Origin of the sequence: Delftia sp. Cs1-4, assembly GCF_000214395.1 — a bacterium.
Taxonomy (GTDB): domain Bacteria; phylum Pseudomonadota; class Gammaproteobacteria; order Burkholderiales; family Burkholderiaceae_C; genus Comamonas; species Comamonas acidovorans.
In genome coordinates, this window is record NC_015563.1 from 6,615,001 (window position 1) to 6,671,728 (window position 56,728).

At 68.0% G+C, this 56,728-nt stretch carries 48 protein-coding genes (1 of these 48 cut by a window edge); 21 read left to right on the forward strand and 27 right to left on the reverse strand.

Translation table 11 applies throughout. From position 1 onward, the window contains the following. From DELCS14_RS29080 to DELCS14_RS29105, 6 genes are all read right to left on the reverse strand, one after another. Window positions 1-448: the beginning of a benzoate/H(+) symporter BenE family transporter gene (locus tag DELCS14_RS29080; protein WP_013804763.1), read on the reverse strand. It extends 734 nt beyond the left edge of the window; only the first 448 of its 1,182 coding nucleotides appear in the window; it begins with the start codon at window positions 446-448; the stop codon falls past the left edge of the window. Window positions 449-498: 50 nt separating this feature from the next. Continuing rightward, the gene (locus DELCS14_RS29085; protein ID WP_034397428.1) at window positions 499-2,367 is read right to left on the reverse strand and encodes a potassium transporter Kup; all 1,869 of its coding nucleotides are present in this window, start codon (window positions 2,365-2,367) and stop codon (window positions 499-501) included. 97 nt (window positions 2,368-2,464) lie between these two features. Continuing rightward, window positions 2,465-3,760 (reverse strand): glutamate--cysteine ligase, encoded by a 1,296-nt coding sequence (gshA, locus tag DELCS14_RS29090; protein WP_013804765.1) that lies wholly within the window; start codon window positions 3,758-3,760, stop codon window positions 2,465-2,467. Between the two features lie 81 nt (window positions 3,761-3,841). Next, window positions 3,842-5,308, reverse strand: a complete 1,467-nt coding sequence (locus tag DELCS14_RS29095) for a potassium transporter TrkG (RefSeq protein WP_013804766.1) — start codon at window positions 5,306-5,308, stop codon at window positions 3,842-3,844. Window positions 5,309-5,318: 10 nt separating this feature from the next. Beyond that, on the reverse strand, window positions 5,319-6,776 hold the full coding sequence (trkA, locus tag DELCS14_RS29100; protein ID WP_012207796.1) for a Trk system potassium transporter TrkA: 1,458 nt from the start codon (window positions 6,774-6,776) through the stop codon (window positions 5,319-5,321). A gap of 89 nt (window positions 6,777-6,865) precedes the next feature. Continuing rightward, a complete protein-coding gene (locus tag DELCS14_RS29105) occupies window positions 6,866-8,146 on the reverse strand; it encodes a glutamate-5-semialdehyde dehydrogenase (RefSeq protein WP_012207797.1) in 1,281 nt (426 codons plus the stop codon). A gap of 188 nt (window positions 8,147-8,334) precedes the next feature. Here DELCS14_RS29105 and DELCS14_RS29110 point away from each other — a divergent pair, with 188 nt between their 5' ends. Continuing rightward, the gene (locus tag DELCS14_RS29110) at window positions 8,335-8,637 is read left to right on the forward strand and encodes a hypothetical protein (RefSeq protein WP_013804767.1); all 303 of its coding nucleotides are present in this window, start codon (window positions 8,335-8,337) and stop codon (window positions 8,635-8,637) included. A gap of 10 nt (window positions 8,638-8,647) precedes the next feature. On the opposite strand, the gene holA is transcribed toward DELCS14_RS29110, so the two are convergent. From holA to leuS, 3 genes are read right to left on the reverse strand one after another with little or no spacing between them, the layout of a single operon-like run. After that, a complete protein-coding gene (gene holA, locus DELCS14_RS29115; RefSeq protein WP_012207798.1) occupies window positions 8,648-9,700 on the reverse strand; it encodes a DNA polymerase III subunit delta in 1,053 nt (350 codons plus the stop codon). A gap of 5 nt (window positions 9,701-9,705) precedes the next feature. Continuing rightward, window positions 9,706-10,212: an LPS assembly lipoprotein LptE gene (gene lptE / locus DELCS14_RS29120; protein ID WP_012207799.1), complete on the reverse strand. Its 507-nt coding sequence runs from the start codon at window positions 10,210-10,212 to the stop codon at window positions 9,706-9,708. Between the two features lie 44 nt (window positions 10,213-10,256). Then, window positions 10,257-12,992 (reverse strand): leucine--tRNA ligase, encoded by a 2,736-nt coding sequence (leuS, locus tag DELCS14_RS29125; RefSeq protein WP_013804768.1) that lies wholly within the window; start codon window positions 12,990-12,992, stop codon window positions 10,257-10,259. Between the two features lie 362 nt (window positions 12,993-13,354). On the opposite strand from leuS, the gene DELCS14_RS29130 reads away from it, so the two are divergent. Then, complete coding sequence (locus tag DELCS14_RS29130; protein WP_013804769.1) at window positions 13,355-14,569, forward strand: mechanosensitive ion channel domain-containing protein; 1,215 nt, start codon at window positions 13,355-13,357, stop codon at window positions 14,567-14,569. Between the two features lie 27 nt (window positions 14,570-14,596). Here the strand turns inward: DELCS14_RS29130 and DELCS14_RS29135 are convergent, their stop codons facing one another. The 4 genes from DELCS14_RS29135 to DELCS14_RS29150 all read right to left on the reverse strand — a co-directional run bounded on the left by DELCS14_RS29135 (window position 14,597) and on the right by DELCS14_RS29150 (window position 17,409). Next, complete coding sequence (locus DELCS14_RS29135; RefSeq protein WP_013804770.1) at window positions 14,597-15,076, reverse strand: biopolymer transporter ExbD; 480 nt, start codon at window positions 15,074-15,076, stop codon at window positions 14,597-14,599. A gap of 24 nt (window positions 15,077-15,100) precedes the next feature. Then, on the reverse strand, window positions 15,101-15,835 hold the full coding sequence (locus tag DELCS14_RS29140) for a MotA/TolQ/ExbB proton channel family protein (protein WP_013804771.1): 735 nt from the start codon (window positions 15,833-15,835) through the stop codon (window positions 15,101-15,103). Between the two features lie 64 nt (window positions 15,836-15,899). Then, window positions 15,900-16,736: a 4-hydroxy-tetrahydrodipicolinate reductase gene (gene dapB / locus DELCS14_RS29145; RefSeq protein ID WP_013804772.1), complete on the reverse strand. Its 837-nt coding sequence runs from the start codon at window positions 16,734-16,736 to the stop codon at window positions 15,900-15,902. A gap of 124 nt (window positions 16,737-16,860) precedes the next feature. Next, entirely contained in the window at window positions 16,861-17,409 is a 549-nt protein-coding gene (locus DELCS14_RS29150; RefSeq protein ID WP_034397436.1) for an outer membrane protein assembly factor BamE, read from the reverse strand. 156 nt (window positions 17,410-17,565) lie between these two features. Between DELCS14_RS29150 and fur the strand changes: the two genes are divergently transcribed. From fur to DELCS14_RS29165, 3 genes are all read left to right on the forward strand, one after another. Then, window positions 17,566-17,991 (forward strand): ferric iron uptake transcriptional regulator, encoded by a 426-nt coding sequence (gene fur, locus DELCS14_RS29155; protein ID WP_013804774.1) that lies wholly within the window; start codon window positions 17,566-17,568, stop codon window positions 17,989-17,991. A 143-nt stretch (window positions 17,992-18,134) separates the two neighbouring features. After that, window positions 18,135-19,712 carry a DUF1800 domain-containing protein gene (locus DELCS14_RS29160; RefSeq protein WP_013804775.1) on the forward strand — a complete coding sequence of 526 codons (1,578 nt, stop codon included), beginning with the start codon at window positions 18,135-18,137 and terminating at the stop codon, window positions 19,710-19,712. Between the two features lie 18 nt (window positions 19,713-19,730). Further along, window positions 19,731-20,945, forward strand: coding sequence for a DUF1501 domain-containing protein (locus DELCS14_RS29165; protein ID WP_013804776.1), 1,215 nt, complete (start codon window positions 19,731-19,733; stop codon window positions 20,943-20,945). An 8-nt stretch (window positions 20,946-20,953) separates the two neighbouring features. On the opposite strand, the gene sigJ is transcribed toward DELCS14_RS29165, so the two are convergent. The 5 genes from sigJ to DELCS14_RS29190 form a co-directional block, all read right to left on the reverse strand. After that, on the reverse strand, window positions 20,954-21,895 hold the full coding sequence (gene sigJ, locus DELCS14_RS29170) for an RNA polymerase sigma factor SigJ (protein ID WP_013804777.1): 942 nt from the start codon (window positions 21,893-21,895) through the stop codon (window positions 20,954-20,956). A gap of 70 nt (window positions 21,896-21,965) precedes the next feature. Further along, complete coding sequence (locus tag DELCS14_RS29175; RefSeq protein WP_043796522.1) at window positions 21,966-22,466, reverse strand: NUDIX hydrolase; 501 nt, start codon at window positions 22,464-22,466, stop codon at window positions 21,966-21,968. Window positions 22,467-22,555: 89 nt separating this feature from the next. Continuing rightward, window positions 22,556-23,080 carry a GNAT family N-acetyltransferase gene (locus DELCS14_RS29180; protein WP_013804779.1) on the reverse strand — a complete coding sequence of 175 codons (525 nt, stop codon included), beginning with the start codon at window positions 23,078-23,080 and terminating at the stop codon, window positions 22,556-22,558. 94 nt (window positions 23,081-23,174) lie between these two features. Next, window positions 23,175-24,176 (reverse strand): two-component system response regulator, encoded by a 1,002-nt coding sequence (locus DELCS14_RS29185; protein WP_012207812.1) that lies wholly within the window; start codon window positions 24,174-24,176, stop codon window positions 23,175-23,177. Further along, window positions 24,173-27,943, reverse strand: a complete 3,771-nt coding sequence (locus tag DELCS14_RS29190) for a PAS domain S-box protein (protein ID WP_013804780.1) — start codon at window positions 27,941-27,943, stop codon at window positions 24,173-24,175. The genes DELCS14_RS29185 and DELCS14_RS29190 overlap by 4 nt, the downstream gene beginning before the upstream one ends. A 150-nt stretch (window positions 27,944-28,093) precedes the next feature. On the opposite strand from DELCS14_RS29190, the gene DELCS14_RS29195 reads away from it, so the two are divergent. Further along, a complete protein-coding gene (locus tag DELCS14_RS29195; RefSeq protein ID WP_013804781.1) occupies window positions 28,094-28,354 on the forward strand; it encodes a DUF2061 domain-containing protein in 261 nt (86 codons plus the stop codon). A 421-nt stretch (window positions 28,355-28,775) separates the two neighbouring features. Here the strand turns inward: DELCS14_RS29195 and DELCS14_RS29200 are convergent, their stop codons facing one another. Then, complete coding sequence (locus DELCS14_RS29200; RefSeq protein WP_013804782.1) at window positions 28,776-29,744, reverse strand: LysR family transcriptional regulator; 969 nt, start codon at window positions 29,742-29,744, stop codon at window positions 28,776-28,778. Between the two features lie 245 nt (window positions 29,745-29,989). On the opposite strand from DELCS14_RS29200, the gene DELCS14_RS29205 reads away from it, so the two are divergent. Then, on the forward strand, window positions 29,990-31,348 hold the full coding sequence (locus DELCS14_RS29205; RefSeq protein WP_013804783.1) for an aspartate aminotransferase family protein: 1,359 nt from the start codon (window positions 29,990-29,992) through the stop codon (window positions 31,346-31,348). 79 nt (window positions 31,349-31,427) lie between these two features. On the opposite strand, the gene DELCS14_RS29210 is transcribed toward DELCS14_RS29205, so the two are convergent. Next, window positions 31,428-32,444, reverse strand: a complete 1,017-nt coding sequence (locus tag DELCS14_RS29210) for a tripartite tricarboxylate transporter substrate binding protein (RefSeq protein ID WP_013804784.1) — start codon at window positions 32,442-32,444, stop codon at window positions 31,428-31,430. 113 nt (window positions 32,445-32,557) lie between these two features. Further along, window positions 32,558-33,574 (reverse strand): FadR/GntR family transcriptional regulator, encoded by a 1,017-nt coding sequence (locus DELCS14_RS29215; RefSeq protein ID WP_013804785.1) that lies wholly within the window; start codon window positions 33,572-33,574, stop codon window positions 32,558-32,560. A 244-nt stretch (window positions 33,575-33,818) separates the two neighbouring features. Here DELCS14_RS29215 and DELCS14_RS29220 point away from each other — a divergent pair, with 244 nt between their 5' ends. The 10 genes from DELCS14_RS29220 to DELCS14_RS29265 all read left to right on the forward strand — a co-directional run bounded on the left by DELCS14_RS29220 (window position 33,819) and on the right by DELCS14_RS29265 (window position 45,179). Continuing rightward, on the forward strand, window positions 33,819-35,024 hold the full coding sequence (locus DELCS14_RS29220) for an ABC transporter substrate-binding protein (protein WP_013804786.1): 1,206 nt from the start codon (window positions 33,819-33,821) through the stop codon (window positions 35,022-35,024). 199 nt (window positions 35,025-35,223) lie between these two features. After that, the gene (locus DELCS14_RS29225) at window positions 35,224-36,084 is read left to right on the forward strand and encodes a branched-chain amino acid ABC transporter permease (RefSeq protein WP_012207821.1); all 861 of its coding nucleotides are present in this window, start codon (window positions 35,224-35,226) and stop codon (window positions 36,082-36,084) included. 5 nt (window positions 36,085-36,089) lie between these two features. Beyond that, window positions 36,090-37,082 carry a branched-chain amino acid ABC transporter permease gene (locus DELCS14_RS29230; RefSeq protein ID WP_013804787.1) on the forward strand — a complete coding sequence of 331 codons (993 nt, stop codon included), beginning with the start codon at window positions 36,090-36,092 and terminating at the stop codon, window positions 37,080-37,082. Next, entirely contained in the window at window positions 37,079-37,858 is a 780-nt protein-coding gene (locus DELCS14_RS29235; protein ID WP_012207823.1) for an ABC transporter ATP-binding protein, read from the forward strand. Before DELCS14_RS29230 ends, DELCS14_RS29235 begins: the two co-directional genes overlap by 4 nt. After that, window positions 37,855-38,565, forward strand: coding sequence for an ABC transporter ATP-binding protein (locus DELCS14_RS29240; RefSeq protein WP_013804788.1), 711 nt, complete (start codon window positions 37,855-37,857; stop codon window positions 38,563-38,565). Before DELCS14_RS29235 ends, DELCS14_RS29240 begins: the two co-directional genes overlap by 4 nt. A 32-nt stretch (window positions 38,566-38,597) precedes the next feature. Then, entirely contained in the window at window positions 38,598-39,893 is a 1,296-nt protein-coding gene (locus tag DELCS14_RS29245) for a Zn-dependent hydrolase (RefSeq protein ID WP_013804789.1), read from the forward strand. Then, window positions 39,890-41,356 (forward strand): M81 family metallopeptidase, encoded by a 1,467-nt coding sequence (locus DELCS14_RS29250; RefSeq protein WP_013804790.1) that lies wholly within the window; start codon window positions 39,890-39,892, stop codon window positions 41,354-41,356. The genes DELCS14_RS29245 and DELCS14_RS29250 overlap by 4 nt, the downstream gene beginning before the upstream one ends. A 208-nt stretch (window positions 41,357-41,564) precedes the next feature. Further along, complete coding sequence (locus DELCS14_RS29255) at window positions 41,565-43,874, forward strand: NADP-dependent malic enzyme (RefSeq protein WP_012207827.1); 2,310 nt, start codon at window positions 41,565-41,567, stop codon at window positions 43,872-43,874. A 310-nt stretch (window positions 43,875-44,184) separates the two neighbouring features. Continuing rightward, window positions 44,185-44,604 carry a ribonuclease gene (locus tag DELCS14_RS29260; protein WP_013804791.1) on the forward strand — a complete coding sequence of 140 codons (420 nt, stop codon included), beginning with the start codon at window positions 44,185-44,187 and terminating at the stop codon, window positions 44,602-44,604. 149 nt (window positions 44,605-44,753) lie between these two features. Next, the gene (locus DELCS14_RS29265) at window positions 44,754-45,179 is read left to right on the forward strand and encodes a barstar family protein (RefSeq protein WP_013804792.1); all 426 of its coding nucleotides are present in this window, start codon (window positions 44,754-44,756) and stop codon (window positions 45,177-45,179) included. 89 nt (window positions 45,180-45,268) lie between these two features. Here DELCS14_RS29265 and rsmA read toward each other — a convergent pair whose 3' ends face one another. The 3 genes from rsmA to lptD form a co-directional block, all read right to left on the reverse strand. After that, complete coding sequence (rsmA, locus tag DELCS14_RS29270) at window positions 45,269-46,036, reverse strand: 16S rRNA (adenine(1518)-N(6)/adenine(1519)-N(6))-dimethyltransferase RsmA (protein ID WP_034397468.1); 768 nt, start codon at window positions 46,034-46,036, stop codon at window positions 45,269-45,271. A gap of 76 nt (window positions 46,037-46,112) precedes the next feature. Continuing rightward, on the reverse strand, window positions 46,113-47,540 hold the full coding sequence (locus DELCS14_RS29275; protein WP_013804794.1) for a peptidylprolyl isomerase: 1,428 nt from the start codon (window positions 47,538-47,540) through the stop codon (window positions 46,113-46,115). Between the two features lie 41 nt (window positions 47,541-47,581). Beyond that, the gene (lptD, locus tag DELCS14_RS29280) at window positions 47,582-49,906 is read right to left on the reverse strand and encodes an LPS assembly protein LptD (protein ID WP_013804795.1); all 2,325 of its coding nucleotides are present in this window, start codon (window positions 49,904-49,906) and stop codon (window positions 47,582-47,584) included. 203 nt (window positions 49,907-50,109) lie between these two features. On the opposite strand from lptD, the gene DELCS14_RS29285 reads away from it, so the two are divergent. Both DELCS14_RS29285 and DELCS14_RS29290 read left to right on the forward strand, forming a co-directional pair. Beyond that, window positions 50,110-51,207 carry a phosphotransferase gene (locus tag DELCS14_RS29285; protein ID WP_013804796.1) on the forward strand — a complete coding sequence of 366 codons (1,098 nt, stop codon included), beginning with the start codon at window positions 50,110-50,112 and terminating at the stop codon, window positions 51,205-51,207. 13 nt (window positions 51,208-51,220) lie between these two features. Continuing rightward, window positions 51,221-51,973, forward strand: coding sequence for a 16S rRNA (uracil(1498)-N(3))-methyltransferase (locus tag DELCS14_RS29290; RefSeq protein WP_013804797.1), 753 nt, complete (start codon window positions 51,221-51,223; stop codon window positions 51,971-51,973). Here DELCS14_RS29290 and DELCS14_RS29295 read toward each other — a convergent pair. Continuing rightward, window positions 51,960-52,844: an alpha/beta hydrolase gene (locus tag DELCS14_RS29295; protein WP_013804798.1), complete on the reverse strand. Its 885-nt coding sequence runs from the start codon at window positions 52,842-52,844 to the stop codon at window positions 51,960-51,962. The genes DELCS14_RS29290 and DELCS14_RS29295 overlap by 14 nt on opposite strands. Further along, window positions 52,844-54,352 (reverse strand): M20 family metallopeptidase, encoded by a 1,509-nt coding sequence (locus DELCS14_RS29300; protein WP_013804799.1) that lies wholly within the window; start codon window positions 54,350-54,352, stop codon window positions 52,844-52,846. The genes DELCS14_RS29295 and DELCS14_RS29300 overlap by 1 nt, the downstream gene beginning before the upstream one ends. An 11-nt stretch (window positions 54,353-54,363) precedes the next feature. Between DELCS14_RS29300 and DELCS14_RS29305 the strand changes: the two genes are divergently transcribed. Continuing rightward, complete coding sequence (locus tag DELCS14_RS29305; protein ID WP_228676832.1) at window positions 54,364-54,861, forward strand: MerR family transcriptional regulator; 498 nt, start codon at window positions 54,364-54,366, stop codon at window positions 54,859-54,861. Between the two features lie 52 nt (window positions 54,862-54,913). Then, window positions 54,914-55,564 carry an NAD(P)H-dependent oxidoreductase gene (locus tag DELCS14_RS29310; protein ID WP_013804801.1) on the forward strand — a complete coding sequence of 217 codons (651 nt, stop codon included), beginning with the start codon at window positions 54,914-54,916 and terminating at the stop codon, window positions 55,562-55,564. On the opposite strand, the gene DELCS14_RS29315 is transcribed toward DELCS14_RS29310, so the two are convergent. Beyond that, entirely contained in the window at window positions 55,548-56,711 is a 1,164-nt protein-coding gene (locus tag DELCS14_RS29315) for a glycerophosphodiester phosphodiesterase (RefSeq protein WP_013804802.1), read from the reverse strand. The two genes, DELCS14_RS29310 and DELCS14_RS29315, sit on opposite strands and share 17 nt — an antisense overlap. Between the last annotated feature and the right edge of the window lie 17 nt (window positions 56,712-56,728).

The following is a 56,728-nucleotide window of genomic DNA, read 5'->3' on the forward strand; positions in this document are numbered from 1 at the left end:
CGTGCCTGGCGGCGGCAAAGGCCTGCATGCCGAAGTTGGCAAGTACGCCCGCCAGGAGGGCGGCAGCGATTTCCATGGGGATGCGGTTCATGACGCGCTCGAACCAGCCTGTGGCACCCACCAGGATGATCAGCCCCGCGCTGATGATGAAGGCGCCGACGGCCTCGCCCATGGAAAAGCCACCGGCAAGCCCCGCCGTGGCCAGCACGGCAGCGCCTGGTGTGGACCAGGCGACCATGACGGGCATGCGCAGTATCAGCGAGGGCAGCAAGGAGCACAGGCCCATGCCCAGCCCCAGCGCCCAGACCCAGGAGGTGATCTGCTCGGGTGTGGCATGAAAGGCCTGGGCGGCCTGGAAGACCAGGGCCACCGAGCTGGTGAAGCCCACGAGCACGGCCACGAAGCCGGCCGCAAAGGCGGAGGGACTCAAGTCACGGAGAAAGCGCATCGCGCGATTCTGTCACCACAGTCGCGGATCGTGCGATGCGCGGGCGACGCCTACAGCTCGATCTTGGAGCCCAGCTCCACCACGGAGTTGCTGGGCAGGTGCAGGAAGTCGGAGACACGGCTGGCGTTGCGGTGCATCTGGGCGAACAGCTTTTCGCGCCAGGGCGCCATGCGGTGGCTGATGCGCGGGATGATGACATCGCGCGACAGGAAGTAGCTGGTCTCCATGGCGTCGAGCTGGCAGCCCCGGGGGCGCAGCAGGGACAGCGCCGCTGGCACGTCGGGTTCGTTCTTGAAGCCGTAGTTGATGATGACCTGCCAGCAGTCGCTGCCCAGGGCCTCGATCTCGGTACGCTTGTCCAGGCCCACCCAGGGAATTTCGTGGTTGCGCACCGTGACGAAGATGTTCTGGCTGTGCAGCACCTTGTTGTGCTTGAGGTTGTGCAGCAGGGCGTTGGGCACGGTGCCAGGCTCGCCGGACAGGAAGACGGCCGTGCCCGGCACCCGCGCCGGGGGATGGCGCCAGACCGATTCGAGGAAGCTCTTGAGGTCGATGGCATCGGCCTGCAGCTTTTGGTGCAGCAGCTCGCGGCCCTTGCGCCAGGTCATCATCAGCGAGAACACCGTGCCGCCGATCAGCAGCGGGAACCAGCCGCCATCGAACAGCTTGAGCAGGTTGGACGAGAAGAAGGCCAGGTCCACCAGGAAGAAGAAGCCGGTGGCGGCAATGCACAGGGCCAGCGGGTAGTTCCAGCGGTAGCGGATCACGAAGAAGGTCAGCGTGGTGGTGATCAGCATGTCCAGCGTCACCGCAATGCCGTAGGCGGCCGCCAGGTTGCCGCTGGAGCGGAACAGCACCACGGCCAGCGCGATGGCCACGAACAGGCTCCAGTTGACCAGGGGCATATAGATCTGGCCGGCCTCGCGCACGCTGGTGTGGCGCACTTCCAGGCGCGGCAGATAGCCCAGCTGTATGACCTGGCGCGTGACGCTGAAGGCGCCCGTGATCAGGGCCTGCGAAGCGATGACCGTGGCCATGGTGGCCATCAGCACCAGGGGCAGCAGGGCCCAGGCCGGGGCCATCATGTAGAAGGGATTCTTCACGGCGGCCGGGTTGGCCAGCAGCAGCGCACCCTGGCCGAAGTAATTGAGCGTGAGGGCAGGCATGGCCACGGAGAACCAGGCCAGGCGAATGGGCTTCTTGCCGAAGTGGCCCAGGTCGGCGTAGAGCGCTTCCGCCCCGGTCACGCACAGCACGACGGCGCCCAGGATGATGAAGCTGGTGCCGGGGTTGTCCCAGATGAAGCGCACCGCGAAGTGCGGGCTGATGGCCGCCAGGATTTCCGGATGGCCGGCGATCTGGTGTATGCCCAGCGCGGCGATGGTGGCGAACCAGACCAGGGTGATGGGGCCGAAGAAGCGCCCTATCCCTGCCGTGCCATGCTTCTGGAACCAGAACAGCAGGAACAGGATGACCAGGGTCAGCGGGATCACCGCCTTGGTGAAGTGCGGGGACACCACCTCCAGGCCCTCGACGGCCGAAAGCACGGAGATGGCCGGCGTGATCACGCCGTCGCCATAGAACAGCGAGGTGCCGAAGATGCCGATGAGCAGCAGCACGCTGCGCAGGCGCGGCTTGTCCTTGACGGTCTGCGAGGCCAGGGCCAGCATGGCGACCAGGCCGCCTTCGCCGTTGTTGTCGGCGCGCAGCACCAGGACCACGTATTTGAGCGAGACGATGACCGTCAGCGTCCAGAACAGCAGCGACAGGACGCCGTAGATGTTCTCCTGGGTGAACGGCACATGGCCGGAGCCGAACACCTCCTTGACCGAATACAGCACGCTGGTGCCGATATCGCCATAGACCACGCCGATGGCGCCCAGGGTGAGCGCGGCCAACGAAGATTTGGTTTTCTGCACAGGTCTATGCGCCATCCCGTGGGGAGATGGCTTCAGTCAATTGAAATGCCGGCATTGTCCGCTGTCCTGATGACGAGCGCATCGGACAGCACCCCGATCAGTCGTAGATTTCCGCGTTGGGGTTGGTCGCCTCCAGCTCATAGCTGGCCGCCAGCATGGCGACCCGGGCCACCACGCCGTACATGTAGAAGCGATTGGGCATGCTGGCACCCGGGCGGGCGCCGATCTGGGGCAGCTGGGTGCTGTGCTGGAAGGCCAGCGGCACGAAGCCGGCACCGGGCGCGTTGAGGTTTTCGTCCACATCGCGCTCGGGGTGCATGCGGTAGAAGCCGCCGACCACGTAGCGGTCCATCATGTAGACCACGGGCTCGGCCACGGCGTTGTTCATGCGCTCCTGGGTGAGCACGCCTTCCTGGATGATCACGTCGTGCACGGTCTGGCCGTCCTTGATCATGCCCATCTTGTTGCGGCTCTTGCGCGGCAGCTCGGCCAGTTCCTTGGCGTCGCGCACGGTCATCACGCCCATGCCATAGGTGCCGTTGTCGGCCTTGACGATGGCAAACGGCTTTTCCTTGATGCCGTATTCCTTGTACTTGCGGCGCACCTTGGCCAGCAGCACATCGACCTGCTCGGCCAGGCCTTCCATGCCCACGCCATTGGCGAAGTCGATGCCTTCGCTGCGCCCGAACAGCGGGTTGATCAGCCAGGGATCGATGCCCAGCAGCTTGCCGAAGCGCTTGGCCACTTCCTCGTAGCTCTGGAAATGGCGGCTCTTGCGGCGCACGCTCCAGCCTGCATGCAGGGGCGGCAGCAGGTATTGCTCGTACAGCTCCTCGACGATGCCCGGCACGCCGGAGGACAGGTCGTTGTTGAGCAAGATGGTGCAGGGATCGAAATCCTTGAGGCCGATGCGGCGCTTGCTGCGGATCACCGGCTCCAGCGTCACCGTGTCGCCATGCGGCAGGGTGACGGTGGTGATCTTCTTCACATCGGGGCTGATGGAGCCGATGCGCACATTCAGACCGGCCATGTTGAAGATGCGCTTGAGCTGCACCACGTTGGCCAGGTAATGGGTGTTGCGCGTGTGGTTCTCGGGAATGATGAGCAGGTTGCGCGCTTCGGGGCAGATCTTCTCGATCGCCGCCATGGCCGCCTGCACGGCCAGCGGCAGCATTTCGTCGGTCAGGTTGTTCCAACCGCCAGGAAACAGGTTGGTATCCACGGGCGCGAGCTTGAAGCCGGCGTTGCGGATGTCCACCGAGCAATAGAAAGGCGGCGTGTGTTCCATCCATTCGAGCCGGAACCAGCGCTCGATCGCCGGCATGGAGTCGAGGATGCGCTGCTCAAGCTCGTTGATCGGGCCTGTCAGGGCCGTGATGAGATGTGGAACCATAAAGACCCTCTGGGTACGGCGGTGGGGGGCAATTGTAGAGATTGGACCATGGTCTAAGTGTTTTCCCTAGTCTCTTCGGCATCATCGGCGCCAGAAAGCCGGGGAAAGCAGCGCCATGAAACTGAGGATTTCCAGGCGCCCCAGCAGCATGGCCAGGGTGCAGATCCAGGTCTGGAAGTCGGTGAGCACAGCATAGTTGGAGCTCGGACCCAGCGCGCCCAGGCCCGGCCCCATGCAGTGCACGCTGGCCAGCACGGCGGAAAAGGCGGTCACCGGGTCCAGGTCGGTGAGCAGCAGCACCATGCTGAGCGTGATCACGGTGGCGCCATAGACCAGCATGAAGGCCAGCACCGAGAAGATCATGCGGTCGTCCACCACGCCGTTGCCCAGCCGCACGGGCTGCATGGCGCGCGGGTGCACGAGCCGCGTGAGCTCGCGCCGCGCCTGCTTGAGCAGGATGAGCATGCGCACCATCTTGATGCCGCCACCCGTGGAGCCCGCGCTGGTGGCCACGCCCGACAGCAGCAGCATGAGCACGGGCGCGAAGACGGGCCAGCTCAGGTAGTCGACGGTGGTGAAGCCCGTGGTCGTGGCCACCGAGACCACGTGGAAGATGCCGTAGCGCAGCGCCTCGACAGGCCCGTACACGCCCTTGGCCCACAGCAGCAGCGCGACGATGAGCCCGCCGCCCAGCAGCACGGCCAGCGTGGCGCGCATTTCGGGGTCGCGCCAGAAGCCGTCCCAGCGGCCCTTGCGCATGGCCACGAAGTACAGCGCGAAGTTGCAGCTGGCCAGCAGCATGAAGACCAGGGCGATCAGCTCGATCAGCGGCGAGTCGAAGTAGGCGAAGCTGGCGTCGTGCGAGGACAGGCCGCCCAGGCTCACCGTGGCGAACATGTGCATCAGCGCATCCAGCGGCTCCATGCCGGCGGCCCAGAAGGCCAGTGCACAGGCCAGCGAGAACACGCCGTAGACGCCCCACAGGCCCTTGGCGGTCTCGGTCATGCGCGGCGTCAGCTTGGTGTCCTTGATGGGGCCGGCGGCCTCGGCGCGGAACAGCTGGGCACCGCCCACGCCCAGCAGCGGCAGGATGGCCACGGCCAGGATCAGGATGCCCATGCCGCCCAGCCATTGCAGGAAGGTGCGCCAGACGTTGATGGACACAGGCAATGCGTCCAGCCCCGTGAGCACGGTGGCGCCCGTCGTCGTCAGGCCCGAGACGGCCTCGAAATAGGCGTGGGTGAAGCTGATGCTCAGGCCCACATGGCCCAGGCCCAGCACCAGGGGCAGCATGGCGCACAGGGGCAGCACCACCCAGACCAGGGTGACGAGGATGACGCCGTGGCGCGGCTGCAGCTCGCGCCGGAAATGGTCCAGGCCTACCCACAGCGACAGCCCCGCCGCCGCCGTGATGCCGATGGCCCAGGGGTAGATGCGCCAGATGCCGTCGTCGGCAAACCAGGACACGGCAAAGGGCAGCAGCATGGACAGCGCGAACATGACCATGAGCATGCCAAGCACGCGCAGGACGGGGAACAGGTCGCGCATGGGTATGGGCTCAGAAGAAGGTGGCGCTGACGCGGAACAGGTTTTCCACGTCCCGCACCAGCCGCTTGTGGGGCAGGAAGAAGACCACGTGGTCGCCGCTCTCGATCACGGTGTTGCCGCGCGGGATGATGACCTCGGGCTCGGCACCGGCCGCGATCTCGTCGGCCGGCACGCCTTCGGGAATGCCGCGCACGATGAGGCCGATGTGCGCATCCTCGGGCACGCGCAGGTCCTCGACCTTGCGGCCGACCACGCGCGAGCTCTTGCGGTCGCCGCGCGCCACGATCTCCAGCGCCTCGGCCACGCCCCTGCGCAGGCTGTGCACGGCCTGCACGTCGCCGCGGCGCACATAGGCCAGCAGCTCGCCGAGCATGGCCTGGGCCGGCGACAGCGCAATGTCGATCTGCGTGCCGTGCATCAGGTCGGCATAGGCGCGCCGCGTGATCAGCGAGAGCACGCGCCGCGCGCCCATGCGCTTGCCCAGCAGGCTGGCCATGATGTTGTTCTCGTCGTCGTCGGTGAGGGCCAGGAACAGGTCCACGTCCTCCACGCTTTCATCGGCCAACAGGTCTTCGTCGGTGGCATCGCCGTGCAGCACCAGCACCTCGGCCGGCAGCAGCGAGGCCAGGTCCTGGCAGCGCTGCTCGTCGGGCTCGATGATCTTGATGTGAAAGCGGCCCGGCACGCGCGACAGCTGCAGCGCCAGGCGCAGACTGACCTGGTCGCCACCGGCGATCATGATGCGGTAGACGGGGCGCGAAGGCCGGCCCGCGGGCTGGTGGATGGCGCGGAGCACCTCGGCCACATGCTCGCGCGCGGCCAGGATGAAGACTTCGTCGCCGGGCTCGATGCGGGTGTTGCCGTCGCAGCGCACGAAGCGGTCGGGCTCCTCCAGGAAACGCCGGTAGATGGCCACGATGCGCATGGCCAGCTCGGGCATGCAGTCGCGCAGCTCGCCGATGTGCTTGCCGACGGCGGGGGCGCCGTCGCGCGCACGCACCGAGGCCAGCGCGGCGCGTCCGCCCGCGAAGGCGCGCACCTGCATGGCTTCGGGGAACTCGATGAGCTTGCTGATGTAGTTGGTCAGCGATTCCTCGGGGCAGATGATGCGGTCCACGCCGAAGCCTTCCTTGCCCAGCAGCGTCTCGTCATCGCCAAAGCCCGAGGAGCGCACGCGCGCGATGCGGGTGGGAATCTCGAACAGCACCTGGGCCAGCTTGCAGCACACCAGGTTGGTTTCGTCGAGCGCGGCGCAGGCGATCAGCAGGTCCGTGTCCTTGGCTCCGGCCTCGGCCAGCACCTGGGGATCGATGCCGTTGCCCACGACGCCGCGCAGGTCGAAGCGCGACTCCAGCTCGCGCAGGCGACGCGCATCGGTGTCGATCACCGTGATGTCGTTGCGTTCGGACACCAGGCTTTCGGCCACGCTGTAGCCCACACGGCCGGCGCCAAGAATGATGATTTTCATGGGTTCATTGCGGTGCTGCGGTGCCGGCGCGGGGCATCCCGGCGCGGGGCGTCCCGGCCGGGTGCCTGCCGGCGCGCAGCAAGGTCCGGTCAGGTGCGGACTTCGCCTTCACCCAGCACCACGTATTTGAGCGAGGTGAGACCTTCGATGCCCACAGGACCGCGCGCATGGAACTTGTCGGTGCTGATGCCGATTTCCGCACCCAGGCCGTACTCGAAGCCATCGGCAAAGCGCGTGCTGGCATTGACCATGACGCTGGCCGAGTCCACCTCGCGCAGAAAGCGCTGGGCATGCATGTGGTCGCGCGTGAGGATGGCATCCGTGTGGTGGCTGGAGTAGCGGTTGATGTGGGCGATGGCTTCGTCCACACCCGCGACGATCTTGACGCTGATGATGGGCGCCAGGTATTCCTCGCTCCAGTCCTGCTCGGTGGCCTCGGCCAGTTGGGCACCGGCCACGGACTTCAGGATGGCCAGCGATTCGGGGCAGCCGCGCATCTCGACCCCCTTGGCGGCGTAGATGGCGCCGATCTGCGGCAGGAACTCGGCGGCCACGCCGCGCGCCACCAGCAGGCTCTCGCTGGCGTTGCAGGGGCTGTACTTGTTGGTCTTGGCGTTGTCGGCCACCTTGACGGCCATGGCGATGTCGCAGGGATCATCGACATAGGTGTGGCAATTGCCGTCCAGGTGCTTGATGACGGGCACCTTGGCCTCGCGGCTGATGCGCTCGATCAGGCCCTTGCCGCCGCGCGGGATGATGACGTCCACGTAGTCGGGCATGGCGATGAGCTGGCCCACGGCCTCGCGGTCCGTGGTCTGCACCAGCTGCACGCCGTGCTCGGGCAGGCCGGCCTCGGCCAGTGCCCTGGCCACGAGGGCGGCCAGTGCCTTGTTGGAGTCGATGGCTTCCGAGCCGCCGCGCAGGATGCAGGCGTTGCCGCTCTTGATGCTGAGGCTGGCCGCCTCGATGGTCACGTTGGGGCGGCTCTCGTAGATCATGCCGAACACGCCGATGGGCACGCGCATCTGGCCCACGCGGATGCCGCTGGGCATTTGCTTCATGCCGATGATCTCGCCGATCACGTCGGCCATGGATGCCAGCTGTTCGCAGCCCTGGGCACAGGTTTCAAGCACCTTGGGCGTCAGGCGCAGGCGGTCCACCATGGGTGCGGACAGGCCGTTGGCCACAGCGCGGTCGAGGTCACGGGCGTTGTCGGTCTGCAACGGCTCCACGTTCTCCCGCAGCAGGCGCGCCAGCGCCAGCAGGGCGCGGCTTTTGACGGCAGCCGAGGCTCGGGCCATCTGGGCGGAGGCCACTTTGGCCTGAACGCCCAGGTTGTGGGTGTATTCGACGATATTGAGCGCGTTCATTCCGAGATTCTCGCCGAGTTGCGCCCATTTGCGCACCGGGACCGGGCATGCCCCGCGCCGACATGCGGCTGCGATGCGGCCGGGATGCGTCTGCGCACGGCCGCCAGAGGGCAAACCCCGCGTTGCGGCGGCCGGCAGGATGTCGCGGCCACCCTACACTGCTGCCCAGTACGCAGAGGTTTCCCGCCATGTCCACCAGCCACGACACTCTTCTCGCCGCCCAGCAGCTCGCCCAGCTGCACGCCGGCTTCGCCCAACTGGCACAGCAGCAGCTGTCGGCCGCCGTGCTCGGACAGCAGGCCAGGGCCTCGTCGGAGTTGCTGCAGGCCCTGCCGCCGCGCTACGGCGAAGTGCTTCTCAATCTGCTGGACCGACTGGAGTCCAGCGCGCTGTTCAGCGAGGAAAGCTGCTCCTTCAGCCAGAAGGACCTGCTGGACAACCTTGAGACCTGGGCCACCAAGGCCCAGGCGCAGTTGGAAAAGACGCGCTAGGAACGGTACGTCAGCCCTTGGCGCCGGCCTGGGCCAGGTCCACGGCCAGGCGGCGCAGGGCCTGCCAGCCGTCGCGCGGCCAGCCTTCGAAGGCCAGGCCCTTGACGATGCCGTCCACCGCGTGGGCCGATTGCAGCAGGCGCGCGGCCTGGGCGTCGGTGATGCGCGGCAGCAGGCGCTCGAACAAGCGTTCCTTGACGCCCCAGATGCGCTGGGCGCGCAGCGCCATCGGCAGGGGCTGGCCTGCGGCCATGGCGTCCCTCACGCGGCAGATGGCGCGGATGTCCTCGGCCAGGGTCCAGTGCACCAGCACCTCGGCCGTGCCTTCGGCCTGCAGGCCATCGAGCATGCGCGAGACGCGCGCCAGCTGCCCGCCCAGCACGGCCTCCGACAGCTTGAACACGTCGTAGCGCGCCACATTGAGCACGGCCTGCTCGACCTGGGCCTGGCTCAGTTCACCCTCGGGATGCAACAGCGCCAGCTTCTGGATTTCCTGGTGCGCGGCCAGCAGGTTGCCTTCGACGCGGTCGGCAAAGAACTGCAGCGTGCGCTGCCCTTCCTCGCCGGGTGCGACGCGCTGGCCCTGGGCCGCCAGCCGCTGGGCAATCCAGGCCGGCAACTGGGCGCGCTCAATGGGATCGATCTGCAGCGTCATGCCCTGGGCCTCCAGCGCGCTGAACCAGGCCCCCGTCTTGGTGGCCTTGTCCAGGCGCGGCAGCAGGACCAGGGTGAGCGTGCTGTCGTTGCCCCGCGCGGACTCGGCGATCTGCTGCAGCGCGGCGCCGCCGTCCTTGCCGGGCTTGCCCGAGGGAATGCGGATCTCGACGATCTGCCGGTCGGCAAACAGCGACAGCGAGCCACCGGCCGCCAGCACGGCGCTCCAGTCGAAATGCGCGCCGGCCACGGTGTAGCTGCTGCGCTCGGTATAGCCGGCCGCGCGCGCCGCGGCGCGGATGGCATCGGCCGCCTCCTGCTGCTGCAGCGGCTCGTCGCCGTGCAGCACATAAAGCGGGCGCAGGCCCTTGGCCAGATGGCCGCCAAGCTGGTTCAGGGCAAGCTGCATGGGGCTCAGGTCAGGCTCTTGACGGCGGCCAGACGGCGCAGCAACTGCTGCACGATGTCGGTGCGCATGTCCTTGTAGAGCATGGCCTCCTCGGCTTCCTTGGACAGCGCGTTGGTTTCGTTGTACGTCACATCGCGCTGCTGCAGGATTTCGGTCTCGGGAATCGGCTCGTCGCCATTGGGCGTGCGCAGCTTGAAGCGCACGCGCAGGCGCAGCTGCAATTCGCGCACCTGGCCCAGCGCGTTCATGCCGACGATGACCCGCTCCTGCCGCTCGCTGACGATCTGGAAGATCGCTTCGGCATCGTCGGGCGATGCCGGATCGCGCAGCACGGTCAGCTTGTCGCTGGCACTGGCCAGATTGCGCGACAGCTCCCGCGCTACCGGAGAGCCCCGGCCAGCCTGGATGTAGAGCGAGCGGAACACGAAGGTCGGCACCCCCCGCAGGCGAAAGCCGCAGGCCCCCAGCAGCGGAGCCAGAGCCAGGGCGGTGAGCAGGGTACGTTTTTGCATGCTTGGTTCCTTGCGGGCGCCGGGCAAGCCCGGCGCCCAGGGGGTCAGACCACGACGTTCACGAGGCGGCCAGGCACCACGATCACCTTCTTGGGCACGGCACCGTTGGTGAACTTCTGGCATTCCTCATTGGCCAGGGCGATGCGCTCGATCTCGGCCTTGTCGGCCGTCGAGGACACCAGGATGGCCCCGCGCAGCTTGCCGTTGACCTGCAGCACCAGAGAGATCTCGTCCTGCACCAGAGCCTGGGGATCAACCTGGGGCCAGGGCGCATCAAGCACGTCGCCCAGGCGGGCGGCGTAGCCCAGCTCGCTCCACAGCGCATGGGCCAGGTGGGGCGTGGCCGGGTAGAGCACGCGCAGCAGGATGCCGAAGCCTTCGATCAGCGCCACCTGGGCACCCGCGTCGTCGAAGGACTTGAAGTCCTCCAGCGCGTTGATCATCTTCATGGCGCCCGAGACCACGGTGTTGTACTGCATGCGCTGGTAGTCGTATTCCACCTGCTTGAGCACGGTGTGGATCTCCAGGCGCAGGGACTTGGCGGCCTTGCCGAACTCCACGTCGTCCAGCGACTTGGCGCCGGCCACGCTTTGCACGGCACCGGCCATGTCCATCTGCGACAGCTTGGCGCCGAAGTTGTAGACGCGGCGCAGGAAGCGGTAGCTGCCTTCGACGGCGGCATCGTTCCACTCCAGCGTCAGCTCGGGCGGCGCGGTGAACATGGTGTACAGGCGCGCGGTGTCGGCGCCGTACTTCTCGATCAGCTCCTGCGGATCGATGCCGTTGTTCTTGGACTTGGACATGGTGCCCACGCCCTCGTAGTCGATGTCCGTGCCCACGGGCAGCAGGCCATCGGCGCTGTCCACCTCGGCCTTGAGCTTGGCGCCCACGATCTTGCCGGTCTCGTCGAACACATGCTCGACATCCTTGGGCCAGAAGTACTCCTTGGCACCCTTGGCCGTGCGGCGGCTGTAGATGTGGTTGAGCACCATGCCCTGGGTCAGCAGCTTGGTGAAGGGCTCATCGACCTTGACCAGGCCCAGGTCACGCATGACCTTGGTCCAGAAGCGCGCGTACAGCAGGTGCAGGATGGCGTGCTCGATGCCGCCGATGTACTGGTCCATGCCGCTGCCGCCGGTGGCGGCATTCTGGTCCCGCATCCAGTACTCGGCACCTTCCGCCACCATCTGCTCGCTGTTCCTGGCGTCGCAATAGCGCATGAAGTACCAGGACGAGTCCACGAAGGTGTCCATGGTGTCGGTCTCGCGGCGCGCGCTCTTGCCGCAGCAGGGGCAGACCACGCCGGCGTGGAAGGCTTCGCTCTTGATCAGGGGGTTGCCCGAGCCATCGGGCACCAGGTCCTGGGGCAGGACCACGGGCAGGTCCTTGGCGGGCACGGGCTGGGCGCCGCAGTCCTCGCAGTGGATGATGGGAATCGGCGTGCCCCAGTAGCGCTGGCGGCTCACGCCCCAGTCGCGCAGGCGCCAGGTGGTTTTCTTCTCGCCAAGGCCCTTGGCGGCCAGCAGTTCGGCCACCTTGTCCACGGCCGCCACATGGGGCAGGCCGTCGAGTTCGCCGGAATCGATGCAGACAGCGCGCTGCTTGTCGCCGTACGAGTCGGCCCATGCCTCGGTGCTGAAGGTCTCGCCTTCGACCGCGATGACCTGGCGGATGGCGATGCCGTACTTCTTCGCAAAGGCGAAGTCGCGCTCGTCATGCGCGGGCACGCCCATGACGGCGCCGTCGCCGTAGCTCATGAGCACGTAGTTGCCGACCCAGACCTCGACCTGGGCGCCCGTCAGCGGATGCGTGACGAACAGGCCCGTGGGCAGGCCTTCCTTTTCCTTGACCGCGAGTTCGGCCTCGGTAGTGCCGCCCTTCTTGCACTCTTCGATGAAGGCGGCCAGCTTGGGGCTCGTGGCGGCGGCGTGCAGGGCCAGCGGATGCTCGGGCGCCACGGCGCAGAACGTCACGCCCATGATGGTGTCGGCACGCGTGGTGAACACGTACAGGCGGCCGTCCTGGATGGGCTGGCCGTCGGCGCCACGGATGTCGTGGGTGAACGCAAAGCGCACGCCGGAGCTCTTGCCGATCCAGTTTTCCTGCATCAGGCGGACTTTTTCAGGCCAGCCGGTCAGCGTGGCCTTGTCGCCACCCACCTGGACATGGTCCAGCAGCTCCTGGGCGTAGTCGGTGATCTTCAGGTAGTAGCCGGGGATTTCGCGCTTTTCGACCGGCGCGCCCGTGCGCCAGCCGCGGCCGTCGATGACCTGCTCGTTGGCCAGCACGGTCTGGTCCACCGGGTCCCAGTTCACGACCTGGGTCTTGCGGTAGGCAATGCCCTTTTCCAGCATCTTCAGGAACAGCCACTGGTTCCACTTGTAGTAGTCGGGGTCGCAGGTGGCGATCTCGCGGCTCCAGTCGATGGCCAGCCCCATCGCCTGCATCTGCTTTTTCATGTAGGCGATGTTGTCGTAGGTCCACTGCGCAGGCGGCACCTTGTTCTTGAGCGCAGCGTTCTCGGCCGGCAGGCCGAAGGCGTCCCAGCCCATGGGCATGAGGACGTTGTAGCCCTTCATGCGCAGCTGGCGCGTCAGCATGTCGTTGATGGTGTAGTTGCGCACATGGCCCATGTGCAGCTTGCCGCTGGGGTAGGGCAGCATGGAGCAGGCGTAGAACTTGGGCTTGGCCTGGTCTTCGGTCACGCGGTAAGCGTCGCGGGCGGACCAGTGGTCTTGCGCTGCGCGCTCAACGTCGATGTGGTTGTATTTCTCTTGCATGGTGCTGCGGCCCAGGGGCCTGACAAGGTGGATTGCCGGAATCAACCGGCGATTTTAGGCCCCCGGCCCGGCCGTGCCCGAAGCCGCCCACAAGCCCGCAGGCGGTACTGCGTCATCGGCGGCCGCTTGCCCGCCTATGGCACGGGGAAAAGCCGCACTGCGTATGCTTGCCAACTCTGCGGCGCCATGCCGCAGGCGTTCCTCCATCGCCAGCCCGGGCTTGCGCAGGAACCGATGCGCATCTCCCGGGCATGCCGCCACTGCGCGCGGCCTCATGGTGCCGGCCGCAGGCAGGCCGGCACTGCAACGCCCTGGAGTTTTTCTTGCTGAACTGGTCTTTGATTTCCGGCTGGGATCCCGTCATGCAGGCCCTGGCCGCGCTGTGCGCGCTGGTGCTGCTGGCCCGCTCGGCGGGGTTTGTCGTGCAATGGCTGCTGCTGCGCGTGCTGCCGCGCATGCGCAGCACGCTGGTGGAGATGGAATGGGCGCAGGTGCTGCTGCACGACAGCGTGCTGCAGCGGCTGGCCAAGGCCGTGCCTTCGCTGGTCATGCAGTCGGGCGTGCAGGCCATACCGCAGCTGCAGCCGCAGTGGGCCACGCTGATCCTGAACCTGGCCATCGCCTGCACCATCTACCACGTGGCCCGCGTGATCAGCGCCCTGCTCAACGCCATGAACGAGGCGCACGAGCTCAAGGAAGAGCGCAAGGCCACGCAGGCCCATTCGATCAAGAGCTATGTGCAGCTGGGCAAGCTGCTGGTGTTCCTGATCGCCATCGTGCTCATCGTCGCCACCCTGGTGGACCGCTCTCCGTTGCTGCTGCTGTCGGGCCTGGGCGCGGCCTCGGCCGTGCTGATGCTGATCTTCAAGGACACCATCATGTCCTTCGTGGCCGGCGTGCAGCTGGGCTCCAACGACATGCTGCGCGTGGGCGACTGGATCGAGATGCCCCAGGTCGGCGCCGATGGCTTCGTGATCGACATCGCGCTGCACACGGTGAAGGTGCAGAACTGGGACAAGACCATCACCACCATTCCCACCTGGCGGCTGATGAGCGACAGCTACAAGAACTGGCGCGGCATGTTCGAGTCGGGCGGGCGCCGCATCCGCCGCTCGCTGCACATAGACGCCCACACCATCCGCCTGCTGACGCCTGAGCAGCGGCAGAAACTGGCGCTGCTGGAGCCCCTGAAGGACCATTGGACCCGCAGCGGCGACCTGCGCATGGCCGACGCGCCTGCAGGCAGCGCGATGGCCGCGCAGCAACTCAGCAATCTGGCCGTTTTCAAGGCCTATGCATACGCCTACCTGCTGCGCCATCCGCACATCCACAAGACGCCGAACATGTTTTTGCTGGTGCGCACCATGGAGCCTTCGCCCATGGGCGTGCCGCTGGAGCTGTTTTGCTACACCAGCACCACGGTCTGGGTGGAGTACGAGGCCATACAGGGTGCGATCTTCGACCACCTGATCGGCATGCTGCCCCTGTTCGGGCTCAGCCTGTACCAGCGTTCCTCGGACCATGGCCAGCATCTGCGGCTGGCGGGCAGCGAGCGCTGGCCCGAAGGGCAGGAATAGGTTCGCGGGCGCAGGCCAGGCGGCGTTTCAGCGCCCGGCGCCGGAGGGGCCCAGGACGGCGGCGGACCGGCCCTCCTGGCTTCGCGCAGGCTCCGCCACGAAGCCCATGCGCGTCAGGCCCGCCGCGTGGGCCCAGCCCATGAGCTCGGCCACGCGGCCATAGGGCACGGCCTGGTCGGCACGCAATTGCAGCTCGGCCTGGGGATTGCGGGCGCCAAGCCGGGCCAGGCGCTCGCGCAGTGCCTCGGGCGTGGTGGGCTGGCCCTGCACCCAGAGCGCGCCCTGCGCATCGACCTCCAGCAGCAGCGCATCGTCCTCGCCCGCAGCCGCCAGGGGCTGGGTGCCCTGGGCCAGGGGCAATTGCACGCGCAGGGAGGCGGCCAGCATGGGCGCCGCAAGAATGAAGATGACCACCAGCACCAGCATCACGTCCACCAGCGGGGTGACATTGATGGCGTGCATGGGCTGGGGGGCGCTCTCCTTGCCGCTCAGTCGTCCGAAGGCCATGTGCGCTCCTGCCTGGCCGCCCGGTCAGGGTGCGTCCATGGGGCCGGCCGGCAGGCCGGCGACGGGCATGCCGTCATCCTGCTGCGCCTGCCCGGGCTGCTCCAGGCCGAACATGGCCTGCAGGTCATGGGCAAAGCCTTCGAGCAGGGCTTCCATCTGGGCGGCGGCGCGGCCCAGCAGGTTATAGGCCAGCACAGCCGGCAGGGCGACGGCCAGGCCGGCTGCCGTCATCACAAGGGCCTCGCCCACAGGGCCGGCCAGTTGCTCGATGCCGATCTGTCCGCTGCCGGCCAATGTGGCCAGCGCGTGGTGAATGCCCCAGACGGTGCCCAGCAGGCCGACGAAGGGCGCCGTGGCGCCCACGGTGGCCAGCAGGGTCTGGCCCCATTGAAGCTGGTGGCTGGCCGACTGCAGCGCCTGGCGCAGGCCGCGCGTGAGGCGCACGGAGCGCGCTGCGCGCCCCGAGAGCGCCATGCCGCTGCTGCCCGTGGGCGCGAGGGCCTGGGACACGGCCCCGGCCATGGACGCCACCAGTTGCTGGCGATCGACCTCGGCCATGCGGGTCTGGCCCGTGGCCAGGTCCGGCGCACTCCAGAAGGCCGCAATGGCCTGTGGAACGCGGCGGCGGCTGGCGGCCATGAACCAGATCTTCCAGACGATGACCACCCAGCTGGCCACCGACAGCGCCAGCAGCAGCAGCGCCGTGCCGCGCGCCACGGCGTCGCCTTGCTGCCACCAGAGCCAGAGTGGGCCGGTCATGGTCTTTATCTCGCCCGTATGGCCAAAGAGAGGTACGCGGCGCTACGGCCCTGGGTCTGCGCCATCACAGACCCAGGACATCGTTCATGTCGTACTGGCCCGTTGCCTTGCCTGCCAGGAAGCGCGCCGCCCGCAGGCTGCCCTGCGCATAGCCGGCACGGCTGCTGGACTTGTGCGAGATCTCGATGCGCTCGCCCGTGCCCGCGAACAGCACCGTGTGGTCGCCGATGATGTCGCCGCCGCGCACGGTGGCAAAGCCGATGGTGTTGTCCTCGCGCGCGCCGGTGTGGCCGAAGCGCTCGTAGACGGCGCGGTCGGCCAGCTTCGTGCCCTGGGCTTCGGCGATGACCTCGCCCATCTTGAGGGCCGTGCCCGAGGGGGCATCGACCTTGTGGCGGTGGTGGGCCTCGACGATTTCGATGTCATAGCCGCTGGACAGCGCCCTGGCCGCCATCTCCAGCAGCTTGAAGGTGACGTTCACGCCCACGCTCATGTTGGGCGACAGCACCACGGCCGTGCGCTGGGCGTACTCGGCGATGCGGGTCTTTTGCTCGTCGCTGAAGCCCGTGGTGCCGATGACCAGCTTGACGCCCAACTCGGCGCAGATGGCCAGGTGGTCCATCGTGCCTTCGGGGCGCGTGAAGTCGATCAGGCAATCGGCCTTGGACAGCGCGGCACGCACATCGCTTTCGATGGCGATGCCGCTGGGCTGGCCGAGGAAGGCCGAGGGGTCGGTGCCCAGCGAAGGGCTGTCGGCGCGGTCCAGCGCGGCGGCCAGCGCAAGGTCATCGCTTTGCGCGATGGCCTCGATCAGCATGCGGCCCATGCGGCCGGAGGCGCCGGCCACGGCCACACGCAGGCGCTGGTTGTTGCTGGAGGAAGTGGCAGTCGTGGCGTTCATGTCGGGAAAGGGATGCACAAGCTCAATGCATGGACAGCAGGCCAAAGCGGCGCCAGACAGGCGCTGCGGCGGCCGCCATCCACGGAAAAACGCCCGCATGCCTTGCGGCGCGCGGGCGGCGATATCAACGGGCGCCGGATTCCAGTGGCGGGTAGCTGGCCGCTGTGGGCGGCGGCTCGGCGGCCACGGGCTCTTCCACAGGCTTGGCGGCCGGGAACTTGGACAGCTGCTCCTCGCTGGCTTCCAGCTGAGGAATCTTGCCCAGCTTCTTCTTGGAGCCCAGGCTGGCGACGAATTCGGCCTCGGTGGGCATCTCGTCGCCTTCGGAGCGGGCAAACAGGTCGCCGTTGAAGAAGACGGTCAGCTTGCGCACCTGAGAATCGACGCCGGGGCGCTTGATGGTGAACACATATTCCCAGCGGTCGGCGTGGAATACGCTGGTGACCAGCGGCGTGCCGAGAATGTCGCGCACCTGCTGGCGGCTCATTCCGGGCTGCAGGGCCTCGACCTGTTCACGGGAGACGAAGTTGCCTTGGACGACCTCGACCTTGTAGGGAGTGACGACATTGGCGACTCGGTGCGCGGCGCCATCGAGGCTGCTGCAGCCTGCCAGCGCCACCCCGATCGACAGCATCAGGGCCGCACTCGTGCGGCAACGGGCTTGAACATGCATTGGTATCAGCATAGGGATATGATCGTGGATCATTGTAGCGGCTGGTCCCTAGGGCTTGCGATCATGCGACGCCCCTGGCACCAGGGCCATTTTGTTCGCCGCCCCGCGCCTGCCATGGTGGCAGTCCAGCGGGCAGTCTCTGCCAAAGACCCAGACATGAAGAACATCGACGAACTCAAGAGTACCGGCCTGAAGGCCACGCTTCCCCGCCTGAAGATCCTGGAGATCTTCCAGACGGGTGCGCAACGCCACATGACGGCCGAAGACGTGTTCCGCGTGCTGCTGGACGAACGCTCGGACATCGGCCTGGCCACGGTCTACCGCGTGCTCACGCAGTTCGAGCAGGCCGGCATCCTCATCCGCAGCAATTTCGAGAGCGGCAAGGCCGTCTACGAACTCAATGAAGGCCAGCACCACGACCACTTCGTGTGCACCAGCTGCGGCAAGGTCGAGGAGTTCTACGATCCCGATATCGAAAAGCGCCAGAACCTGATCGCCAAGGCCAAGGGCTGGGTGATCCAGGACCATTCGATGGCCTTGTACGGACAGTGCGCGGAATGCGCGAGCCGGCCCAGCAAATAAGGCCGGGTTCCTCAAAAAAAGCGGAGTGCTTCACACTCCGCTTTTTTTTGCCTTTTACTTTTTGCTACCGGCGCTTTACAGGGCGAAGCACATGGGCGGAGGATGCTGGCGTCCAATGGATGCCCCCTACCCACCGAGACACCATGCGCCGCACTTCGCCGTTCGCCATCGCTCTCACGTTCTGCGCCATCACCCTGGCCACGGGCTGCGCGCCCCTGCAGGCGCCGCCCTCCTCCGCAACGCCTGCACTCCATGCCCTGCCCGATGCGCCCCTCACCGCCGCGCAGCGCCAGCAATGGCTGGACCGCGTGACCTGGGGCGCCACCGACAGCGAGGATGCACAGCTGCAGCGCCTGGGCCTGAAGGCCTGGCTGGCCCGGCAGTTGCAGCCCGGCCCCCGGCCGCTGCCGCCGCAGGCACAGCAGCGGATTGACCAGCTGGGCATCAGCCAGCGCCCCATGAACGAGGTTCTGCTGGAACTGGAGACCCAGCGCAAGGCCGTGCAGGAGGCGGCATCGGCCGATGAAAAGGCCACGCTGCAGCAGACCTACCAGCGCACGCTGAACCAGTTGGGCAGCGATGCCCAGAAGCGCTTCGTGATCCGCGCGCTGTACTCGCCGGCGCAGCTGCAGGAGCAGATGACCTGGTTCTGGATGAACCATTTCAGCGTCAGCCTGCGCAAGGCCGATATCCGCGCCTGGGTGGGCGACTACGAGGAGCAGGCCATACGCCCGCATGCGCTGGGCAGCTTTCGCAGCCTGCTGGAAGCCTCGCTGCGCCACCCGGCCATGCTGCGCTACCTGGACAACGCCAGCAATGCGGCAGGCCGCATCAACGAGAACTACGCGCGCGAACTGCTGGAGCTGCACACCATGGGCGTGGGCAGCGGCTACACCCAGGCCGATGTGCAGGAGATGGCGCGCATCCTGACCGGCGTGGGCATCAGCCTGCAGCCGGCCGGCACGCCGCCGCCGCGCATGCGCCCCGAGCGCCAGGGCGACTACCTGCGCTCGGGCTTTTTCGAGTTCAACCCCAACCGGCACGACTACGGCCCCAAGACCTTCCTGGGCCAGCCCCTGCACGCACGCGGCATGGCCGAGGTCCAGGAGGCGCTGGACCGCATCGTCGCCTCGCCGGCCACGGCGCAGTTCATCGCGCGCAAGCTGGCGGTGTTCTTCATTGCCGACGATCCGCCGCCCGCCCTGGTGCAGCGCACGGCCCAGGCCTTCACGCGCAGCCGGGGCGATATCGCGGCCACCGTGGCCACGCTGCTGGCCGATCCCGAGGCCGCCCGCTTCGGCCGCAAGTTCCGCGATCCGCTGCACTACGTGCTGGCCGCCACGCGGCTGTCGGTGGACCAGCGCGTGGCGGCCGACGTGGCGCCGGTGCTGGGCTGGGTCAACCGGCTGGGGCAGAACCTCTATGCGCATGAGACGCCGGACGGCTATCCGCAGATGCAGTCCGACTGGGCCAGCTCGGGCCAGATGGCGGCGCGCTTCGAGGTGGCGCGCCAGATCGCCACGCGCAGCGCCGTGCTGTTCCGCGCCGACCCCGCAGATGCGCTGGAGAAGCCGCCCTACCCCACGCTGTCGGAATTGGCCAGCGTGCGCCAGCGCCTGCCGCAGTGGAGCCAGGCCACGCAGGCGGCACTGGCCCAGGCCCGCAATCCGGCGGACTGGAATACCTACTTCCTGTCCGCCCCCGAAATGATGTTCCGCTGACCCCCGGGGAGACTGTCCATGCAGCGACGCCACTTTCTGTCCCTGGCCTCCACCCTGCCCTTTGCCACCCACCTGGGCCGGCTGCAGGCCGCCACGCCCCGGCCAGCCACGCCGCGCCTACTGCTGGTGTTCCTGCGCGGCGCCTATGACAGCAGCAACCTGCTCGTGCCCACGCACAGCGACTTCTACTACGAGGCCCGCCCCAGCATCGCCATTGCCCGGCCCGGTGAGGCCCGGGGCGCCCTGGCGCTGGACGACCGCTGGGGCCTGCACCCGGTGCTGCAGGACAGCATCCACCCGCTGTTCCAGGCAGGCCAGGCCTGCTTTGTGCCCTTTGCGGGCACGCACGACCTGTCGCGCAGCCATTTCGAGACGCAGGACTCCATCGAGCTGGGCCAGGGCCTGGACGGGCGCCGCAGCTACCAGTCGGGCTTTCTGAACCGGCTGGCCCAGGTGCTGGGACAGGATGGCCGCACGGCGGTATCGCCCATGGCCTTCACGCCCCAGCTTCCGCTGCTGCTGCGCGGCAGCCTGCCGGCCGCCAACATGGCGCTGGCATCCGTGGGCAAGGGCGGCCTGGACGATCGCCGCAGCCAAGCCATTGCCGCCATGTATGCGGGCACGGCCCTGGGCCCGGCCGTGCAGGAGGGCTTTGCGGTGCGTGATGCCGTGCAGCGCAGCGTGCAGGAGGAAATGGACCAGGCCGGGCGCAATGCCATCAGCGCACGCGGCTTTGCCCTGGTGGCGCAGCGCATGGCGGCCCTGATGCGCGAGCGCTTCGACCTGGGCTTTGTCGATGTGGGAGGCTGGGACACGCACGTGGCCCAGGGCGGCGCCACGGGCGCGCTGGCCGGGCGGCTGGACGAACTGGGCCGGGGCCTGGCCGGCTTTGCCCAGGAGATCGGCCCCGAGGCCTGGCGGCATACGGTGGTGGTGGTGATCAGCGAGTTCGGCCGCACCTTCCGCGAGAACGGCAACAAGGGCACGGACCACGGCCACGGCACGACCTACTGGCTGCTGGGCGGCGGGCTGTCCTCGCATGCGGGCGGGCGCATCGTGGGCGAGCAGGTCGAGGTCAACCAGAAAAACCTGTTCCAGAACCGCGACCATCCCGTGCTCAACGAGTACCGCGCCGTGCTGGGCGGCCTGTTCCAGCGCATGTATGGATTGAGCCCGGCCCAGCTGCAGCGCGTGTTCGAGGGCGTCACGCCCCGCGATCTTCAGTTCATCTGACCATCTGACTACGCTGCAGGGCCTGCCGGGAAGGGCAATGGCGCCGGCACGGCCACGCCGGCCAGCTTGTCGGGGTTGCGCAGCGTGTAGATGCAGCGGATCAGGCCGTCCTCGACCAGCAGCGTCTGCACGGACTCCAGCTCGCCGTCGATGCAGCGCAGCAGGCCCGGCAGGCCGTTGACGCGCGCCAGGTGCAGGGTCTGGCGCTGGCCGTTGCGCCGCATGCGGCGCGTGGTGGCGAAGTACAGCAGGGCCAGGCGCCGGCCCGTCTCCAGCACGCGGCCGAACGAGGGCACCTTGCCGCCGCCGTCGCTGATGAGTTCGGCATCGGGCGCGAACAGCGCCTGGATCTGCGCGAAGTTCCCGCCCTGCACGGCCTGCGCAAAGCGCTGCAGCAGCGCGGCATGGGCCTCGGGCGGCGCCGCAAAGCGCGGGCGACCGGCCTGCACATGGCTGCGGGCGCGGTGCACGAGCTGGCGGCAGGCAGCCTCGCTGCGGCCCAGGGCCTGGGCCACCTCGGCATAGTCGGCATCGAAGATCTCGCGCAGCAGGAAGGCCGCACGTTCGTCGGGGGTGAGCTGCTCCAGCACGAACATCAGGGCCGTGGACACGTCGTGGGCACGCTCCAGCAGGTCTTCGGCCGAGGGCGCGGCCTCCTCGGCCCAGGGCTGGACCAGGGGCTCGGGCAGCCAGAAGCCCTGGTAGTGCTCGCGCTCGGCGCGCAGGCGGCGCAGCCGGTCTATGGCCAGGCGCGTGGTCACGGAGACCAGCCAGGCCTCGGGCTGCTCTATGCCGGCGCGCTCGGCGCCATGCCAGCGCAGCCAGGCTTCCTGGACCAGGTCCTCGGCATCGGCGCGCTGGCCCAGCATGCGGTAGGCCAGGCCGAACAGGCGCGGGCGGTGGCGCTCGAACAGCGCCAGGGGATCGTCGGTGACGGAGGAGGTCTGCATGCCATCAAGACGCGGGAGCGTGGCGTTTTGTGACAGACAGGGCCGGCATGGTGCTCGGTGCCTTGGTGACTCAGTGGGGCTGCGGAGCCTGCATCACGCTGGGATCGGTATGGATCAGCTCCAGCGGATAGCGGCGGCCGGCCAGGTAGTCCTCGATGCTTTGCATCACCAGCGGGCTGCGGTGCTGGGCTGCGCAGGCCTTGAGTTCGTCCAGCGTCATCCAGACCGTGCGCAGGATGCCGTCATCCAGCGGCTGGCCGGGCCGGAACCCGCCCAGCTCGCCCGTGAATGCAAAGCGCAGATAAGTGATGTCCGAACCCGTGCGCGTGCGCACGAAGCGGTTCAGGTAAATGCCGACCAGGGCCGTGGGCACGAAGTCGTGCGCGGTTTCCTCATCGACCTCGCGCACGCAGGCGGCGATGGGCGACTCGGCCGGGTCGAGATGGCCTGCGGGCGTGTTGTAGCGCACGCCATCGGCCGTGTCTTCTTCCACCAGCAGAAAACGGCCATCGCGCTCAATGATGGCCGCCACAGTGACATTGGGTTTCCAGCGATCGGGCATGGCGCGCATTATGACCAGAGGCGGCCGCCACGTCCCGGCCAAAACCCCATCAACACGCCATCAACACGCCCTGCCGGCCACCCACGCGACACCGCGCCCTACAGCGGCCGGACCATGTACAGCGCACCATCGCCATAGCTGTCCAGGCGCTGCTGCTGCAGCGGGTTCGCCAGCGCCTGCACGGCATAGCCATGGCGCTCCCAGTAGCCGCGCGAGCCCTGCACCGAGACCAGGGCCGTGTGGCGCAGGCCCTCGGCACGCGCCCTGTCCCACAGCGGCGCCAGCAGCGCGCGCGCCAGGCCCTGGCCTGCAGCGTCGGGGTGCACGGCCATGTCGTGCAGGTAGAGGGTGTCGGCCTGCTCCACGGCTTCGAAGTCACCGTGCAGCGGGGTGATCTTGGCCATCCGGCTGCGGTAGGCCGCAAGGTAGGCGCGCACCCGGCCGCCCTGCTCCAGCGCCAGCGAGCAGTTCGCCGCGCTGGCCAGGCGCCGCGCAAAGACCTCGCCGCTCTCGGCATAGTCCGCGCCATAGCAGGCCAGCTGGATGTGCAGCAGATCGGACAGGTCGGCAGCGGTCAGTGCGCGGACATGGAAGCGGCCAGCGAGGGGCGGGGGAGAAGACATGGACAGGTCATTTGAGCGCCGATGGCAGGCCCGCCAGGGTAAGCGATGGCCCATGCCCCAGCATGCCCTGCCGGAATCGGTGCTGCCGGTGCGGTCAATCCTTCCAGCGCTCGCGTATGTCTTCCAGCTGCGGGCGCAGGCCGATGAACAGCGGCACCAGGCGCGGGTCGAAGTGGGCGCCGGCCTGCTGCTCTATGTGCTCCATGGCGTCGTCCACGGTCCAGGCGTGCTTGTAGGGGCGCTCCGTGGTGAGGGCATCGAACACGTCGGCCACGGCCACGATGCGCGAGGCCAGCGGAATGTCCTCGCCCGCCAGGCCCTGCGGGTAGCCCGTGCCGTCCCATTTCTCGTGATGGGTCAGCGCAATGCTGTAGGCCATCTGCAGCACCTGGGAGTCGTGCTCACCGATGATCTCGGCGCCGATCTGCGGATGGCGGCGCATGACGGTCCATTCCTCGGCCGTCAGCGGGCCGTTCTTGAGCAGGATGGCGTCGGGGATGCCGATCTTGCCCACGTCGTGCATGGGTGCGGCGTTGAGCAGGTCGTCGGCCCACTCGTCGGTGCAGCCGGCCGCCAGCGCCAACGTCTTTGCGTAGTGGCTCATGCGGATCACGTGCATGCCGGTTTCGTTGTCGCGGTACTCGGCCGCGCGGCCCAGGCGCTGCACGATCTGCAGCCGCGTGCTGCGCAACTCGTCGAGCTTGACCAGCGACAGGTGGTTGCGCACCCGCGCGCGCACCACGGGCGCACGCACAGGCTTGACGATGTAGTCCACCGCGCCGGAGGCAAAGCCCAGCGCCTCGTCCTGCCCGTCCGACAGGGCCGTGATGAAGATCACCGGGATGCGGGCGGTGTCGGCCTGTGCCTTGAGCTGGCGGCACACGGCGTAGCCATCGAGCTCGGGCATCATGATGTCCAGCAGGATCAGGTCCGGCTGGTGCTGTGCCAGCTGCAGTGCCTTGCGCCCGTCCGTGGCGAACGAGAGCCGGTAGTCCTCGCCCAGGATCTGGCGCAGCACATGCAGGTTGGTCGGGTCGTCATCGACCAGCAGCAGGCGCGGGCGCTTGTCCGTTGCCAGTAGATTGGGCGCATTCATGCTCTGTCTCCATCGATCGAGGGCAGTTGCTGCTGCAGCTGCTGGGCGCATTCCTGCGCACGCTCGAAGTCGAAATTATCCAGTGCCTGCTGCAGTGGTTGCAGCTGTTCGGCCGTCAGCATGCGCACCAGGGCCTGCATGGCCTGCCCGTCCAGCTCCCCGCTTTGCAATGCGGCAACGATGCGCTCCAGCCAGGGCCGGGCATCGGCCGGCAGGCAGGACGCGCCGCCCTGCGGCCCGGCATCGGCCACGGGCGGCGCCGGTGCCGGGCCGCCGGGCAGCGCCTGGCCCGCGACCTCGGCCACCGGCATGGCGGCCGGATGGCGCTGGCGCAGCTCCTGCGTCACCGCATCCAGCGCCTGCTGCAACTGGTCGATGAGGGCAAGCAGCTGGGGCTGCGGGGCGCCATCCTGCGCCTGGCCTTCCAGGCGCGACGCCAGGCGGTACACGGCCTGCAGCCCCAGGTTGCCTGCCGCGCCGCGCACGCGGTGCGCCAGGCCCACCAGGGCTTCGGTCCCCGGGCGCTGCAGGGCGCGGCGCAGGCGATCGGCCAGGTCAAGCTGCTCGTTCAGAAAGCGCCGAATGGCGGCCACCAGCGGATCGACCCGGCCCCACAGCGCAATGCCCGAGGCCCAGTCCACCGTGACATCGGGCAGCCCCGCCTGGGCGCTGGCGGGCGCGGGCGGCCTGGCCTCCTTGAGCGCCACCTGCAGCGACAGCAGCCGCGCGATCTCGGCCTGCAGCCGCGCCATGTCCAGCGGCTTGGAGGCAAAGCCGTCCATGCCGGCGGCGCTGGCGTCGCTGCGGTCCTTCTCCAGCACGCTGGCCGACAGCGCGACGATGGGCACGGGCCGGCGCTGCAGTTGCCGCTCCCAGACGCGGATGGCGCGCGCCGCCGCCAGGCCATCCATACCCGGCATCTGCAGGTCCATCAGCACCACGTCGAAGGGCGGCTCCTGCGCCTGCACGCAGCGCAGCGCCTCGGCGCCGTCATGCGCCAGCGCCATCTGGTGGTTCTGGCTGGAGAAGTTGATCTGCAACAGCTCCAGGTTCTCGGGCACATCGTCCACGGCCAGGATGTGCAGCGGCGGCAGGCCGCGGCTGGCCGCGCCGCGCTCGGACAGCGGGCTCTCGCCGACCGGCAGGGGCAGGCGCACCTCGAACACCGTGCCCACGCCCACGGTGCTGTGCAGCTGGATGCTGCCGCCCATGAGCTCGGCCAGCTGGCGCGAGATGGTCGTGCCCAGGCCCGTGCCGCCAAAGCGCCGCGTGGTCGAGGCATCGGCCTGAGCGAAGGGGTCGAAGATGCGGTGGATCTTCTCGGGCGCGATGCCGATGCCCGTGTCATGCACATCGAGCTGCAGCACGCCCTGCTCGTAGCGCACGCGCAGCAGCACATGGCCACGCTCGGTGAACTTCACGGCATTGCCCAGCAGGTTCACCAGGATCTGCTGCACGCGCATGCCGTCGCCACGCAGGGCCGCCGGGGTGTGCGGGTCGTAGTCCAGGCGCAGGTCCAGGCCCTTGCGGTCGGCCGTGATGCGCAGCGACGCCAGGATCTGCTGGCACAGCTCGCGCACCGAGAAATCCTCGATCTCCAGCTCCACCGCGCCCTTGTCGAGCTTGGCCGTGTCCAGGATGTCATTGAGCAGGCGCAGCATGGAGCGCGCAGCGTAGTGCACCGTGTCCAGGTAGCGCGCCTGCGTGGGCTGCAGCGCCGTTTCGCGCAGCGCCTCGGTGAAGCCGATGATGGCGTTCATGGGCGTGCGGATCTCGTGGCTCATGTTGGCCAGGAAGGTGCTGCGCGCGGCGGCGGCCGCCTCGGCATGCTCCTTGGCCAGCACCAGCTCCTGGGCCAGCTTGCGCTGGGCACTGATGTCGGTGAGCAGCTTGACGATCTTGTAGGGCCGGCCGTCGGCGTCGCGTATGGGGTTGTAGGTGGCCTGCACCCAGATGCGCCGCCCCTCGCGCCCGCAGCGCAGGAATTCGCCGGCCTGGAATTCGCCCTCGGCCAGGCGGCGCCAGAACTGCACATGCTCGGGCGTGTGGGCATAGCCGGGCTCGCAGAACATGCCGTGGTGGCGGCCCGCGACCTCGTCGAGCCGGTAGCCGAACAGGTCCAGGAAATTGCGGTTGGCGCGCAGCACTTGGCCCAGCAGGTCGTACTCGATGGTGGCCAGCGACAGGTCGATGGCGCGCACCGTGCCCTCGAACTCGGCATTGCGCGCGCGCGCCGCCGTCTGGTCCATGATCACGCCGTCGATCCAGGTCAGCTCGTCGTGCTCGTTGAAGACGCCGCGCCCGGTCTCGGACACCCAGCGGGTGCTGCCGTCGCGGTGCAGCAGGCGGTAGTCGGCGTTGTAGGTCTGGCGCCGTGACAGCGAATGCGAGACCGCAGCCTCCAGCCGGTCGCGGTCCTCGGCATGGATGAGCCGGTCCCAGCCCGTGAGTCCGTCCGTGAAGTCCTGCTCAGTCCAGCCGGTCAGCTCCTTGATGGAGCGGCTGAGCAGCAGCGGCGTCCACTTGCCGTCGTACAGGCAGCGGAAGGTGGTGCCCGGCACGTTGTTGATCAGGGTGCGGTACTGCTCCTCGCTGCGGCGCAGCGACTGCAGCATCTGGCGGCGCTCGCGGATGTCGGTCACAAAGCCCACGAACAGCGGATCGCCCGCAATCGCCACCCGGCCCACGGCCAGGCGCACGGCGATCTGCGTGCCGTCCTTGTGCAGGGCATGGACATCGCGGCTGGAGCCGAGCAGGCCTGCAAAGCCCGCGGCCAGCTGCTTTTCCAGCGAGCCGCCCTCACCATCGCAGCCCGACGCAGGCATGAGCAGGCTGGCGCTGCGGCCCAGCACCTCATGCGCCGTCCAGCCCAGCAGCCGCTCGGCCGCGCCATTGAACGAGACGATGCTGCCGCGCCCGTCGATCATCACGATGCCGTCCACCGCCGTATCCACCACGGCGCGCAGGCGCGACTCGCTGCGCTGGACCTGCCGGTAGATCTGGCGGTAGCGCAGCGTCATGTTGACCGCGAGCACCAGGCCGAAGATCAGCACCACCACGCCCACGATGGAGAACACCAGCAGCGCATGCGTGGGCGCCTCCTGCTGCGCCAGCGCATCGATACCGGGCTTGAGGCGCAGTGCGTACAGGCCCGCATAGTGCATGCAGGAAATGGCCAGGCCCATGACTATGCCGGCCACCAGCGTGGGCCACAGGCGGCCCGTGTTGCCCAGCCGAAAGCGCACCCACAGCGACAGCATGGCCATGGTGGCGGCCACGATCACCGACAGCAGCACGCCCCAGGGGTCGTAGAGCATCAGGCTCCAGGTCTGGGCCGCCGCCATGCCGATGTAGTGCATGGAGCCAATGCCCAGCCCCATGAGCACGCCGCCGCCGACCAGCGCCTGGGCGGACAGCCGGGGCCGCACCATCAGCGTCAGCGCCAGCCAGGACGCCAGCATGCTGGGCAGCATGGACAGCGCGGTGATCCAGGGGTCGTAGTCGCCGAAGGTGCAGGGCACAAAGGCGAGCATGCCGATGAAGTGCATGGCCCAGATGCCGGCGCCCAGGCAGAAGGCGCCGGTCAGCACGCCGGTGCGGCGTATCCGGGGCGAGGCGGCATTGCGCGCCAGCCCCGCGATCTGCATGGCCATCATCGACGTGGCCACGGCCACCCCCACCGACAGCGCCACCAGGCCCGGATGCAGCCACTGGAACCACTGCGGATGGGGTGCCCATCCGAGCACGAAGATCTCGTCCCAATTCATGGCGCCCCCCCTGAATGGCACAGGGCCACGGCACCTGCCTGCCCGCCATCGATAGTCTTCATGTCTTTGATAATCATTTTCGATTGGCCGCAGCTATTTATCACACCTAGCATGGAGTCTCATCACGAGAAAAGCCCCGAGGAAAGCCCCATGACCCGCATCCGCCAGACCCTGCACCACCACCGCCACACGCTGATGAAAACCGCCAGCTACTACGTCATCCACGTCACGGTGGCGGCGGCCGTGGCCTATGCCGTGACCCGCAACCTCTGGGCTGCGCTGACGCTCAGCCTGCTGGAGCCCACCGTCCAGGCCGTGGCCTTCTTCTTCCATGAAAAGCTCTGGGAACGAGGCCTGCGCCGCCGTGCCGATGCCGCCGCCGCGATGGCGCCGCCCACGGCCGCAGCCTGAGCCTGCCGGGAACACGGAGATGAACATGCCCATGCCGACACCCATGCAGCCCCTTGGCGCAGACTCATTCGGGAAATGGCTGGCCGAGACCCTGGCCAGGATGGTCGATGGCGGTACGGGCTGAAACCCGGCCCTGCCGTGGCGGCAAGAGAGGTGGACATGGCGGCGCATGGTGGCAAGAACCCGGGAAATGCGAAATCGTTGGTATCAAGGCGCTGCTCGTACGGCCCAGGGCCGACACGGAATCCATGCATGCATGTCGGCGCAATCGGGGCGGACTGAAGCCCTGGCCCCGGCCACAATGCCAAACATTGTCAAGCGCATACGCTGCAAAAACCTGAGTACAAGCTGTGCAAAAACCTGTGCACATCCTGATATCAAACCTGTGAATTTCCTCTTTCCAAGGCTGTGATGAACCCGTTCATCCATGGTGCACGGCCAGCAGGGCGTCAATGAACACCCGGGCCGCACGCCCAGGGGCCACGGCATTGCGCCAGACCGCGAAGAAATCGCACAGATAGAAAAAGCGGTGCGGTGCCACGGCCTGCAGCAGGCCCTGGTCCTGCATGGCCTGTGCATAGTGATCGGGCAGAAAGCCCAGGTAGCGGCCCGATCGCACCAGCATGGCAATGGCCTCCTGGTCAAAACCCGTGGCCTGGCGCTGCAGGCCGGCCTGGTGGCTGAGCGCCATGTTGGGCGACTGGTAGCCCAGGCCTGCGAAGGCATGCGCACCCAGGCTGTCCCAGTCCAGCCCGCCATGGTCTGCGCCATGCAGCGGATGGCCGGGAGCGCAGTACAGCTGCATGCGCTCGCCAAACAGCCGGGCGCTGTCCAGCGCGCCCGAACTGGGTGCCGATGGCAGCACGCCCACCTGCCAGCGCCCCTCCATCAGCCCGCGCTCGATGGCCTGGATGGCGGCCACATGCAGGCGCAGATGCAGCTGCGGCGCCTGGTCGTGCAAAACGCCGATCGCCTCGGGAATGCGCGACTGCGGATTGCCCACGGTCTTGTCGAACAGCGCCACGTCCAGCGTGCCGGCCAGCCGGCCATGGATGTCGTCCACCTGGCCCAGGAAGCCTTCCACGCCACCGAGCAGTTGCAAGGTGGCCTCATAGATGCGGTGGCCTTCGGGCGTGAGCGCGAAGCCCGCGCGCCCGCGCCGGCACAGCGTCAGGCCCAGGCGCTCCTCCAGGTCCTTCATATGGCGGCTCAGCGTGGAGCTGCCGATGTTCAGCTCCAGCTCGGCAGCCGACATGCCGCCGCACTCGACCACGGCCTTGAATACGCGCAGCAGGCGCAGGTCCATGTCGCCCAGCTGGCCCAGCGCGGCCCGCGCGCGCCCGTCCCGCGCCGGGCGGCCTGGGGTGCTGTCCATCGAAAAATCCGCCATCGCCCTTCGCCTCCCGGTGCCCGCCTGAACCGGCCACCACTACAGGGGAGCCACTATAGGCGAGCACCAGGGCGGAGACGGCCATGGATTCCCACAATGCGCGCTCTCCGGGCCCGGACCGGCAAGCCCCTGCTCACTTGCGGAAATCCGCAAGTGAACCTCGATATCACGCACTTCGAGAAATCAAAAGGCACGATCACAATGGGCCGGTTCCTTTATTTCTTTCCCGGCCCGAGGAGATCACCATGACCCTGGTTCCCACCGAACAAGGCGCTGCAGCCGCCACGCGCACCGATGCCGCCTGGCTTGACGCCCACTGGATGCCCTTCACCGGCAACCGCGAGTTCAAGGCGCGCCCGCGCATGATCACCAGCGCCCAGGGCGCCTACTACACCGATGCCGACGGCCGCAAGATCTTCGACGGCCTGTCGGGCCTGTGGTGCTCGGGCCTGGGCCATGGCCGCCGCGAGATCGCCGAAGCCATCGGCCGCGCGGCCCAGCAGCTGGACTATGCGCCGGCCTTCCAGTTCGGCCACCCGGCCTCGTTCGCGCTGGCCAACAAGATCAAGGAGCTGACGCCTGCAGGCCTGGACCATGTGTTCTTCACGGGCTCGGGCTCGGAGGCGGCCGACACGGCGCTGAAGATGGCGCGCGCCTACTGGCGCGCCAAGGGCCAGGGCGGCAAGACCCGGCTGATCGGGCGCGAGAAGGGCTACCACGGCGTGAACTTCGGCGGCATCTCGGTCGGCGGCATGGTGGGCAACCGCAAGACCTTCGGCCAGGGCGTGGAGGCCGACCACCTGCCGCACACGCAGCCAGCGCTGGGATCCTTCCACAAAGGCATGCCCACCACCGATGGCCGCGCGCTGGCCGACCGGCTGCTGGACCTGATCGCACTGCATGACGCCAGCAACATCGCGGCCGTCATCGTCGAGCCCTTCTCGGGCTCGGCCGGCGTGGTGATTCCGCCGGCCGGCTATCTGCAGCGCCTGCGCGAGATCTGCACGCAGAACAACATCCTGCTGATCTTCGACGAGGTCATCACGGGCTTCGGCCGCTGCGGCGCCATGACGGGGGCCGAGGCCTTCGGCGTCACGCCCGACATCATGAACATCGCCAAGCAGGTGACCAATGGCGCCCAGCCCCTGGGCGCCGTGGTGGCCAGCAAGGAGATCTACGACACCTTCATGGCAGCGGGCGGCCCCGAGTACATGCTGGAGTTCCCGCACGGCTACACCTACTCGGCCCACCCCATTGCCTGCGCGGCGGGCGTGGCTGCGCTGGACCTGCTGCAGCGCGAGGACGGCCCGGGCCGCGTGCGCGCACTGGCCCCGTTCTTCGAGCAAGCAGTGCACAGCCTCAAGGGAGCAAAGCATGTGGCCGACATCCGCAACTTCGGCCTGGCTGCGGGCTTCACCATCGAGTCGCTGCCCGGCGAGCCGGCCCGCCGTCCCTACGAGATCGCCATGAAGTGCTGGGACAAGGGCTTTTACGTGCGCTACGGCGGCGACACCATCCAGATCGCGCCGCCCTTCATCAGCGAGAAGGCCGAGATCGAGCGGCTGGTCAGCGCCCTGGGCGATGCCCTGACGGAAACGAACTGAGCATCTCCGGCACATGAGAAAAGCCCCTGGGCCGTGAGGCCGCAGGGGCTTTTTACATGGCAATGGCAAGGCTGCGAAATCAGTCCAGCGTGATGCCCGCGTTCTTGATCACATCGCGCCACTTGTCCACTTCCACGCGCAGGAACTGGGCCGAGGCATCGGGCTTGAGGCCCGAGGGCAGCACGCCCATGGCGTCCAGCTTTTCCTTGACCTCGGGCGCGGGCAGGGCCTTGGCGATCTCGGCGTAGAGCCTGTCGACGATGGGCTTGGGCGTGCCTGCGGGCACGGCCGCGAGGAACCAGGCATCGGCCGTGAAGTCCTTGAGGCCGGCCTCGGACATGGTGGGCACGTCGGGCATGGACTGCAGGCGTTCGTTGTGGGCCACGGCCAGGGCGCGCACCTTGCCGGCCTTGAGCTGCGCGGCAATCGTCACGGCCGTGAGAAAGCCGAAGTCGGTCTCGCCAGCTGCCAGCGACACCACGGAAGGCGCGCTGCCCTTGTAGGGCACGTGGCCGATCTTGACCTTGGCCTGCATGGCATACAGCTCGGCGCCCAGGTGGTTGGGGCCGCCCGTGCCCGACGAGGGGTAGTTGAGCTTGCCGGGCTGGGCCTGGGCCGCCGCCGTCAGCTCCTTGAGCGAGTGGAACGGGCTTTGCGCGCCCACGGTGAGCACCAGCGGGCTGCGTGCCACCAGGCTGATGGGCGCGAAGTCGCGCAGCGGGTCATAGGGCAGCTTGGTGTACAGGCCCTTGGCCATGGCCATGCAGCCCACATCGCCCAGCACCACGGTGTAGCCGTCGGCCGGCGCCTTGGCCACCAGGTCGCAGCCGATGGTGCCGTTGGCGCCGGGCTTGTTGTCCACCACCACCGTGGTGTGCATGCTCTCGCCCATCTTTTGCGCCAGCAGGCGACCCAGGATGTCGGTGGAGCCACCAGGCGCAAAGGGCACGACCAGGCGAATGGTCTTGGACGGATAGCTGCCTGCGCCCTGGGCATGGGCGAGGGGCGCCGCCAGCGTGGCCGCCAGCGCCAGGCCGCCGGCCAGGGCGCGCCACAGGGCAGGGGTACGGGAAGATGCGAAAGGGGTTTGTCTCATGCTGTTGTCTCGTGAGGGGGTGGAATGCGTGAAGGCCGAGCGCGCGGCAGCATACCAGCAGCGGGCGGCGCGAAACGCGTGGCCTGGGCCGGCAATGACCGGCGCGGGACAGTTCAGGAGGCCGCGCGCTTGCGTGCGGCGGCGGGACGCGCCGACAGTGGCTTGGCGGGCGCCTTCGGAGCCGCCTTTGCGGTGGTCTTCGCGACGGCTTTTGCGGCGGTCTTTGCGGCCGGCCTTGCCGTTGTTGTTGGCGCTGCTTTTGCTGCCGGTTTCGGTGCCTTTTTTGGTGCAGTCCTCGGCACTGCCATCGCAGGCTTTTCCACCGGCTGCACGGCGCGTTGCGGACGCGGGCTGCGCAGGCTGTCGGCATCCAGGATGAGCCGCCCCTGGATGCGGCCCTTCATGCGCTTGACGCTGCTGGCTGCATCCCGCATGTGCTGCTGCATCAGCGCATGCACCTTCACGGCATCGCGTTCGCGTGCGGCCTGCACGATGTCGCGGTGGATCCGGGCATTGGCCTCGCCAAAGCGCCGGTGCTCGGACTGGGGCGTGCGGTTGGCGAAGACGATGAGCTGGCGAATCATCTCGTTGATGAGCTCGCAGGTGAAGCGCAGGAAGGGGTTGGGATTGGCCGCTGCAAGGATGTCGTGGAAGTTCACGTCCTCGCGCCGCTGGCTCACCAGGTCCTCGCTGCTTTGCGTGGGGTCGCAGCAGGCGATGCTGTGCTCCAGCGCGTCGAAATCCGCCTCAGTCAGATGGGGCACGGCGCCTGCCGCCAGCTCGGGCTCCAGCATCTGGCGCACCGTGTAGATGTCGTCGATGGTCACCTCCTGGAAGAACAGGTAGTTCTGCATGAACTGCAGCGTGCGGTCCAGCGGCACCTCGACGACCGTGCCACCGCCCGAAGGGCCGGTGGAGATGGTGATCAGCCCCTGCACTTCCAGCGATTTGAGGGCCTCGCGGATCGTGCCCTTGCTGACCTGGAACTGTGCCTGCAGCTCGCTTTCGCGCGGCAGGCGGTCGCCGGGGCTGAGGTTCTTTTCGGTGATCAGGCGCTTGATCTCCTGGGCCACGAGATCCGGGCGCTTGAGCTGCCGGATGGCCAGGGAGGGCGACTTGGGTGTATCCATTGTTGTGTTCTCCGGAAGGGCACCGGATCGTGTCCGCGCCCAGTCTGAATGCGGGTTTGGTGCAGTATGCACCGCCATGGCGCGTGGCCGTGCCCGCCTAGGGTTAGCACGCGCCCTATTTCTTCTATTTATCACTATAAATATGAATCAAGGAGCCTGCACGCACCCATTTCGACTGGCATGCAACTTGCTCTGAAAAGCGTACCCGGGCCGCCGCGCCTTCAGTTCCCATCACGGAGATCCCATGCAACGTCGTCACCTCCTGCAACTCTCGGCACTGGGCGCATTGCCCGCATCGCTGGGCCTGGGCCGCAGCGTCTGGGCGCAGTCCAAGGACACCATCCAGTTCGCCTGCCCCGTGCCCATGTCGGGCGCCTTCGCGGCCAACGGAAAGTATGCGGATCTGGGCATGAAGCTGGCCATCGAGCAGTACGGCAAGGCGCTGGGCCGGCCGCTGGCCTACACCGTGCTGGACACCGAGGGCAAGCCCGCCACGGCCGTGCGCAAGCTGCAGGAGTCTTCGCAGCAGCAGGGCACGCGCTTCTTCGCAGGCGGCATCCTGTCGTCGGAGGCGCTGGCCATGGGCAAGGAGGCCGAGAAGGCCGGCGGCATCTTCATCACCACCGCAGGCGCCGACGAGATCACGGGCAAGGACTGCAACAGCGCCACCTTCCGCTGGTCGGCACCCACCTTCGGCGCCATCGAGCAGACCGTGCGCCCCCTGGTCGAATCCCTGCCCAAGGCCAAGCGCTGGTACACCATCACGCCGCAGTACGTGTTCGGCGACGGCCTGCTGACGGCGGCCAAGAACATCTTCAAGGAAAAGGGCATCGAGCATGTGGGCAACAGCTACCACTCGCTGACCGAAAAGGAGTTCAGCGGCTACCTGACCAACGCCGTGGCCGCCAAGCCCGACGTGCTGCTGCTGCTGAACTTCGGCGCCCAGTCCTCGGACACGCTGCGCCAGGCCATCAGCTTCGGCATGAACAAGAACATGACCATCCTGATCGCCTGGGCCTCGGGGCTGGAGCAGTTCGAGTCGCTGGGCGCCGACCTGTGCGACGGCGTGTACTTCGGCGCCCAGTACTGGCACACGGTGGACACGCCGCTCAACCACGATCTGGTGCAGCGTTGCAACGACAAGTTCAAGGCCAATCCCAACTACAGCCTGGCCGGCCACTACATCTGCACCAAGCTGATGATCGACGCCATCATCAAGGCCGGCACGGCCGACCCCAAGGCCGTGGTCGCCGCGCTGGAAGGCATGAAGTACCAGGGCCTGACGGGCGAGGAAGAAGTGCGCAAGGCCGACCACCAGGTGCTCAAGAGCTACTACCTGCTCAAGGGCAAGGCCAAGTCCAAGATGAAGAACAAGGACGACTACGTGGATGTGGTCAGCTCAGGCAAGTCCTTCCTGCCCGTAGACCAGACCGGCTGCAAGCTGGTTTGAGATGGAAGGCACCCCCTGAGGCGCTGCGCGCCTTCCCCCTCTCCTTCGGGAGGGGGACGACACCCTCGCGGCGGGGCGGCCCTTGCTCGGTGTCCCCGAGTTGGGCCATGCCGGTTCAAGGGCTCAGCCCTGTGTCGCACGGGGTTCAAACCATCGCGCATTCCGCGCCGCCTCCTTCGTCCATCGTTTCGGACCCTGTATGAGCATCTATCTGCTTCAGACCATCAACGGGATCGGCATAGGCATGCTGTATTTCCTGTTGGCCGTGGGCCTGTCCATTGTTTTCGGCCTGCTGCGTTTCGTGAATTTCGCGCACGGTGCCTTCTACCTGCTGGGCGCCTATTTCTGCTACCAGATGACGCGCTGGGGCATGAGCTTCTGGCTGTCCCTGGTCGTGGTGCCGCTGGCCGTGGGCGCGCTGGGCTGGCTGGTGGAAAAACTCATGCTGCGCCATGTGTATGCCAAGGCGCATGAGTTCCACATCATCGTCACCGTGGGCCTGGCCCTGGTGGTGCAGGAGCTGGTGATCGTGCAATGGGGCCCGCTGGGCGACAGCGTGGCCGTGCCCGATCTGCTGCAGGGCGTGGTGATGTGGGGCAGCTTCGTCTATCCCAAGTACCGGCTGTTCGTGATCGGCTTCACCGCCGTGCTGGCCGTGCTGCTGTGGTGGCTGCTGGAGGGCACGCGGCTGGGCAGCGCGGTGCGCGCGGGCAGCGAATCGACCGAGATGGTGTCTCTGCTGGGCGTGAACGTGCTGCGCATCTTCAGCCTGGTGTTCGCGCTGGGCGCGGCCACGGCGGCGCTGGCCGGCGTGCTGGCCGCACCCATACGCGGCGCCGAGCCCTTCATGGGCGTGGAGGCGCTGGGCGTGGCGTTCGTGATCGTGGTCGTGGGCGGGCTGGGCAGCTTCGGCGGCGCCCTGGTCGGCGGCCTGCTGATCGGCATCGTGCAAAGCGTGATGAGCACGCTGTGGCCCGAGGGCGCGCGCCTGATGATCTACGTGGCCATGGCCGCGGTTCTGCTGCTGCGACCCCATGGCCTGCTGGGCCGCAAAGGATGAAGACCATGACCAGGCATTCCCATCTCCTTCTCGCGCTGGCCATCGTGGTCGCCATGCCGCTGTGCATGCAGTCGGGCTCGCTGGCCAGCGAGGTGCTGATCTTCGGCCTTGCGGCCATGGGCTGCAATCTGCTGCTGGGCTACACGGGGCTGCTGTCCTTCGGGCAGGGCATCTTCTTCGGGCTGGGCAGCTACACCATCGCCCTGCTGCTGACGCGCTGGCCCCTGCCCATGCCGCTGGCCCTGCTGGCCGCCACGGCCATGGGGGCCGTGGGCGCGGCCATCGTCGGCTGGGTGGCCATACGCCAGCGCGGCACCTACTTCGTGATGCTCACCCTGGCCTTTGCGCAGATGTTCTATTTTCTGGCCTACTCGGCCACGGACATCACCGGCGGCGACAACGGCCTGCTCGATGTGCCCCGCCCCGCCCTCGCGGTGGCCGGCCAGACGCTGTGGCCGCTGGCCACGCCCTGGCAGTACTACGGCTTTGTGGCCGTGCTCTTTCTGGTGGTGTTCTGGCTGCTGCGCCGCGTCTGCGACTCCATGTTCGGCCGCACCCTGCTGGCCGTGCGTGACAACGAGGAGCGCGCCGCCGCCGTGGGCTACGACCTGAGGCTGCTGAAGCTGCAGGCCTTCGTGATCTCGGGCGCGGTGACGGGCCTGGCCGGCGCGCTGCACGCCATGATGACGGGCATCGCCCCGCTGTCCAACGCCGAGTACCACACCAGCGAAATGATCCTGGTGATGACCGTGATCGGCGGCACGGGCAACCTGCTGGCCTCGGTGCTGGGCGCGGCCTTCTATGTGCTGCTGGGCGACTGGCTGTCCACCCTGTGGCCGCGCTGGCTGCTGCTGCTGGGCGTGGTGCTGATGATCGTGAGCCTGGGCCTGCAGCGCGGCCTGTGGGGCCTGGGCGAGAGCCTGTGGGCCCTGGTGCGCCGCAAAGGGCCGGCAGATGCCGAGACGGCCGCTGCAGAAACCAAAGGAGGCCAGGCATGAGCGCCGCAGCATCTCCCATCCTGCTCGAAGCCGTGGGCGTCGAGAAACGCTATGACAAGTTCGTCGCCCTGGGCGGCGTGGACCTCAAGGTCCGCGCCCACACCGTGCACTCGGTGATCGGCCCCAACGGCGCGGGCAAGACCACGCTGTTCCACATGCTCACGGGCACCAAGAGCGTGAGCGGCGGGCGCATCGTCTTCGACGGCCACGACGTGACGCGCGAGCCCGACCACCGACGCGTGCGCCGTGGCATGGCACGGTCCTTTCAGGTCACCAGCCTGTTCCTGACCCTGCCCGTGCGCGAGAACCTGCGCCTGGCCGCACAGGGCGTGGCCCCCGCCAGGGCGTTGGACTGCTGGAACGCGCCCGTGGGTGCTCGCGCCCTGGCCGATACCGTGGCCAGCGTGCTGTCGCGCCTGGGCCTGGAGCGCCATGCGGACACGCCGGCCGGCAACCTCTCGCACGGCCAGCAGCGGCGGCTGGAGGTGGGCATGGCCCTGGCCGCACGGCCCAAGGCCATCTTCCTGGACGAGCCGACCTCGGGCATGGGCATCGACGACCTGGACGAGATGAAGCGCCTGATCCAGGGCCTCAGGGACGAGCACACCGTGGTCCTCATCGAGCACAACATGAACATCGTCATGGACATCTCCGACACCATCACCGTCATGCAGCAAGGCCGCGTGCTGGCCGAAGGACTGCCCCACGAGATCCGCGCCGACGAGCGCGTGCGCAGCGCCTATCTGGGCAACATGATCACGGGAGGAAAGGCATGAGCGGTCCCCTGCTTTCGGTCGAGGGCATACACGCCCACTACGGCAAGAGCCATGTGCTGCAGGGCGTGTCGCTGCAGGTGCAGGACGGCGAACTGGTCACGCTGCTGGGCCGCAACGGCGCGGGCAAGACCACCACGCTCAAGTCCATCGCGGGGGTGATGCAGCCCTCGCAGGGGCAGATCCGCTTCGGCGGTGAACCCGTGCACCGGCTGGCCACGCACCAGGTGGCCCAGCGCGGCATCTGCCTGGTGCCAGAGCACCGCGGCATCTTCAAGCTGCTCACGGTGGAGGAGAACCTGCTGCTGGGCCAGCGCAAACGCTCGCCCTGGCAGCTGGCCGACATCTACCGCATCTTCCCGCGCCTCAAGGAGCGGCGCGGCAACGGCGGCGGCCAGCTGTCGGGCGGCGAGCAGCAGATGCTGGCCATAGGCCGCGCCCTGATGAACGCGCCGCGCCTGCTCATGCTGGACGAGCCCGTCGAGGGCCTGGCGCCCGTGATCGTGGAGGAGATCGTGGCCCAGCTCAAGACCATCAAGGCCGCTGGCGTGGCGATCTTGCTGGTGGAGCAGAACCTGGAGGTCTGCACCCAGCTGGCCGACCGCCACTACATCATCGAACAGGGTGCGATTGCGCACGAGGCAGGCAATGCCGCTTTCCTGGCCGATGACGCCATCAAGGACCGGTATCTCGGTGTAGGGATCGCCTGATCCACCGCCTTTCGCATTCCCAGGAGTCATTCATGGATCTCAGTACCCCTCTTGCAGCCGCCGCCGTTGCGGCCGGGCTGCGCACCGACGGCGCCCGCCTGTGGCAATCGCTGATGGACCTGGCGCGCATAGGCGCCACACCCAAGGGCGGCGTGTGCCGCCTGGCGCTGACGGACCTGGACCGCCAGGGGCGCGATCTCTTCGTGCAGTGGGCGCGCGAGGCCGGCTGCAGCATCCGCGTCGATGCCATCGGCAACATCTTCGCGCGCCGCGCAGGCCTGGACGATGCGCTGCCGCCCGTGATGACGGGCAGCCACATCGACACCCAGCCCACGGGCGGCAAGTTCGACGGCAACTACGGCGTGCTGGCCGGGCTGGAGGTGCTGCGCACGCTCAACGATGGCGGGGTGCGCACGCGCGCCCCGTTGGAAGTGGCCGTGTGGACCAACGAGGAAGGCTCGCGCTTCGTGCCTGTGATGATGGGCTCGGGCGTGTTCGTCAATGCCTTCACGCTGGAGCATGCGCTGGCCCAGCGCGATGCCCAGGGCGTGAGCGTGGACGAGGCGCTGCGCGCCATCGGCTATGCCGGGCCGGCCGGCCCGGCGCCTGCGGTGGGCGCGTATTTCGAGGCCCATATCGAGCAGGGTCCGGTGCTGGAAAACCATGAACGCGTGATCGGCGTGGTCAGCGCCGCGCTGGGCCAGCGCTGGTACGACGTCAGCGTGCAGGGCATGGAGGCCCATGCCGGCCCCACGCCCATGGAGCTGCGCCACGACGCCCTGCTGGCCGCCAGCTGCATCGTGGCCGAGGTCAACCGCATCGCCCTGGACCGCCTGCCGCATGCGCGCGGCACCGTGGGATCGCTGGAGGTGTTTCCCAACTCGCGCAACGTGATCCCGGGCGGCGTCAAGCTCAGCGTGGACCTGCGCGCGCCGGACGACGGCCAGTTGCTGGACATGGACGCCGCACTGCGCGCGGCCTGCGAGCGCATTGCCGCCGCGCGTGGCGTGACCATTGGCGTGGAGCAGGTCGTCTACTTCCCGCCCCAGCCCTTCACGCCGCACCTGGTGGAGGCCGTGCGCGCCAATGCCGCCGACCTGGGCTACAGCGCCATGGACGTGGTCAGCGGCGCGGGCCACGATGCCGTCTACCTGGCCCGCGTGGCGCCTGCTGCCATGATCTTCGTGCCCTGCGCCGACGGCATCAGCCACAACGAGATCGAGGACGCCGAGCCCGCGCACCTGGAGGCCGGCTGCAACGTGCTGCTGCGCGCCATGCTGGCGGCCGCGGGCGTGGTGCAGGCAGCGGACGGCGGGGTGCCGGCATGAAGATTCTGATCGCCCGGCTCAACCACGAGACCAATACCTTCTCGCCCGTGCCCACGCCCATCGAGGCGTTTGCGCCCACCTATGGCGAGGCGGCCTATTCGGCCAACAAGGGCATGCGCACGGCCATGGCCGCCTTCATCGACCTGGCCGAGGCGGCGGGCGCCACCCTGGTCACGCCGGTATCGGCCACATCCAATCCCAGCGGCCCCGTGCATGCGGCCGCCTACGACGAACTCACGCGCCGCATCGTGGCGGCCGCGCCGGGCTGCGATGCCATCTTGCTGGACCTGCACGGCGCCATGGTGGCCGAGAACAGCGCCGACGGCGAAGGCGACCTGCTCGAACGCGTGCGCGCCGCCGCGCCCGGCGTGCCCGTTGGCGTGGCGCTGGACCTGCACGGCAACATCACCGAAAAAATGGTGGGCAATGCCGACGTGATGGTGGGCTTCAAGACCTATCCGCACATCGACATGTACGAGACCGGCGAGCACGCGGGCCGCCTGCTGCTGGACATGCTGGCCGGCCGCGCGCGCTACGCCGTGTGCTGGCACCGCCTGCCCCTGATGAGCCACACGCTGCGCAGCACCACGCTGGACGGCCCCATGCTGGACGCCGTGAACGCAGCGCGCGCCCTGGAAGCGGAGGGCCTGCCCGCGGTCTCGGTGTTCGGCGGCTTCTCGCTGGCCGACATCGCCGCGCCCTGCGTGAGCGTGGTCGCCACCTGTCGCACCGACGAGCGCGCGGCCACCCAGGCGAGCGTGGACGCGCTGGCCGCCCGGATCTGGCAGCGCCGCGCCGACTTCATCTACCGCAGCGAGCCGCTGGCCGATTCACTGCGCCGCGCCCAGGCCCTGGCCGAAGGCGCCGACCGCCCCGTGCTGCTGCTCGACCACGGCGACAACTGCATGTCCGGCGGCACCTGCGACACCATGGACGTGCTGCAGACCGCGCTGGAGCTGGGCCTGTCAGGCATTGCCGTGGGCCCGCTGTGCGACCCCGAAGCGGTTGCCTCGCTCACGGCGGCGGGCGAAGGCGCCGAGGTGGAGATCGCGCTGGGCAACAAGGTGTCGCTCGAAGGCATAGGTCTGCACAAGCAGCCGCTGCGGCTGCGCGGCACGGTGCGTGCCGTCAGCGACGGCGCCTACACGGTCAGCGGCCCCATCTACACGGGCCAGCGCTGCCACATGGGCCGCACGGTCTGCCTGGACACGGGCGCAGCGCAGATCGTGATCACCGAGCAGACGCACGAGCCCTGGGACCTGGGCGTTTTCCACTGCGTGGGCATGGACCCGACGCGCTTTCGCTTCGTGCTGCTCAAGTCGCGCATGTACTGCCGGCCCGTCTTCGTGCCGCTGTCCGCCGGCCTGATCGAGTGCGACAGCCCCGGCGTGACCACCTCCGACTATTCGCGCTTTCCGTTCGCCCGGGTCAGCCGCCCGGTGTTTCCGCTGGACGCCATCTGATGGATGCCATGTGATTGCCCGGCTTTGCGGCGGCGCGCAAGCAAAGACCGCCGCCGCCGCGGGGCATTGGGCAACCAGGCATCACAACAGTTTCACAGCAGGGCCCGGCTATTGCCTGTCGGCCTACAATCGGTTCCCCCCTACCTCGGCCGACGGCACGCGGGCTGATCCGCGCGTGCGTTGGCCATGCCTTCGCTGGAGACGCTTGATGTCCGACAACACGGCCCCGACCCCTTCCGATAAACGTGCCCAGCTGCGCCGTGCCGCACTCGAATACCACGAGTTTCCCAAGCCCGGCAAGTTGACCATCGTGCCGACCAAGCCCATGGCCAACCAGCATGACCTGGCCCTGGCCTACTCGCCCGGCGTGGCAGCGCCCTGCGAAGAGATCGTCAAGGACCCGGCCGCCGCCTTCAAGTACACGGCGCGCGGCAACTTGGTGGCCGTGATCTCCAACGGCACCGCCGTGCTGGGCCTGGGCGACATCGGCGCCCTGGCCTCCAAGCCGGTGATGGAAGGCAAGGCCGTCCTGTTCAAGAAGTTCGCGGGCGTGGACGTCTTCGACATCGAGATCAACGAGAAGGACCCGCAAAAGCTGGTCGATGTGATCGCCGCGCTGGAGCCCACCTTCGGCGCCATCAACCTGGAAGACATCAAGGCACCCGAGTGCTTCTTCGTGGAGCGCGAGCTGCGCCGCCGCCTGAAGATCCCCGTCTTCCACGATGACCAGCACGGCACGGCCATCACCGTGGCAGCGGCCATGGTCAACGCGCTCAAGGTGGCCGGCAAGAAGATCGAGGAGGTCCGTCTCGTGGCCTCGGGCGCGGGCGCCGCTGCCCTGGCCTGCCTGAACCTGCTGCTCAAGGTCGGCCTGCGCCGCGAGAACGTGTTCGTCACCGACCTGGCCGGCGTGGTCTACGAGGGCCGCACCGAGCTGATGGACGAGGACAAGGCCCAGTTCGCGCGCGCCACCGAGCTGCGCACGCTGGGCCAGGTCATTGAAGGCGCCGACGTCTTCCTGGGCCTGTCGGCTGGCGGCGTGCTCAAGCAGGACATGGTGGTCAAGATGGCCGCGCGTCCGGTGATCTTCGCGCTGGCCAACCCCAACCCCGAAATCATCCCCGAAGACGTGAAGGCCGTGCGCAGCGACGCCATCATCGCCACGGGCCGCTCGGACTACCCCAACCAGGTCAACAACGTCCTGTGCTTCCCGTACATCTTCCGCGGTGCCCTGGACTGCGGTGCGACCACCATCACCACCGAGATGGAAATCGCCACCGTCCACGCCATCGCCGAGCTGGCCCAGGCCGAGCAAAGCGAGGAAGTGGCGGCCGCCTACGTGGGCGAGCAACTGACTTTCGGCCCTGAGTACCTGATCCCCAAGCCCTTCGATCCGCGCCTGATGATGAAGATCGCATCGGCCGTGGCACAGGCCGCCGCCGAGTGCGGCGTGGCCCAGCGTCCGATCCAGGACATGGATGCCTACCGCGCCCACCTGCAGACCTTCGTCTACGCCTCGGGCACGATGATGAAGCCGCTGTTCGCCGCGGCCAAGAAGGCCGCCAAGAAGCGCGTGGCCTACGCCGAGGGTGAGGAAGAGCGCATCCTGCGCGCCACGCAGATCGTGGTGGACGAGCGCATTGCGCGCCCCACGCTGATCGGCCGCCCGGCCATCATTGCCCAGCGCATCGAGAAATTCGGCCTGCGCCTGAAGGAAGGCACGGACTACGACGTGGTCAACGTCGAGCACGACGAGCGCTACCGCGACTTCTGGCAGACCTACCACCGCATGACCGAGCGCAAGGGCATCACCGTGCCCATCGCCCGGATCGAGATGCGCCGCCGCCTGACCCTGATCGGCTCCATGCTGCTGCACAAGGGCGAAGTCGATGGCCTGATCACCGGCACCTGGGGCCAGACATCGCACCACCTGCAGTATGTGGACCAGGTGATCGGCCGCCGCGCCGGCGTGCAGACCTATGCCTGCATGAACGGCCTGCTGCTGCCCGACCGCCAGGTCTTCCTGGTGGACACCCACGTCAACTACGACCCCACGGCCGAGCAGCTGGCCGAGATCACCATCATGGCCGCCGAGGAAATGATGCGTTTCGGCGTCAAGCCCAAGGCCGCCCTGCTGTCGCACTCCAACTACGGCTCCAGCAACCAGCCCAGCGCCGTCAAGATGCGCCAGACCCTGGAGCTGCTGCGCGAGCAGGCCCCGTGGCTGGAAGTGGACGGCGAGATGCACGGCGACGTGGCCCTGGACGGCAAGGCCCGCGCCCAGCTCATGCCCAACAGCACGCTGCTGGGCAACGCCAACCTGCTGGTCATGCCCAACATCGACGCGGCCAACATCAGCTACAACCTGCTCAAGCAGGCCGCTGGCGGCGGCATTGCCATCGGCCCCGTGCTGCTGGGCGCCGCCCGTCCCGTGCACATCCTCACGCCGAGCACGACGGTGCGCCGCATCGTCAACATGACGGCGCTGACGGTGGCGGACGCTAACGCTAACCGGTAAGCACCCCCTGAGCGGCTTCGCCGCTTCCCCCTCTCTCGCTTCGCGGGAGGGGGACGACACCCTCGCTGCGGGGCGGCCCTTGCTCGGTGTCCCTCGTTTTGGCCGCGCGCGCTTTTTTTGACAACGGGCGGCATTTGCATTGAATAGCAGGCAACTCAGGCGCAGAGTTGCCTGCCCACTGTTCAATCCCCAGACATTTCCTTGGTCAAGCTGCCTGTTTTTTGGGCAGAACTTGCATTTTGAGGGGTGTTCCGTCACACTAGCGGGTCGAGATTTCAGGGCTTCCCTGGATTTCTGAAAGGTGTAGTTGATGCTGAAGGCAGCCGCCGCCAAGGCGTACCAGTCCGGTCTAGCGCTCATCGTCGGGGCCGCCTTTGTGCTGTCGCCCTCGCTCGCTGATGCGCGCCGCTCGGCGCCCGAGAGCGTGGAGACGACGGCGGCCGTGGCCACCGTCGCCCTGTCCGAGTTGCCGCGCGAAGGCCGTTCCACGTATACGCTGATCCTGCGCGGCGGGCCTTTTGCCCACGACAAGGACGGCACGGTGTTCGGCAACCGCGAGCGCATCCTGCCGCGTCAGTCGCGCGGCTATTACCGTGAGTACACGGTGCGCACGCCCGGTTCGCGTGACCGTGGGGCCCGTCGCATCGTCTGCGGCGGAGAGCCCCAGCAGCCCGATGCCTGCTACTACACCAGCGACCACTACAGCAGCTTTCGCAAGATCATCGAATGACCTCGACCCAGTCTCTACAGCCAGTTCGACCCTCCGTGTCCGACGCAGTGCGCTGGCAGGGGTCTGCATTTCATCCACAGCCCAGGGATGCCGAAGGCCATGAGCCCGTCCCCGCAGGCCACATCCACGTTAGAGAAAGAGCCACGGAGATGGATGCACCACTTCGTAAGATCCCCGACACCCCTTTGCGGAACGTGCGCGCCAACATCGTGCAGTCGATCCGCGCCTACAGGGTGGAGGATCTGCAACAGGCGGCCGAGACGCTGGGGTGCCATTTTCTGTATGCCAACCTGGCCCATGCGCAGACCAAGGCCGATATCCTGGAACTGCTGGCCACGCAGTTCTTCTTCCCTGCGCATTTCGGCAAGAACTTCGACGCGCTCTACGACTGCCTGACCGACCCCATCCACAAGGCCGGCCCGCAGCCGGGCTTTGTGCTCGTGCTCGACCAGATCCCGACCACGCCCAAGTTCGACAAGGAAGTGCGCGAGCAGCTGCTGGACAGCTTCCGCGACGCGGCCGAGTACTGGGCCGAGCGCAAGATTCCGTTCCGCTGCTTCTACTCGTTCCTGTAAGCGCAGGACATTGAGGGCCCAGAGCCCACAGCGCCCAATCGGGTGCTGTGGGCTCTGTCGGCGCTGCAGTCGCTGGGCACCGCCTGTGCCTAGGCGCGCGTGAACCGGGCGGCGAGTGCCTCGTATTCGGACACTGGCACTTCCTCGGCGCGGCGCTGCAGGTCGAATTCCCCGTCAAAGCCCTTGGCCTCCAGCCAGCGCCCCAGCGTGTTGCGCAGGATCTTGCGCCGCTGGCTGAAGGCCACCTGCACCATCTCCTCCAGCAGCTTCGCGTCCAGCGCTGCCGGCGCCTCGCGCGGAACCATGCGCACGACGGCGCTGTCCACCTTGGGCGGCGGATTGAAGCTCTCGGGCGGCACGTACAGCACGCTCTCCATCGCATAGCGCCACTGCAGCATGACCGTCAGCCGCCCATAGGCGGCCGTGGAGGGCGACGCCACCATGCGGTCGATGACCTCCTTTTGCAGCATGAAATGCTGGTCCTCGACCACGTCCACCTGCTCGAGCAGGTGAAAGAGGATGGGGCTGGAGATGTTGTAGGGCAGGTTGCCCGCAATGCGCAGCTTGGGCACGCCCAGGCGCGCGGCAATGGCACGGAAGTCCACCTTGAGCACGTCGGACTCGACCACGTCGAGCTGCTCGTGCAGGCGCAGGCGCACGGCCAGGTCGCGGTCCAGCTCGATCACGGTGAGCCGGCCCAGGCGTTCGACCAGGGGCTGGGTCAGGGCCATCAGGCCCGGCCCGATCTCGACCATGGACTGGCCCGGCCGGGGGTCGATGGCGCTCACGATGCCGTCGATGATGCCGTCATCGGTCAGGAAGTTCTGGCCGAAGCGTTTGCGAGGAATGTGTTTCATAGAAAAAGCAAGGCGGTGCGCCATGGCACCGCCTTCCATTGTGGACTGCTGCAGCCGCAGCTGCTCGGGGGGTGTCTTATTGCGGAGGCTCGCGGTACTCGACGTAGGCGCGGCCACGCAGTTCCTGGAGCCAGGTCTGGTAGTCGGTTTCGAGCTTGCGCTCGCGCACCACGTTGCGCACCATGTCGCGCTGCTCGCGGGGCGTCAGCGCAGCCTGGCGGCGCTCGATGAGCTGGATCAGGTGCACACCGAAGCGCGAGACCAGCGGGTCGCTGACCTGGCCGGGCTGCAGCGCATTGAGCACCTGCTCGAACTCGGGCACGAACTGGCCGGGCGAGGCCCAGCCCAGGTCGCCGCCGTTGCGCGCGCTGCCGTCCTGCGAGAACTCGCGGGCCAGCGATTCGAAGCTGGCCTGGCCGCTGTCCACGCGGCGCTTGTAGTCGGCCAGGCGCTTGGCGGCATCGGCCTCGGTCATCTGGTCGCCAATGCGCAGCAGGATGTGGCGCGCATGGTTTTGCGTGACCACGGACGGCATGCCGGCCTGCGACTTCTCCAGCACCTTGAGCACGTGAAAGCCCGCACCCGAACGGAAGGGGCCGACGATGCCGCCCTGCGCCGTCTGGCCCACGGCCTTGGTGAACAGCTCGGGATAGCGGTCCAGCGGGCGCATGCCCATGGCGCCGCCGCCCTGGCCGTCGGGCACATCGGAGAACTCCTTGACCACGGCCAGGAAGTCGCCTTGCGTGCGGGCGGCCTCGGCGGCCTGCTTGGCGCGGGCCTCGCGCTCGGCCACTTCGGCGGGGCTGGCGTTCTCGGGCACGGAAATCAGGATGTGGCCCAGGTTCACGGCGGCCGGTGCCTTGTCGGCACCGCCGCTGCGCTGCTCAGCCAGGTAGCGATCGATGTCGGCATCGGTGACGCGCACGCGGCCGTCCACATCGCGCTCGCGCAGACGTTGCAGCGTGATCTGGCGGCGCAGCTCTTCGCGGAACTGCTTTTCGTTCACGCCTTCGGCCCGCAGGCGGGACTGCAGGCCAGCCTTGTCCAGGCCGTTTTGCCGCGCCACATTGGTCAGCGCCTGGTCCACGGCGTAGTCATCCACGCGCAGGCCCGTGTCCTTGGCTTCCTGCAGCTGGGCCTTTTCGACGATCAGGCGCTCGAGCACCTCGCGGGCCAGCAGCGCCTCGGGCGGCATCTGGCCGCCCTGCTCGGCAATGTTCTGCGCCACGCGCGCCATGCGGGCACGCACTTCGTTGTTGGTCACCGGCTCGGAGTTGACCACGGCGACGATGTAATCGGCCGAGCGCACGCCTGCCTTGGCGCCGCGATCGCGCGACGAGGGCAGGTTGGTGGCGTCCAGCGCACGCGAGACGGAGGCATCGCCGGCCTGGGGCGCCCTGGACTGGCCCGGAACACGCAGGCCTTGCGCCTGGGCTGTGGTGGCCAACAAGGCCAGCGCCACAGCGGCAGCTGCGCAGCAATGGGTCTGGGAAAGAAAACGCATGGGAGAGATGCCTTGCAAAAAGCGTGTTTGGAGCGTTGGCTCTAATCGTAGTTGGTGAAGCGGCTGGGAGGCGTCACGGACTCGCGCAGGTACTGGTAGCGCGGCACATTCTGCTTGAGGCTGCGCTGCGGGTCTGCACCCAGGCTCAGCCGCGAGAAGCCGACGAACTCGATCTGGAACAGCAGCCGGGTGTTGGACTGGGTGATGGAGCTTTGCAGGCGCTCCAGCACCACGCGGCCAATCCAGCAGCAGCCGTCGTACTCCAGCCCGACCACGGTATCGACGAGCTTGCGGTCCTTCAGGCTGTAGTTCAACCGGCCCACCGTGTACCAGCGCCCGCCGCCCTGGCCACGGCCAGCACCCAGGTCGCGCCCCTTGTCGCCCCACAGGTCGTTGATGGGCCATTGCCAGCCCACATCGACCAGCTTGCTGGCGTCGGTACGCGCCACGGTGTCGTACTGGGTACGGTAGGCCACGTTCACCGTGCGGTAGGAGCTGGGGCTGTAGCGCGCACCAAAGGTGGTACGCACCGAGCGGTTGAGGTCGCGGTTGTACTGGGTCGTGCCTTCGGTGGACCAGGCATCGGTCCAGTTGATGGCCGCGCCCAGCAGCACGTCGGACAGGCGGCTGGTAGCCGGCACCTCGCCGGGCAAGATGACCTTCTGGTCGGAGAAACGCACGCGCTGCGCAATGCCGAAGCGCGCCTTTTCCGCACCCGTGGTCCCGTCGATCAGGCGCGTGGTCGCACCCAGGGTCAGCAGGTGGTTGTCGGCAATGCGGTCCTGGCCGTTGTAGTCGTTCTCGGAGTAGATGCTCGCGAAGTTGAAGTCGTTGCGCGCCGTGTCATACAGCGGCAGAAAGCTCTGGTCGCGGTAGGGCGTGTAGGTGTAGAAGGCGCGCGGCTCGAAGGTCTGCAGCAGTTGGCGGCCGAACAGCGTGGTGTCGCGCTCGAACACCAGCCCGCTGTCCACGCTGACCGTGGGCAGCGTGCGCGAGGCATTGCGGCTGCCGTTGCTCATCAGGCTGTCCACCTGGTAGTTGCTGGTGTGCAACTGGATCCTGGGCGTGATGAAGGCGCCCGGCGACAGGAAGGGGCGGCTCACCTGGGCCAGCATGTAGCTGCGCTGGCCGTTGTTGTAGGTCATGCCGGCCAGGGGCTTGTCGATCTCGAAGCGCGTGGTGTCGGCCACAAAGCTGAAGTCCAGGCCGTGCGGCAGGTCCAGCGGCGTGTAGCGCCATTGCAGCTGCGGCTTCATGCCGTAGGGCGGGGCAATAGGCGCCGATGCATCCTGCATGGTCTGCCAGTACAGGGTGCGCAGGGTCAGCACATTGTAGCCCCGCGCCCAGGACAGGTTCACATCGTTGGGCAGCAGGCGCTCGCGCAGCGTTTTGGCGGCCAGCGGGAAGTCGCGCCAGTAGTTGTCGTCGCTGACGCGGTTGAGGTTCATGTTCAACCCCAGGCCACCAATGGGCGAGTCGATGACGCCCCGGTGCTGCAGCGAGTAGGCCCAGCGGTCCCGGTCACGCTGGCGGTCGCCGGGCATGTAGGCCGCATAGGCCTCGCCCGAATAGGTCGGCTCCAGGTAGCGAAACTGGGCGCCCAGGTTGACGCCGCGCTTGCTCATGACCGAGGGATACAGGGTCATGTCGCGGTTGGGCGCAAGGTTCCAGTAGTAGGGCTGCGTGTATTCGATGCCGCTGAGCTTGTCCAGGCCCATGGTGGGAGGCAGCAGGCCCGACTTGCGCTTGTCCGACAGCGGAAAGCTCATGCGCGGCACGGGCAGCACGGTCACGCCCTTGAACTGCAGGGCCGCGCCCTCGGCCACGCCCACTTCCTCGGCCATATCGATGTGCAGGGTCCGGGCGCGCAGCATCCAGGCAGGCTCCCAGCTGGCCTCGTCGTCGCGCTGGCAGGTGGTGTAGGTGGCATCGTGGACCACGGCATGGTCGCGGTCGATGAAGTCCACGCGCGAGGATTTGCCGTAGGCGCCATTGGCCAGGAAGCGATATCCGGCGTTGTCGAAAAAGCCCTTGAAGGCATCGACCTCCAGGTCCAGCTGCGTGCCCTCGTAGACATTGCCGGCCTGGTTGATGTGCACCGCGCCCGAGGCATTGACGCGGTCGTCGGGCACCTGGTATTCGAGCCGGTCGGCGCGGATCATGGTGTCGCCACGGCGCAGTTCGGCATTGCCCTCGACCACCGAGTTGATGTCCGGCTGGCCGCTGAGCGCGTCACCGCGCACATAGACGGGCTGCTGGGAGCGCACCGCCTCGGGATAGGTTTCCTGCATCAGCGTGCTGGGGCGCAGCGGGCGGACTTGCTGCAGCCGGCCTTCGTCGGCTGCAGCGGGCTGGGCCTGGGCCATGGTGGAGCCACCGGCCCATGCGAGAGCCACAAGCCAGGCCAGCGGGCGTACAGCGGGGCGCGCGGGCGCGCGGGCAGCCAGCGGATCGGGGAGCGGCGGTCGGAGGTACACGGTGGTCAACAGCGGCGGGTGGACAAAGGCGCAAGCCTAGCATCACCGCCGGGCATTCGCCGGGGTGGCGGTTTGTAGAATCGCGATTATCCATGAGCCATCCAAACACCCCCACGGCCGGCGTTGTCTGGGCCGACCCCGCCCGCCACGCCGCCTTCGACGCCTGGCTGGCCCCGCTGTCCGCCCGCCACGCGCTGCGCCCCGAAACCCTGCGCCCTGCCTCGGCCGATGCCAGCTTTCGCCGCTATCTGCGCCTGGACACCAGCGCGGGCGCCAGCCTCATCGTCATGGATGCCCCGCCGGACAAGGAAGATTGCGCGCCCTTCGCCAAGGTGCAGGCGCTGATGGCCTCGGCCGGGCTGGCCGTGCCGCAGATCCTGGACTGGGATGCGGCGCACGGCTTCATGCTGCTGTCCGACCTGGGCGGCCACACCGTCATCGAGGCGCTGGACCCGGAAAAGCCCCAGGACGCGGAAGCCTGGTACCGCTCGGCGCTGGAGGTGCTGCTGGCCTGGCAGACCGCCTCGCGCCCCGACGTGCTGCCCGCGTATGACGACGCGCTGCTGCGCCGCGAGCTGCAGCTGTTCCCCGACTGGTACATCGCGCGTCACCGCGAGACCGTGCTCGACGACAGGCAGCAGGCCACGCTGGCCAAGGCCTTCGACCAGATCGTGGCCCACAACCTGGCGGCACCCAGCGTCTTCGTGCACCGCGACTTCATGACGCGCAATCTCATGCAGCCCGTGACCGCCAGCGGCCCGCTGGGCGTGCTGGACTTCCAGGATGCGGTCTATGGCCCGGTGACCTATGACATCGCCAGCCTGCTGCGCGATGCCTTCATCAGCTGGGAAGAGGACTTTGTCATCGACATTACCGTGCGTTACTGGGAGAAGGCGCGCAAGTCGGGATTGGTCGGCGCACGCAGCCAAAGCGGCTGGGGCGACGATTTCGGCGAGTTCTACCGGGGCGTGGAGTGGATGGGCCTGCAGCGCCACCTCAAGGTGGCCGGCATCTTCGCGCGGCTGACGCTGCGCGACGGCAAGCCCCGCTACCTGGCCGACGCGCCGCGCTTCATCCACTACATCCGCTCCACCTGCAGCCGCTACCGCGAGCTGACGCCGCTGCTGCGCCTGGTGGACCAGATCGAAAACATCCAGCCCCAGGTCGGCTGGGCCTACGGGCGCGTCTGAGAACGGATACGCCATGCCACGCTTTCACTGCCCCATTGCGCTGCGCAGCGGCGCCGACATCGACCTGCCGCCCGGCGCGGCACGCCATGTGCAGGTGCTGCGCCTGCAGCCCGGCGACGGCATCACCCTCTTCGAAGGCCGCGCCGGCGAAGGCTTCAGCGGCGGTGAGTTCGAGGCCACCGTGCTGCGCATGGGCCGCAGCGACGTGGCCGTGCGCATAGGCGCGCACCACGCCGTGGAACGCGAGCCCCTGCGCCCCGTGCACCTGCTGGCCGGCATCACGGCCAACGAACGCATGGACTGGCTGGTGGAGAAGGCGGCCGAGCTGGGCGCCGCCAGCATCACGCCGCTGGTGGCCGAGCGCAGCGTGCTCAAGCTCAAGGGCGAGCGCGCCGAGAAAAAACTCGCCCACTGGCAGGCCGTGGCCGTATCGGCCTGCGAGCAGTGCACGCGCAACCGCGTTCCCCCGCTGCACACCCCTGCAGACCTGGAGGACTGGCTGGAGGGCGGTGCGAAACAGCTGCCGCCCGGCACGCTGCGCCTGCTGCTGTCGCTGGGCGAGGGCACGCGGCCGCTGGGTGAGATCCTGGATGCCACGGCCGAGGATGCACCCGTGGTCTTTCTCTCCGGCCCCGAGGGCGGCCTGTCGCCTGCCGAGGAGGCCCTGGCCCGCGCCCAGGGCTTTGTGCCCGTCACGCTGGGGCCACGCGTGCTGCGCGCGGAAACCGCGCCCCTGGCCGCGCTGGCGGCGCTCACGCTGGCCTGAAGCGGCCCAGCCAGTCGCGCAGCCGCGCGAACACGGGCGCGGCGAAGTCATCGCGCTCGTTGAACAGCTCGTGGTAGGCGCCGTCAAAGCACTGCGCCTGTACCACGGCTGGCGGCGCGCGGTCGGCAAAGGCCTGGCTGCAGGCCGGCGCCACCAGCCTGTCGTCCCCCGCCCACATCAGCAGGCTGGGCACGCCCCACTGCCCCGCGCGGGCCAGCACCTGCGGGCCGCCCTGCGCCAGAAACCGCGCCAGCCGCGCGCAGATGCGGTCATGGCACAGCGGATCGGCACGGTAGGCATCGCAGACCGCCGCGTCATGCGAGAGATAGGGAATCTGCAGGCCGTTGGACACGCGCAGGTCGGGCACCAGGCGCGGCAGCGTGCCCACGAGCAGCTTCTGGATGGGCGACAAACCCACGTCGAGGGCCGGCGAAGACAGCACCAGCGCATCGACAGGCCGGATGGCACGCGCCACGAACAGCGCCGCCACCAGGCCGCCCAGGCTGTGGCCCAGCAGCACCAGCGGCTGGCCAGCGGGCTGCTGGGCACGCGTGGCATCGACCACGGCTGCAAGGTCATCCAGCAGCCGGCCATCGGCCGTCAAGCCGCCGCGCGGCCCTGCCGAGCGCCCATGGCCGTATTGGTCGTAGCCGCGCACCGCATAGCCCCATGCATTGAGGCGCCGGGCCAGCGCCTCATAGCGGCCGATGTGCTCGCCCAGGCCGTGCACCAGCAGCACGGTGGCGCGCGCCTGGCCCCCATCCACGGGCCAGTCGCGCAGTGACAGCTCGGCGCCATCGCTGGACGCAAGGCGCGTGACCTGGCCTTGCGAGGCAGGTGCGGGAACGGGTGCGGGGGCCGGCGCTGCCATCACGCCACGCCAGCAGCGCCCGCCTCGGCGGCTGCCTGCGCCCCGGCCATGGCGGCGATCACCTGGGCCACGGCGGCCGTGAGCTTCTTGGCATAGGGCACGTGCAGGAATTCATTGGGACCGTGGGCATTGCTCTTGGGACCGAGCACGCCGCAGACCATCATCTGGGCCTTGGGAAAGCCCTGGCTGAGCATGTTCATCAGCGGAATCGTGCCGCCCTGGCCGATGTAGCCGCAGGAGGCGCCGAAATGCGCCTGGCTTGCCGCGTTGAGCGCGTCCTCGAACCAGCCGTCCATGGCTGGCGCATTCCAGCCGCTGGCGCCCGACAGGCCCTGCCAGGTCACACGGGCCTGGTAGGGCGCGTTGTCCTCCAGCAGCGCCTTCATTTCCTGCACGCAGGCAGCGGCATCGACCAGGGGCGGCAGGCGCAGGCTGAGCTTGAAGGCGGTATAGGGACGCAGCACGTTGCCGGCATCCTGCAGCGCGGGCAGGCCCTCGGCGCCGGTCACGCTCAACGTGGGCTCCCAGGTGCGCTTGACCAGGGCCTGGACCGGGTCGGTGGTGGTGGGCAGGGCGAACAGCGTGGAGCCGCCGCAGTCGTAGTGCGCCCAGGGGAAGCGGGCATAGGTTTCCTCACCCAGGATGGCCGCCGTGTCGCGCATCTGCGCCATGCGCTCGGCCGGCACCTCGCAGTGGAAACTGGCGGGCAGCAGGCGCCCGGTCTTGCTGTCCTCCAGCCGGTCCAGCACCTGGCGCAGGATGCGGAAGGACGACGGCACGACGCCCGAGGCATCGCCCGAATGCACGCCCTCGGTGAGGATTTCCACCTTCAGCGTGCCGCTGGCCATGCCGCGCAGGCTGGTGGTCAGCCACAGCTGGTCGTAGTTGCCGGCGCCGCTGTCCAGGCAGATCACCAGGCCCACATCGCCCAGGCGCGGACGCAGGGCATCGACATAGGGCAGCAGGTCGCGCGAGCCGCTTTCCTCGCAGGTCTCGATCAGGCCCAGGATGCGCGGGTGTGGCACGCCCTGGCGCTTGAGCTCCTGCACGGCCGCGATGCTGGCGTAGACCGCATAGCCGTCGTCGGCGCCGCCACGGCCATAGAGCTTGCCGTTCTCGTACTTGGGCGTCCACGGGCCCAGGTCGCTGCGCCAGCCGTCGAACTCTGGCTGCTTGTCCAGGTGGCCGTACATCAGCACCGTGGGGCTGGAGGCCGCCTTGTCCTGCGTGCCCTCCACCTCGAAGAACAGCACCGGCGTGCGGCCGGGCTGGCGCACGATCTCCAGCGTCAGGCCGGCCACCTTCTGCGCCAGCACCCAGTCCGCCGCATTGCGCAGCACGGTCTCCAGGTGGCCCTGCTGCTCCCAGTCGGGCGCGAACATGGGCGATTTGGCGGGAATGGCGATGTACTCGGTCAGCGCCGGGACGATGCGCTCGTCCCAGGAGCGGCTGATCTGGTCAAGCGCGGCTGCGGGCTGCAGCAGTTGCGAAGGGGTGCGTGCGTTCATGGCGGGTCCTCGTGTCATGGGTCGGCGCACCGTTCGAGCGAAGCCAGCGCCGCGATCCGGTCATTGTGCGCCAAGGCGGCACGGACCCCGGACACCCCGCCGCCAACGACTACGATCGCGCCATGTATATCGGAGAACTCGCCCGACGCGCCGGCTGCTCGCCCAAGGCCGTCCGGCTGTATGAATCACGGGGCCTGCTCGGCGCCGTGGCACGGGCAGGCAGCTACCGCATCTATGGCGAGCAGGACCTGGTGCTTGTGCAGCGCATACGCCAGGCGCTGGGACTGGGCTTTCGGCTGGACGAGCTGCACGGCCTGCACCGCATCCATGAGGCCACAAGCTGGGAAGCCCTGGCCCGGCTGCTGCGCGAGCGCAGCACCCAGGTTCAGGCAGAAATCCGGCGCCTCCAGGCACAGCAGTCCCAGTTGGCGGCGCTGGAGCGCGAACTGCTCGAATGCAGCCTGGAGACGGCAGGTACCCAGGGCGCCTGCGAACCCGCATTGGCCTGAGCACGCGGCCTGAGCCCGGGTGCTTGACCCTGCCCCAAGGGGCAAGGCGAACATGGGCGCCATGTCTCCAAGCACCTCCCGCCCTCCTGCCGATACGCATCCCCAGCGCATCCTGATCATCCTCGGCCACCCGTCGGCCAGCAGCCTGTGCGCAGGCCTGGCCGACGCCTACGCACAGGGCGCACGCGACAGCGGCGCCGAGGTACGCCTGCTGCGCCTGGGCGAACTGGACTTCGACCCGCTGCTGCATGCCGGCTACCGCCAGGACCAGCCCCTGGAGCCTGACCTGCAGCGGGCCCAGGCCGACATCCTGTGGGCCAGCCACCTGGCATGGGCCTATCCCACCTGGTGGGGCGGCCTGCCGGCCTTGCTCAAGGGATTCATCGACCGCATCTTTCTGCCGGGCTTCGCGTTCAAGTACCGCAAGGGCTCGGTGCTGTGGGACCGGCTGCTGGCCGGCCGCACGGCCGACCTGCTGGTGAGCATGGATTCACCGCCCTGGTACTACCGCTGGGTGGCGCACATGCCGGGCCACCACCAGATGCGCCGCGCCATCCTGGAATTCAGCGGCATCCGGCCCGTGCGCATACACAGCTTCGGCCCCGTGCTCGGCGCCGAGGCCGCCCGTGTGCAGCGGTGGCTGGAGCAGGCGCAGGCAGCAGGCAAGCGCGCGGCGGCGCGCCGTCTCAAGGCTTCGGTTTGAGCAGGTCATCGATGGCCGCGCGCCCCACCGACGGATCGTCGGTGAAGATGCCATCGATGCCCGTGCGCAGGAAATCGTCCATGTCGGCGCGCGCATTGCCGCGCCGGGTGCCGTCCTGTGCGGGCGGCGATTTCAGGCTCAGGGGCAGGAAGGCGTTCTCGGGCCGCAGCGTCCAGGGATGGACCAGCAGCCCCGCACGGTGGGCATCGGCCACCAGTGCCGTGGGCGCCGCATTGGCGCCCTGCACCACGGGGATCACCATGCTCTTGCTCGGCCCGATGCCGTTGGCGTAGCGCGCAATCTCGGCCAGGCCTGCGGGCGTGACCATGTCGGCATAGCCGGGGCCCGTGCCGCGTGCCACGCTGTCATGGGGCTTGCCCTTGGGAGCCAGCAATTGCACCAGGCGCAGGCTGCTGCGCGCACGGATCCAGCGCAGGTTCTCGACCTCGAAGGACTGCACGAACACCGGCGCCTGCGCATGGTTCCAGCCGTTGTCCGCAAGCAGCTTCAGCAGCACGGGCTCCAGCGGCAGGCCGATGGACTGGAAGTAGCTCGGGTGCTTGGTCTCGGGATAGATGCCTATGGTTCGGTTCGTGCGCGCGCTCTCCGCCTTTGCCAGGTCGATGACCTCCTGCAGCGTGGGCACCTCGAAACGGTCATTGAACTGCACATTCGCCGGGCGGATCGCCGGGATGCGTTCACGCGCACGCAGCGTCTTCAGCTCGGCCAGCGTGAAATCCTCCACGAACCAGCCCGTGATCGCCTGCCCGTCGATGGTTTTGGTGGTCTTGCGCGCCGCGAACTCGGGGCGGTCGGCCACATTGGTGGTGGCCTCCTTGAGGCTGCCGTCGGCCGCGAGGATGGCGATGGCGTTCTCATGCCGCGCCACCAGCACGCCATCGCGCGTGATGACCAGGTCGGGCTCGATGAAGTCGGCGCCCGCGCGTATGGCCTCCCGGTAGGCCTCCAGCGTGTGCTCTGGCCGCAGTGCCGATGCGCCGCGGTGCGCGATCAGCGCGGGCCGGGGAGGCCAGTCCGCGGCCTGCGATGGGGAATTGGCGGCCTGCGGCGTGGCGCAGCCTGCCAGCAGCAGGCCGGCGGCTGCGCCGGCCAGGGCCAGCGCGCGGCGGCGTGGGAAGCGGTTCATGTCTGCCTTTCGGGTTC

Coding starts and splice junctions, on each gene's coding strand:
- DELCS14_RS29190 (WP_013804780.1), bottom strand. CDS start 27,943: ATGAATTGGGACGAGATCTTCGTGCTCGGATGGGCACCCCATCCGCAG.
- DELCS14_RS29175 (WP_043796522.1), bottom strand. CDS start 22,466: ATGCGCGCCATGCCCGATCGCTGGAAACCCAATGTCACTGTGGCGGCC.
- dapB (WP_013804772.1), bottom strand. CDS start 16,736: ATGAACGCCACGACTGCCACTTCCTCCAGCAACAACCAGCGCCTGCGT.
- DELCS14_RS29275 (WP_013804794.1), bottom strand. CDS start 47,540: ATGCGTTTTCTTTCCCAGACCCATTGCTGCGCAGCTGCCGCTGTGGCG.
- trkA (WP_012207796.1), bottom strand. CDS start 6,776: ATGAAAATCATCATTCTTGGCGCCGGCCGTGTGGGCTACAGCGTGGCC.
- DELCS14_RS29195 (WP_013804781.1), top strand. CDS start 28,094: ATGACCCGCATCCGCCAGACCCTGCACCACCACCGCCACACGCTGATG.
- DELCS14_RS29205 (WP_013804783.1), top strand. CDS start 29,990: ATGACCCTGGTTCCCACCGAACAAGGCGCTGCAGCCGCCACGCGCACC.
- lptE (WP_012207799.1), bottom strand. CDS start 10,212: ATGCAAAAACGTACCCTGCTCACCGCCCTGGCTCTGGCTCCGCTGCTG.
- lptD (WP_013804795.1), bottom strand. CDS start 49,906: ATGGCCCAGGCCCAGCCCGCTGCAGCCGACGAAGGCCGGCTGCAGCAA.
- DELCS14_RS29110 (WP_013804767.1), top strand. CDS start 8,335: ATGTCCACCAGCCACGACACTCTTCTCGCCGCCCAGCAGCTCGCCCAG.
- DELCS14_RS29315 (WP_013804802.1), bottom strand. CDS start 56,711: ATGAACCGCTTCCCACGCCGCCGCGCGCTGGCCCTGGCCGGCGCAGCC.
- DELCS14_RS29285 (WP_013804796.1), top strand. CDS start 50,110: ATGAGCCATCCAAACACCCCCACGGCCGGCGTTGTCTGGGCCGACCCC.
- DELCS14_RS29290 (WP_013804797.1), top strand. CDS start 51,221: ATGCCACGCTTTCACTGCCCCATTGCGCTGCGCAGCGGCGCCGACATC.
- DELCS14_RS29140 (WP_013804771.1), bottom strand. CDS start 15,835: ATGACCGGCCCACTCTGGCTCTGGTGGCAGCAAGGCGACGCCGTGGCG.
- gshA (WP_013804765.1), bottom strand. CDS start 3,760: ATGGTTCCACATCTCATCACGGCCCTGACAGGCCCGATCAACGAGCTT.
- DELCS14_RS29295 (WP_013804798.1), bottom strand. CDS start 52,844: ATGGCAGCGCCGGCCCCCGCACCCGTTCCCGCACCTGCCTCGCAAGGC.
- DELCS14_RS29185 (WP_012207812.1), bottom strand. CDS start 24,176: ATGAATGCGCCCAATCTACTGGCAACGGACAAGCGCCCGCGCCTGCTG.
- DELCS14_RS29225 (WP_012207821.1), top strand. CDS start 35,224: ATGAGCATCTATCTGCTTCAGACCATCAACGGGATCGGCATAGGCATG.
- DELCS14_RS29215 (WP_013804785.1), bottom strand. CDS start 33,574: ATGGATACACCCAAGTCGCCCTCCCTGGCCATCCGGCAGCTCAAGCGC.
- DELCS14_RS29210 (WP_013804784.1), bottom strand. CDS start 32,444: ATGAGACAAACCCCTTTCGCATCTTCCCGTACCCCTGCCCTGTGGCGC.
- DELCS14_RS29260 (WP_013804791.1), top strand. CDS start 44,185: ATGCTGAAGGCAGCCGCCGCCAAGGCGTACCAGTCCGGTCTAGCGCTC.
- DELCS14_RS29230 (WP_013804787.1), top strand. CDS start 36,090: ATGACCAGGCATTCCCATCTCCTTCTCGCGCTGGCCATCGTGGTCGCC.
- DELCS14_RS29135 (WP_013804770.1), bottom strand. CDS start 15,076: ATGGCCTTCGGACGACTGAGCGGCAAGGAGAGCGCCCCCCAGCCCATG.
- fur (WP_013804774.1), top strand. CDS start 17,566: ATGAAGAACATCGACGAACTCAAGAGTACCGGCCTGAAGGCCACGCTT.
- DELCS14_RS29220 (WP_013804786.1), top strand. CDS start 33,819: ATGCAACGTCGTCACCTCCTGCAACTCTCGGCACTGGGCGCATTGCCC.
- holA (WP_012207798.1), bottom strand. CDS start 9,700: ATGCAGCTTGCCCTGAACCAGCTTGGCGGCCATCTGGCCAAGGGCCTG.
- DELCS14_RS29150 (WP_034397436.1), bottom strand. CDS start 17,409: ATGCATGTTCAAGCCCGTTGCCGCACGAGTGCGGCCCTGATGCTGTCG.
- DELCS14_RS29105 (WP_012207797.1), bottom strand. CDS start 8,146: ATGAACGCGCTCAATATCGTCGAATACACCCACAACCTGGGCGTTCAG.
- DELCS14_RS29160 (WP_013804775.1), top strand. CDS start 18,135: ATGCGCCGCACTTCGCCGTTCGCCATCGCTCTCACGTTCTGCGCCATC.
- DELCS14_RS29250 (WP_013804790.1), top strand. CDS start 39,890: ATGAAGATTCTGATCGCCCGGCTCAACCACGAGACCAATACCTTCTCG.
- DELCS14_RS29165 (WP_013804776.1), top strand. CDS start 19,731: ATGCAGCGACGCCACTTTCTGTCCCTGGCCTCCACCCTGCCCTTTGCC.
- DELCS14_RS29300 (WP_013804799.1), bottom strand. CDS start 54,352: ATGAACGCACGCACCCCTTCGCAACTGCTGCAGCCCGCAGCCGCGCTT.
- DELCS14_RS29130 (WP_013804769.1), top strand. CDS start 13,355: ATGCAGGCCCTGGCCGCGCTGTGCGCGCTGGTGCTGCTGGCCCGCTCG.
- leuS (WP_013804768.1), bottom strand. CDS start 12,992: ATGCAAGAGAAATACAACCACATCGACGTTGAGCGCGCAGCGCAAGAC.
- DELCS14_RS29255 (WP_012207827.1), top strand. CDS start 41,565: ATGTCCGACAACACGGCCCCGACCCCTTCCGATAAACGTGCCCAGCTG.
- DELCS14_RS29310 (WP_013804801.1), top strand. CDS start 54,914: ATGGGCGCCATGTCTCCAAGCACCTCCCGCCCTCCTGCCGATACGCAT.
- DELCS14_RS29265 (WP_013804792.1), top strand. CDS start 44,754: ATGGATGCACCACTTCGTAAGATCCCCGACACCCCTTTGCGGAACGTG.
- DELCS14_RS29180 (WP_013804779.1), bottom strand. CDS start 23,080: ATGTCTTCTCCCCCGCCCCTCGCTGGCCGCTTCCATGTCCGCGCACTG.
- DELCS14_RS29235 (WP_012207823.1), top strand. CDS start 37,079: ATGAGCGCCGCAGCATCTCCCATCCTGCTCGAAGCCGTGGGCGTCGAG.
- DELCS14_RS29245 (WP_013804789.1), top strand. CDS start 38,598: ATGGATCTCAGTACCCCTCTTGCAGCCGCCGCCGTTGCGGCCGGGCTG.
- DELCS14_RS29200 (WP_013804782.1), bottom strand. CDS start 29,744: ATGGCGGATTTTTCGATGGACAGCACCCCAGGCCGCCCGGCGCGGGAC.
- sigJ (WP_013804777.1), bottom strand. CDS start 21,895: ATGCAGACCTCCTCCGTCACCGACGATCCCCTGGCGCTGTTCGAGCGC.
- rsmA (WP_034397468.1), bottom strand. CDS start 46,036: ATGAAACACATTCCTCGCAAACGCTTCGGCCAGAACTTCCTGACCGAT.
- DELCS14_RS29240 (WP_013804788.1), top strand. CDS start 37,855: ATGAGCGGTCCCCTGCTTTCGGTCGAGGGCATACACGCCCACTACGGC.
- DELCS14_RS29095 (WP_013804766.1), bottom strand. CDS start 5,308: ATGCGCGACCTGTTCCCCGTCCTGCGCGTGCTTGGCATGCTCATGGTC.